At 38.4% G+C, this 55856-nt stretch carries 55 protein-coding genes, 1 tRNA gene and 1 pseudogene; 43 read left to right on the top strand and 14 right to left on the bottom strand.

The genetic code is table 11. The features are described 5' to 3' along the window. Positions 1–238: 238 nt before the first annotated feature. The 3 genes from HMPREF2988_RS01435 (at position 239) to HMPREF2988_RS01445 (ending at position 1350) form a co-directional block, all read left to right on the top strand. On the top strand, positions 239–673 hold the full coding sequence (locus HMPREF2988_RS01435) for a universal stress protein (RefSeq protein ID WP_002292929.1): 435 nt from the start codon (positions 239–241) through the stop codon (positions 671–673). Between the two features lie 22 nt (positions 674–695). After that, positions 696–1016, top strand: coding sequence for a hypothetical protein (locus HMPREF2988_RS01440; RefSeq protein ID WP_002315116.1), 321 nt, complete (start codon positions 696–698; stop codon positions 1014–1016). A gap of 142 nt (positions 1017–1158) precedes the next feature. Further along, the gene (locus tag HMPREF2988_RS01445) at positions 1159–1350 is read left to right on the top strand and encodes a hypothetical protein (protein ID WP_002315115.1); all 192 of its coding nucleotides are present in this window, start codon (positions 1159–1161) and stop codon (positions 1348–1350) included. Positions 1351–1419: 69 nt separating this feature from the next. Here HMPREF2988_RS01445 and HMPREF2988_RS01450 read toward each other — a convergent pair whose 3' ends face one another. Beyond that, positions 1420–1677 (bottom strand): hypothetical protein, encoded by a 258-nt coding sequence (locus tag HMPREF2988_RS01450; RefSeq protein ID WP_002292934.1) that lies wholly within the window; start codon positions 1675–1677, stop codon positions 1420–1422. Positions 1678–1834: 157 nt separating this feature from the next. Between HMPREF2988_RS01450 and HMPREF2988_RS01455 the strand changes: the two genes are divergently transcribed. Both HMPREF2988_RS01455 and HMPREF2988_RS01460 read left to right on the top strand, forming a co-directional pair. Then, positions 1835–2098 carry a hypothetical protein gene (locus HMPREF2988_RS01455; protein WP_002292935.1) on the top strand — a complete coding sequence of 88 codons (264 nt, stop codon included), beginning with the start codon at positions 1835–1837 and terminating at the stop codon, positions 2096–2098. A 23-nt stretch (positions 2099–2121) separates the two neighbouring features. Next, a complete protein-coding gene (locus tag HMPREF2988_RS01460) occupies positions 2122–2310 on the top strand; it encodes a hypothetical protein (protein ID WP_002288067.1) in 189 nt (62 codons plus the stop codon). Between the two features lie 91 nt (positions 2311–2401). Here HMPREF2988_RS01460 and HMPREF2988_RS01465 read toward each other — a convergent pair whose 3' ends face one another. Continuing rightward, positions 2402–2590 carry a hypothetical protein gene (locus HMPREF2988_RS01465; RefSeq protein ID WP_002292937.1) on the bottom strand — a complete coding sequence of 63 codons (189 nt, stop codon included), beginning with the start codon at positions 2588–2590 and terminating at the stop codon, positions 2402–2404. A 215-nt stretch (positions 2591–2805) separates the two neighbouring features. Here HMPREF2988_RS01465 and HMPREF2988_RS01470 point away from each other — a divergent pair, with 215 nt between their 5' ends. After that, a complete protein-coding gene (locus HMPREF2988_RS01470; protein WP_002315113.1) occupies positions 2806–3177 on the top strand; it encodes a YxeA family protein in 372 nt (123 codons plus the stop codon). A gap of 148 nt (positions 3178–3325) precedes the next feature. Here HMPREF2988_RS01470 and HMPREF2988_RS01475 read toward each other — a convergent pair. The 3 genes from HMPREF2988_RS01475 to HMPREF2988_RS01485 form a co-directional block, all read right to left on the bottom strand. Further along, positions 3326–3398 (bottom strand) — tRNA-Gln (locus HMPREF2988_RS01475). 45 nt (positions 3399–3443) lie between these two features. Then, complete coding sequence (locus HMPREF2988_RS01480) at positions 3444–3872, bottom strand: hypothetical protein (RefSeq protein WP_070769869.1); 429 nt, start codon at positions 3870–3872, stop codon at positions 3444–3446. A 59-nt stretch (positions 3873–3931) separates the two neighbouring features. Next, complete coding sequence (locus HMPREF2988_RS01485; protein WP_070769870.1) at positions 3932–4690, bottom strand: C39 family peptidase; 759 nt, start codon at positions 4688–4690, stop codon at positions 3932–3934. A gap of 294 nt (positions 4691–4984) precedes the next feature. Here HMPREF2988_RS01485 and HMPREF2988_RS01490 point away from each other — a divergent pair, with 294 nt between their 5' ends. Then, entirely contained in the window at positions 4985–5182 is a 198-nt protein-coding gene (locus HMPREF2988_RS01490) for a hypothetical protein (protein WP_002315110.1), read from the top strand. A 105-nt stretch (positions 5183–5287) separates the two neighbouring features. Further along, positions 5288–5770: a hypothetical protein gene (locus HMPREF2988_RS01495; RefSeq protein WP_002315109.1), complete on the top strand. Its 483-nt coding sequence runs from the start codon at positions 5288–5290 to the stop codon at positions 5768–5770. 55 nt (positions 5771–5825) lie between these two features. Here HMPREF2988_RS01495 and HMPREF2988_RS01500 read toward each other — a convergent pair whose 3' ends face one another. Continuing rightward, a complete protein-coding gene (locus HMPREF2988_RS01500) occupies positions 5826–6422 on the bottom strand; it encodes a nitroreductase family protein (protein ID WP_002309425.1) in 597 nt (198 codons plus the stop codon). Positions 6423–6808: 386 nt separating this feature from the next. On the opposite strand from HMPREF2988_RS01500, the gene HMPREF2988_RS01505 reads away from it, so the two are divergent. From HMPREF2988_RS01505 to pheT, 6 genes are all read left to right on the top strand, one after another. Further along, on the top strand, positions 6809–8275 hold the full coding sequence (locus HMPREF2988_RS01505) for a peptide MFS transporter (RefSeq protein WP_010732688.1): 1467 nt from the start codon (positions 6809–6811) through the stop codon (positions 8273–8275). A 180-nt stretch (positions 8276–8455) separates the two neighbouring features. Further along, the gene (locus HMPREF2988_RS01510; RefSeq protein WP_070769871.1) at positions 8456–11983 is read left to right on the top strand and encodes a PD-(D/E)XK nuclease family protein; all 3528 of its coding nucleotides are present in this window, start codon (positions 8456–8458) and stop codon (positions 11981–11983) included. Further along, the gene (addA, locus tag HMPREF2988_RS01515; RefSeq protein ID WP_070769872.1) at positions 11980–15702 is read left to right on the top strand and encodes a helicase-exonuclease AddAB subunit AddA; all 3723 of its coding nucleotides are present in this window, start codon (positions 11980–11982) and stop codon (positions 15700–15702) included. Before HMPREF2988_RS01510 ends, addA begins: the two co-directional genes overlap by 4 nt. A gap of 68 nt (positions 15703–15770) precedes the next feature. Next, the gene (locus tag HMPREF2988_RS01520; RefSeq protein WP_002292948.1) at positions 15771–16112 is read left to right on the top strand and encodes a winged helix-turn-helix transcriptional regulator; all 342 of its coding nucleotides are present in this window, start codon (positions 15771–15773) and stop codon (positions 16110–16112) included. Between the two features lie 311 nt (positions 16113–16423). Further along, positions 16424–17467: a phenylalanine--tRNA ligase subunit alpha gene (pheS, locus tag HMPREF2988_RS01525; RefSeq protein WP_002292949.1), complete on the top strand. Its 1044-nt coding sequence runs from the start codon at positions 16424–16426 to the stop codon at positions 17465–17467. Positions 17468–17471: 4 nt separating this feature from the next. Further along, complete coding sequence (gene pheT, locus HMPREF2988_RS01530; RefSeq protein ID WP_070769873.1) at positions 17472–19892, top strand: phenylalanine--tRNA ligase subunit beta; 2421 nt, start codon at positions 17472–17474, stop codon at positions 19890–19892. A gap of 168 nt (positions 19893–20060) precedes the next feature. On the opposite strand, the gene trpS is transcribed toward pheT, so the two are convergent. After that, positions 20061–21071 (bottom strand): tryptophan--tRNA ligase, encoded by a 1011-nt coding sequence (gene trpS, locus HMPREF2988_RS01535; RefSeq protein ID WP_002288045.1) that lies wholly within the window; start codon positions 21069–21071, stop codon positions 20061–20063. A gap of 253 nt (positions 21072–21324) precedes the next feature. Here trpS and HMPREF2988_RS01540 point away from each other — a divergent pair, with 253 nt between their 5' ends. The 8 genes from HMPREF2988_RS01540 to cbpB all read left to right on the top strand — a co-directional run bounded on the left by HMPREF2988_RS01540 (position 21325) and on the right by cbpB (position 27689). Further along, positions 21325–22062 carry an amino acid ABC transporter ATP-binding protein gene (locus HMPREF2988_RS01540; RefSeq protein ID WP_002288042.1) on the top strand — a complete coding sequence of 246 codons (738 nt, stop codon included), beginning with the start codon at positions 21325–21327 and terminating at the stop codon, positions 22060–22062. Positions 22063–22075: 13 nt separating this feature from the next. Next, complete coding sequence (locus tag HMPREF2988_RS01545) at positions 22076–22891, top strand: transporter substrate-binding domain-containing protein (RefSeq protein WP_002309411.1); 816 nt, start codon at positions 22076–22078, stop codon at positions 22889–22891. A gap of 12 nt (positions 22892–22903) precedes the next feature. Beyond that, entirely contained in the window at positions 22904–23551 is a 648-nt protein-coding gene (locus HMPREF2988_RS01550) for an amino acid ABC transporter permease (RefSeq protein ID WP_002288038.1), read from the top strand. Between the two features lie 15 nt (positions 23552–23566). Then, positions 23567–24223 (top strand): amino acid ABC transporter permease, encoded by a 657-nt coding sequence (locus HMPREF2988_RS01555; protein WP_070769874.1) that lies wholly within the window; start codon positions 23567–23569, stop codon positions 24221–24223. A 160-nt stretch (positions 24224–24383) separates the two neighbouring features. Further along, positions 24384–25205 (top strand): glutamate racemase, encoded by an 822-nt coding sequence (racE, locus tag HMPREF2988_RS01560; RefSeq protein WP_002315102.1) that lies wholly within the window; start codon positions 24384–24386, stop codon positions 25203–25205. Between the two features lie 2 nt (positions 25206–25207). Beyond that, positions 25208–26563 (top strand): ribonuclease PH, encoded by a 1356-nt coding sequence (gene rph, locus HMPREF2988_RS01565; RefSeq protein WP_002309406.1) that lies wholly within the window; start codon positions 25208–25210, stop codon positions 26561–26563. Then, complete coding sequence (locus HMPREF2988_RS01570; RefSeq protein WP_070769875.1) at positions 26564–27082, top strand: metallophosphoesterase; 519 nt, start codon at positions 26564–26566, stop codon at positions 27080–27082. It abuts the gene before it with no gap. A 106-nt stretch (positions 27083–27188) separates the two neighbouring features. After that, positions 27189–27689 (top strand): cyclic-di-AMP-binding protein CbpB, encoded by a 501-nt coding sequence (cbpB, locus tag HMPREF2988_RS01575; protein ID WP_002309404.1) that lies wholly within the window; start codon positions 27189–27191, stop codon positions 27687–27689. A gap of 279 nt (positions 27690–27968) precedes the next feature. Here the strand turns inward: cbpB and HMPREF2988_RS01580 are convergent, their stop codons facing one another. Then, positions 27969–28889 (bottom strand): mechanosensitive ion channel family protein, encoded by a 921-nt coding sequence (locus HMPREF2988_RS01580; RefSeq protein ID WP_002315101.1) that lies wholly within the window; start codon positions 28887–28889, stop codon positions 27969–27971. Positions 28890–29013: 124 nt separating this feature from the next. On the opposite strand from HMPREF2988_RS01580, the gene HMPREF2988_RS01585 reads away from it, so the two are divergent. Further along, positions 29014–30066: a branched-chain amino acid aminotransferase gene (locus HMPREF2988_RS01585; protein WP_002316226.1), complete on the top strand. Its 1053-nt coding sequence runs from the start codon at positions 29014–29016 to the stop codon at positions 30064–30066. 112 nt (positions 30067–30178) lie between these two features. Here the strand turns inward: HMPREF2988_RS01585 and fabI are convergent, their stop codons facing one another. After that, a complete protein-coding gene (gene fabI, locus HMPREF2988_RS01590; protein ID WP_002295795.1) occupies positions 30179–30934 on the bottom strand; it encodes an enoyl-ACP reductase FabI in 756 nt (251 codons plus the stop codon). Positions 30935–31152: 218 nt separating this feature from the next. Between fabI and fabZ the strand changes: the two genes are divergently transcribed. Continuing rightward, entirely contained in the window at positions 31153–31593 is a 441-nt protein-coding gene (gene fabZ / locus HMPREF2988_RS01595) for a 3-hydroxyacyl-ACP dehydratase FabZ (protein WP_002309395.1), read from the top strand. Between the two features lie 125 nt (positions 31594–31718). On the opposite strand, the gene HMPREF2988_RS01600 is transcribed toward fabZ, so the two are convergent. Then, positions 31719–32474 carry a peptidylprolyl isomerase gene (locus HMPREF2988_RS01600; protein ID WP_070769876.1) on the bottom strand — a complete coding sequence of 252 codons (756 nt, stop codon included), beginning with the start codon at positions 32472–32474 and terminating at the stop codon, positions 31719–31721. Between the two features lie 188 nt (positions 32475–32662). Between HMPREF2988_RS01600 and HMPREF2988_RS01605 the strand changes: the two genes are divergently transcribed. Together HMPREF2988_RS01605 and HMPREF2988_RS01610 are read left to right on the top strand one after the other, a co-directional pair. Then, the gene (locus HMPREF2988_RS01605) at positions 32663–33757 is read left to right on the top strand and encodes a DUF871 domain-containing protein (protein WP_002315099.1); all 1095 of its coding nucleotides are present in this window, start codon (positions 32663–32665) and stop codon (positions 33755–33757) included. A gap of 162 nt (positions 33758–33919) precedes the next feature. Continuing rightward, positions 33920–34855, top strand: a complete 936-nt coding sequence (locus tag HMPREF2988_RS01610) for an alpha/beta hydrolase (RefSeq protein WP_024635159.1) — start codon at positions 33920–33922, stop codon at positions 34853–34855. An 85-nt stretch (positions 34856–34940) separates the two neighbouring features. Here the strand turns inward: HMPREF2988_RS01610 and gap are convergent, their stop codons facing one another. Continuing rightward, positions 34941–35951, bottom strand: a complete 1011-nt coding sequence (gap, locus tag HMPREF2988_RS01615; protein ID WP_002309387.1) for a type I glyceraldehyde-3-phosphate dehydrogenase — start codon at positions 35949–35951, stop codon at positions 34941–34943. A gap of 288 nt (positions 35952–36239) precedes the next feature. Between gap and obgE the strand changes: the two genes are divergently transcribed. From obgE to HMPREF2988_RS01650, 7 genes are all read left to right on the top strand, one after another. Further along, positions 36240–37553: a GTPase ObgE gene (gene obgE, locus HMPREF2988_RS01620; RefSeq protein ID WP_002295805.1), complete on the top strand. Its 1314-nt coding sequence runs from the start codon at positions 36240–36242 to the stop codon at positions 37551–37553. Positions 37554–37717: 164 nt separating this feature from the next. Then, positions 37718–38305: a hypothetical protein gene (locus tag HMPREF2988_RS01625; RefSeq protein WP_002309384.1), complete on the top strand. Its 588-nt coding sequence runs from the start codon at positions 37718–37720 to the stop codon at positions 38303–38305. Positions 38306–38479: 174 nt separating this feature from the next. Next, the gene (gene rnz / locus HMPREF2988_RS01630) at positions 38480–39421 is read left to right on the top strand and encodes a ribonuclease Z (protein ID WP_002313806.1); all 942 of its coding nucleotides are present in this window, start codon (positions 38480–38482) and stop codon (positions 39419–39421) included. Continuing rightward, complete coding sequence (locus HMPREF2988_RS01635) at positions 39418–40206, top strand: SDR family NAD(P)-dependent oxidoreductase (protein WP_002329154.1); 789 nt, start codon at positions 39418–39420, stop codon at positions 40204–40206. Before rnz ends, HMPREF2988_RS01635 begins: the two co-directional genes overlap by 4 nt. Beyond that, entirely contained in the window at positions 40207–40650 is a 444-nt protein-coding gene (locus HMPREF2988_RS01640) for a LapA family protein (protein WP_002390566.1), read from the top strand. Between the two features lie 141 nt (positions 40651–40791). Next, a complete protein-coding gene (gene recJ / locus HMPREF2988_RS01645; protein WP_070769877.1) occupies positions 40792–43089 on the top strand; it encodes a single-stranded-DNA-specific exonuclease RecJ in 2298 nt (765 codons plus the stop codon). A gap of 13 nt (positions 43090–43102) precedes the next feature. Beyond that, complete coding sequence (locus HMPREF2988_RS01650) at positions 43103–43615, top strand: adenine phosphoribosyltransferase (protein ID WP_002295813.1); 513 nt, start codon at positions 43103–43105, stop codon at positions 43613–43615. Positions 43616–43836: 221 nt separating this feature from the next. Here the strand turns inward: HMPREF2988_RS01650 and HMPREF2988_RS01655 are convergent, their stop codons facing one another. Beyond that, on the bottom strand, positions 43837–44055 hold the full coding sequence (locus HMPREF2988_RS01655; RefSeq protein ID WP_002297436.1) for a hypothetical protein: 219 nt from the start codon (positions 44053–44055) through the stop codon (positions 43837–43839). Positions 44056–44233: 178 nt separating this feature from the next. Next, positions 44234–44857: a transcriptional repressor LexA gene (lexA, locus tag HMPREF2988_RS01660; protein WP_002309378.1), complete on the bottom strand. Its 624-nt coding sequence runs from the start codon at positions 44855–44857 to the stop codon at positions 44234–44236. Positions 44858–45003: 146 nt separating this feature from the next. Between lexA and HMPREF2988_RS01665 the strand changes: the two genes are divergently transcribed. From HMPREF2988_RS01665 to HMPREF2988_RS01700, 8 genes are all read left to right on the top strand, one after another. Next, positions 45004–45255 (top strand): DUF896 family protein, encoded by a 252-nt coding sequence (locus HMPREF2988_RS01665; RefSeq protein ID WP_002309377.1) that lies wholly within the window; start codon positions 45004–45006, stop codon positions 45253–45255. Positions 45256–45356: 101 nt separating this feature from the next. Then, the gene (tkt, locus tag HMPREF2988_RS01670) at positions 45357–47354 is read left to right on the top strand and encodes a transketolase (protein ID WP_070769878.1); all 1998 of its coding nucleotides are present in this window, start codon (positions 45357–45359) and stop codon (positions 47352–47354) included. Between the two features lie 246 nt (positions 47355–47600). Beyond that, a complete protein-coding gene (locus HMPREF2988_RS01675; protein ID WP_002329158.1) occupies positions 47601–48494 on the top strand; it encodes a glucosaminidase domain-containing protein in 894 nt (297 codons plus the stop codon). 140 nt (positions 48495–48634) lie between these two features. After that, positions 48635–49561, top strand: a complete 927-nt coding sequence (gene cysK / locus HMPREF2988_RS01680; RefSeq protein ID WP_002315091.1) for a cysteine synthase A — start codon at positions 48635–48637, stop codon at positions 49559–49561. 238 nt (positions 49562–49799) lie between these two features. Beyond that, the gene (locus tag HMPREF2988_RS01685; protein ID WP_002289542.1) at positions 49800–50246 is read left to right on the top strand and encodes a Fur family transcriptional regulator; all 447 of its coding nucleotides are present in this window, start codon (positions 49800–49802) and stop codon (positions 50244–50246) included. A gap of 271 nt (positions 50247–50517) precedes the next feature. After that, positions 50518–51870, top strand: coding sequence for an NADH oxidase (locus tag HMPREF2988_RS01690; RefSeq protein WP_002309372.1), 1353 nt, complete (start codon positions 50518–50520; stop codon positions 51868–51870). Positions 51871–52102: 232 nt separating this feature from the next. After that, complete coding sequence (locus HMPREF2988_RS01695) at positions 52103–52390, top strand: DUF5960 family protein (RefSeq protein ID WP_002309371.1); 288 nt, start codon at positions 52103–52105, stop codon at positions 52388–52390. A gap of 175 nt (positions 52391–52565) precedes the next feature. Then, complete coding sequence (locus HMPREF2988_RS01700) at positions 52566–53009, top strand: MarR family winged helix-turn-helix transcriptional regulator (protein ID WP_002329162.1); 444 nt, start codon at positions 52566–52568, stop codon at positions 53007–53009. 2 nt (positions 53010–53011) lie between these two features. Here HMPREF2988_RS01700 and HMPREF2988_RS01705 read toward each other — a convergent pair whose 3' ends face one another. Beyond that, positions 53012–54199, bottom strand: coding sequence for an MFS transporter (locus tag HMPREF2988_RS01705; protein WP_070769879.1), 1188 nt, complete (start codon positions 54197–54199; stop codon positions 53012–53014). A 267-nt stretch (positions 54200–54466) separates the two neighbouring features. On the opposite strand from HMPREF2988_RS01705, the gene HMPREF2988_RS01710 reads away from it, so the two are divergent. Both HMPREF2988_RS01710 and nth read left to right on the top strand, forming a co-directional pair. Continuing rightward, positions 54467–55165: a DnaD domain-containing protein gene (locus HMPREF2988_RS01710; protein WP_002339331.1), complete on the top strand. Its 699-nt coding sequence runs from the start codon at positions 54467–54469 to the stop codon at positions 55163–55165. A gap of 6 nt (positions 55166–55171) precedes the next feature. Beyond that, positions 55172–55848, top strand: a pseudogene (gene nth / locus HMPREF2988_RS01715) (endonuclease III). Positions 55849–55856: the final 8 nt, after the last annotated feature.

A 55856-nucleotide genomic window follows, 5' to 3' on the forward strand; every position in this document is an offset into this window, starting at 1 on the left:
CAATTTATGACAAATCCACGTTTTTTGTAACAGAATGATGTTCATCTCATGTGAAAAATGATGAGAAATTCCACATAATGCAGAAATGATAGGTTTAGAACAAGTGTTCTAATGAGAACAGAAATGTATAAATAACTTGAAAAAAATTGCTATTAATTATCATTTTATTTACACATTGCGTATATTTTTTGTATTTTTGCTTGAGATGTTACAATAAAAGAAAAAGGAGGCGGTTCCAATGAGTAAGAGATACCAGAACATCATGGTAGCAGTTGACGGATCAAGACAATCGATCAAAGCGTTCGCTGAAGCCCTTGACTTAGCAAAGGACAATGAAGCCCACTTATTTATCGTGTCAATCATCAACAAAGTTGAGCTGACCCATAGTGCCTATGCCTTTTCAAAAATCTATGCAGATGAAAAACAAAGAACAGAAGTAGCCATGCTGAAAAAAATCAATGATGCCAAAGAGTTCGGCATTGCTGAGATCCATGCAATAGTTGAAACTGGAGATCCAAGAAATTTGATTGCCAATGTCATCCCTGGACAAGAAAATATTGATTTGATCGTTATGGGAGCGACAGGAAAAGGAGCGATACAACAAGCACTAGTCGGATCGACCGCTTCTTATGTCGTTTCACATGCCCCTTGCAGTGTATTGGTCGTGAAGTAATTAGATAAGGGAGGAATAGAAAATGGTTCGCCCTCAAGAAGTTCGTGCACCAAAAGAAAAAATAGAAATTTTAGCAATTATTGAAGACGGCACACAAACAAAAAAAGGATACTCGATTGCTTTAATAAAGTGGAAAGGAAAAAAAGGTGTTGCTGTAAGGTGGGATGGAGATAATCAACAAGACAAAGGATTCCCGATCACTGCGAACGGCTACCATCCAGCGTGGTTTGTTCTGCCTGATAAATTTACAGAATTATACAGCTATGATTATGCGAAAACTGTCACATCCATTAAAGCATTAGACAAATTAGCAGAAGAGCAGCATAAAATGGATGAAAAATAAAAAAGATGAACCAATCAGTCTTTAGAAAACTGATTGGTTCGAGGAGTAAAAAATGAAAAAAGGTTATTTGGGATGAATATAAAATAATGCGTATAGCTTAAATCAAACTTAAAGCCATAAAAAAGGCAAGAGGGTGAGGTAAATGGAAGCAGGAAAAGTTTTACAGGAAGTAAAAGTATTATGTGCAGATAAAAAATATGAAGAAGCAAAAAGTCTGATTGAAAAGAACAAAGAAAATTTGGAAGAAAAATATCCGATTGCACAAGAATTTATAGAATTAAAACAAGGAACGCTTCTTCATCGATTCAAACATTTTTTTGGTATCACAGAATAGAAAAAAGCGATTAAAGATACAGCAAATCTCTGCTGATCTTTAATCGTTTTCTTTTGAAACTGCTAGGATTCAATTCTGATTTTTATATAAAAAATAGATCCAAATGATTAGAAAAACTACTGCAAGCGTCAATTCGATGATGTGTATCACTAATACAGATGTTGTTTCCCAATGTCTAAAAGAAAAAATCTGATAAGTAAAATATACGGCAGGTAAAGAGGCCAGTAAAACTGAAAACTTCTTTTTCGTCCATTTTATGTAATAGAAAAGAATGCTTAGCATAATAAAAAAAGGAATATAAAAAACGAACTGACCGATCGCGATCATACTATTGCCTCCAATAAATAAAGTCCAAGATACAAAATAACACTTTGTGCGTGAAGGCGCAAGCAGTTCTATGGATTTATCCAGTAAAATATGTATTGATTTTGAATTTATAGGGGAAAATTGCTATAATCAAAGTGAAAGAAGGAGTGGAATTTTCATGGATCATGTAGTGTTAGAAATCGATTTGCATTTAATCAATAATATTCGGGTGATTTACTATGTTGTAAGCAATAGTGTCGAACAACGTGTACTGACGAATAAAATCAATGGTATTTTAGCAAAGAAAGACGTTCACCGATTCAATAACGGTGAAGGTAGTTATTATAGTATCCCAGTAGAAAAAATTATTTATACGACAGTCAAAGTCAGAGAAGATCTGGATACTAAAAAGGCATATGAACCTATTTTTACAACTTATTGATTAACAGTAAATGGAGGAAAAAAATGAATCCATATGAACAACTTATCCAAGATTTGATTGATGGAAAAATCGAAAAAATCGATGTAAAAAGAGAAGAATTGATGGCTTTTCGAGAAGCATGGCTGAAATTGGAGAATCGTAAATATGTGGTAGGAAAAGCATCGCTGAACGGCAATGTGACTTATCACTATGATCCGACACGCTTATTTTAGTAAGGATGATTCAGGAAAAACAAGGGACTGTGACAAAAGTCGTGTCACAGTCCCTTCTTCTGGACAAACGGTGTTCCAGAAATGAAAATTCCTACTTATTAAATAGATTTTTGAACTTGTCTTTCACACTGTCGATATTTACGTCTTTTAGAAGATTTTGTGCTTTCTCTTTGTAAGGACCTAGTTGTTCTTTATGTTCTTCGATAAATCGTTTTGCGCCGTCGAAGTTGCCGCCTTTTATCATTTCCTTGACTTTTTGAAATAATTCTTCTTGATTCATTTTGAACACATCCTTTGCCATCAACTTGATTTTTTTCCATGGATAAAGCGAGAAAATCTAAATTATCCACATCACCATAATATCAAATAACGATCATTTTTGCTAAAAAAACACTTGTTTCTCGCTTCTAAAGTAGGAGAAAAATCTCCAACTTAGGACGGATGGAATTTCTCTAATTGCCCCATATACTGGATATATAACAAGGAGGTAGAAAGATGAAAGTGATTAAATATTTGATAGGATTGGCGGCGATTAGTGGTATTTTGCTATTTGGACTGAAATACTATACTGAAGGAAGTTACGGGGAAATCCCTGGTATACTTGACCAACTAAATCCATTAGTTGAAAAAGGTGAGGTCTATGTAAAAACACAAAAACCAGAGGAAGTAAATGAACATGGAACGGCAAGGTATGTTCAAAAAGCTGCTAATGCCGATGGGGAAGAACGAACAATTGAATTTAATGGACTTTCTGTGTTAAAAGAAAATCATTATTTGAAAATCAGCAATAAAGGAGCACACATAGAAACGTATGAAGAAGTTCCTAGAGAAAAAGTTCCGGAAAAAGCATTAGCAATTATTGGCTAAATCTACTGTATGAGTGCTACAGATTTAATTATTGATTATAATAAAGTTATGTAAACTAAATAATAAATAATAAAAATATTCCAAAAAACCCCTGAAAAAAGATCATTCTTTTTTCAGGGGTTCATTTCTTATCAACAAGCACATCAAATTGGGATGGCAGGGTTCGAACCTACAATTGCTTGATTCAGAGTCAAGTGCCTTACCAGTTTGGCTACATCCCATTTATTCAACAAAATAATCATAGCACTTTTCTAAAAAAACGCAAGTTATTTTTCTTGATCAGATAGTTGTTGTTTTACTCGTAAAAGGCGACGCACCAGTTTCTTTTCCAGTCCAGCAGGAAGGGCAATCCGCTCTGCTACTGACAAGACGGAGTCAAGCAACTGATATTCTTTGATAGGTTCATTCATGATATGGTAAATGTTTGCTAAACGCTCGATATATTCAAAGTGGGTGTACTCTGTTCGAGCGATTAGAAATTTTAATAAATCGATTGCTTTTCCATACTCTTGGTCTCCATAATAGACAAGAGCTTGACGATACAGTTTGATTTCTAGTTCATTGAGGGTAGCAGGTCTGCGCCGTTCGTTCCACTCATTAATAGAAACTTTACCTTGAACATTTCCTTTGCGGTCACGGACAAAAATAATCGGAATTTCATTTGGATCCATTTTTTTATGAGTGAATTTTTCCATTATCTGTGCTCCCTTCAAAGGTTCGGTATCTAGAGTATAAGGGATTTTTACTTTAATTACTAGCTTTTCTCCAAAGTTAGCATTTGTCCGCCCATTGCAGTGAAAATGGCCGAAAAATCATTGATCGGTACTGCTCGATTTTTTACGCCATAGGGGTCGTTGACGTAAATATTCTCTTTGTCGTATCCAGTGACTACACAAGCATGAACAAGTGGAGTGACTCTTACTTCTCCGTTGTTTGTTGTCCAAGTCATAAAATCAGTTTCATCAGGGACTTCAAAATTGATAGTCACGGAAGTCCATACAGGATTTCCTTTAGATAGAGCTTTTTTGATATCATCTAGTTGAGCGTCTGTTTTTGGAAAAGTATGATAATCCGTTTGGACGATTTGTTGAGCAAGAGAGGCAATAGGAGGGACATAGACGCCCATAGCCCAGTCTCCGCCACTGATATCTCCAACAAATCCTTCATTAGGATCGCCATGAGTCCCATCTGCATTGAAAACAGGGACGTAATCCAATTGTTCAGCTAACTGGTTTTTAGTCGTTTCATAACCATAAAAAGATAAAAGCATGGAAAGCGAAGTGACCTCGCAGCCATTTTCTAGAGAAGGAGAGTCAAACTGGCTCTCCAATGGAACATCTAGCAAAACTTCTGCTTTCTCTTTTGTTTTTTTCGTTTTTTGTGTTGAACTTTTTTGTGTAGTATTCATTGTATGTTCTGGAGAATGGATATGTAGGTAATAACTTGTACCGCTTAATAAAAGAGTAGCTGTACCTCCTAGAAACAATAGTTTTTTTAATGTTTTTTTCTTCATTGGAAATCTCCCTTTTCAGCTGTTTATCTTTCCTATTATAAGTGTATTTTTATTGGGAAGGGAAGTATTTTATTTAAATATGTAAGAAATAATCAGTTTTTGAGGAATATTATTTATTATTTTAGAAAAAATTCTTCTAGATACAACAGCTGTTTTAATTGTGAAAACGAAAACAGTACGCTATAATGCCTGTAAGGTTGATTTTTGACTGTAAACAAAAAATCAAATAGTTAAATCTCCAAAAAATAGCAATTGTAATATGGAGAAAAGTTCCAGCAGTTTAGGAGGATTTTGATGACGGAAGAAATGATTAATTTAGGAGAACAATATGCATGCAAACCAATTGGCTTTACAAAAACGGTCGTTGGTGAAGTTGTATCAAAAATGACAAACTGTGCCGTGGTCAAAGTTGCCCAATGTGCTGCAGAGGATCAAGAGTTATTAGATGAAAAAGCAAGCATGGTTGTTGCAAAATATGATACATTTGAATAAAGAAAATAATTGGACGTGCGGCGTGCTGCAAGTCCAATTTCTTTGAGAAGGTAAATCAGTATTCTTTTCCTGTTTTCAGGAGAAGAAAAAGCGAGGCGAGTTGTCATGGTAACATTTTTTACGGTCCTATTGTTTTTATTCGTTGTTGTTATGTTCTTATTTCTTTGGCTGGTGCGAAAAGAAATTATTTATCGGACTGTTCGGAATCGATGGGTCTACTTGGTCATACCATTCTTAGTAGTACTAGTCATTTGGTACACACTCATCAGTCAGCCTACAGCAGATGAATTGGCAAAAGGGATTTTGTCAGCGATGATTTTTATTAGTTTTTTGTTGGACAGTCGAGGAATTACAGAAGAAGGGCTTGTCTTGAATAGCTTTGATAAAAAAGGTGTTCCTTTTTCTGAAATCAATAAAATCGTGTTGTACCAACCAAAAGGTTCTAAAATTGTAAAAATGAATTTTTTCCGAAACGGATGGCGGGGACCGATGCTGAAATTTTCTGCATCATTAGAAGAATTAGTTCCATTTTTGTCCCAACGCTTGAACGATGAGGCGGAGATTGATATTATGATCGATCCAGAATAAAAAATAGAGGTTGCGACAAGATGTTTGTCACAACCTCTGTTTTTTTCAAGTAAAATTATCCGAATACACGGAAGCGATCTGCATCGTTCATGTATTCTTTTTCCCCAGCTGGTGTTTCTGGTGAACCGAATACTAATTGTGAACGTAGTTTCCAGTTTGAAGGGATATTCCATTCTTTTGCAACTGCTTCGTCAATAACTGGGTTGTAATGTTGCAGGTTTGCGCCCAATCCTTTATCAACTAATGCTACCCAAGTGTTCGCTGTTGCGATTCCGTTTGATTGTTCTGACCAATCTGGGAAGTTGTCTGCATATAATTCAAATTGTTCTTGTAGACCTTTTACCACGTCAGTATCTTTGAAGAATAATACTGTACCATAACCATTTTTGAAACCAGCTAATTTGTTTTGTGTATTTGGAAAAGCTTCTGCTGGAGTCAATGGGCGAAGTGCTTCTTCAGTGATTTCCCAGAGTTTTTCATGTGCATCTCCGAAAAGAATAACTGCGCGTGTTGATTGAGCATTGAAAGCAGTTGGGCTTTCTTTAATTGCTTCTTTGATCAAAGCTGTCAATTCTTCATTAGAAAGTGAAACGTTACGTCCTAGATGATAGATTGAACGGCGGTTTTTTAAAGTGTCAGTAAAAGTTGTCATAATAAAATTTCTCCTTTGATTTGCGTTTTGCATTTTTTTAATTGATTACGAAATGAAGTATATCATCTTACAAAAAGTAAGTAAACAGATATGCTCACAAAAAATAAGCGAAGTAAAAAAAACAATTTTAATAAGGGAAATCGTTAGAAAAGGATTTTTATGGTTATCGCTTTCATTGCTGTGTTTTAGGAATTTTTGCTTATTTGAAAAAAACAGCTGATATATAATTATTAAATCTCTATCTTCTTTTTTTTATGATATTGCCATTAAAAATTACTTGTTTTTATAGAAAATTAGTTTATATTTCTTAAATAAGTTTTTTAGTTAAATTTTTCGGTAAAGATGTATAATATTTTCTGAAAATTTAAAGAATTGGGGTATAGATTATGGAAAAACAGCAAGACAAGGGCTTCTTCGGGCAGCCGAAGGGATTGTCAACTTTGTTCTTCACTGAGATGTGGGAACGATTTAGTTATTATGGTATGCGTGCATTACTTATCTATTATATGTACGATACAGTTGCTAACGGGGGACTTGGATTACCACGAGCAACAGCATTAGCTATCATGTCGATATACGGATCGCTGATCTACATGTCTAGTATCGTCGGCGGTTGGGTATCTGACCGAATGTTAGGAGCAAAACGCACTGTATTCTTTGGTGGAGTCTTCATTATGCTTGGACACATCGTCTTGGCTTTACCATTTGGTGTAAGTACATTGTTTGTTTCAATGGCATTGATTATTATCGGAACCGCCTTTTTGAAACCAAACGTTTCTGGCATGGTCGGACATCTTTATTCAAAGACTGATTTGCGAAGAGATGCAGGATTTTCGATTTTTTACATGGGTGTCAACTTAGGGGCATTATTAGCACCACTAATCGTTGGGACAATCGGTCAAGAATATAACTACCATTTAGGGTTCTCTTTAGCTGCTATTGGGATGTTCTTTGGATTATTACAATACATCATCCAAGGACGCAAGACATTAGACGGAGTGGGTACTACACCGCCGAATCCTTTGACAACTGAAGAACGTAAAGGATTCATCCGTAACTTGATCATCGCACTTGTTGTTATCGCTGCAGTATTCGGTGGGGCACAATTAACTGGTCATCTGACAATCGACTTTTTTGTCAATACAATCAGTGTATTGGGGATCATCTTACCGTTGTATTACTTTATCAAAATGTTGACTTCAAAAGATGTAACTGCTGAAGAAAAACCAAGAGTATGGGCGTATATCCCATTATTCCTTGCAGCAATCATTTTCTGGTCATTACAAGAACAAGGTTCATCTATTTTAGCTTTATTTGCTAGTGAACGTACGCAATCTACACTATTTGGTGTGACGATCCAAGCAAGCTGGTATCAATCATTGAATCCGATTTTCATCTTTATTTTGACGCCGGTATTCGTAACAATGTGGACAAAACTTGGCAAACGCCAACCATCTACAGTAGTGAAATTCTCTCTTGGTCTTTTGTTTGCAGGATTATCATACTTACTATTGATGTTGCCAGGTATGCTTTATGGGACAAGTGGAAAAGTAAGTCCATTGTGGTTGTTAGGAAGTTTCTTCATCGTGGTTATTGCTGAATTGTGTCTTTCACCAGTTGGTTTGTCTGTAACAACGAAATTAGCACCACGAGCATTTGAATCACAAACAATCGCTATTTGGTTCTTAGCTGATGCTTCTTCACAAGCAATCAATGCACAAATTGCACGCTTCTACACACCGGGAACAGAATCTGCCTACTTCGGTATTATCGGTGCAGTAGCAATCGTTGGTGGTATCTTGCTATTTACTGTGAAAGAACCAATCAAAAAACTAATGGGATCTATCCATTAATCAACTCACGAAAAGACAGGAATTGCTTATTTGTAGCGATTCCTGTCTTTTTGCGTATACTCAAAAAAGATAGAAATATCAGAACCATAAAAGTATATAATTTGAAGAATATAGAACAAATGTTCAGTATTTTTTGATATAATAAAGAAGCACCGTATCATGTGTTGAAGGAGGAAAAGCATGTCTTTACAATTTATTCTTGGAAACGGGAAAAAAGATCACCGTCAAGTCTTGATCGACGAAGCGTCAGCTTGGCTCGACCAAGATGCAAGCAACCAAGTATTTTTCCTTGTTCCCAATTACAGCAAATTCGAACAGGAACAAGAAATTTTAGCGGAGATGCGAAGAAGAAGCGGGAAAAAAGCTTTCAGCACAACAAATGTTCAAGTATTCAGTTTTTACCGTCTGGCTTGGTATTTGCTGCAACAGACAACCCTTCTTACAGGAAATGAATTATCAGAATCCGGGTCTGCGATGATCTTGCGACAGATTTTAGAAAAACATGAGGAAGAATTAACGATCTTTCGCGGAGAAATCAATAAAAGAGGATTTATTCGCCAATTGCAAGAACTCTATAGTGAATTGCGCACAGGGAATATTCAACCGGAAGACTTGATGCTTTTATTTGGTGATTCACCGAATGCAGAAGACCAGCAACTTAAAATGAAAGACTTGAAGCTGATTTTTTCAGCTTATGACAGCGAATTGACCGAACGTGCCCTATCAAATGAAGATGCACTGGCTATACTGGCAAATTATATGCAGACACAAGATTTCACCAACGTCAAATTTATCGTCAGCGGTTTTTCCCGAATCAATGGGCAAGAGTATCAATTACTGCAGGCGATGATGGAAAAGGGGCAATTAGTTGTCGATTTATTGTTGGATCGTCCTTATACAGCGGATCTTCCAGAAGTACTTACGCTCTTTCATGAGACTGGAAAGCTTTATTTCCGTCTTTTTCAAAGTGCGAGAGAACGGAAAGTTCCTATATTAGTAGATCGTTTTGCGCCAGAGCAGAATCGTCCGACAGCGCTGCAGTTGCTGCAAACGATGTGGGAAGAGACTTCTAGCCAAAAGAAAGCAACCGTCCGCAAATTAGGGGAACAAGAGGCTCTCCATTTGTGGGAAGCTGAAAATCCAACTGAGGAAGTCCGACAGTTAGCTGTTGAAATCAGACGGCTAGTCAGTGAAGAAAACTACCGTTATCGTGATATCCAAGTACTGACAAAAAATATGTCCTTATATGGAAATATTCTTCGACCAATCTTTCAAGAAATGGCGATTCCATTTTATATCGATGAAGAACAAATGATGGAAAATCATCCGCTGATTGAATGGATCAACAGTCTGTTCGCTCTTGACCGCTATTCTTATCGGCTAAGTGATATTATGCGTTTTTTCAAGACGGAATTGTTCCTATCGATGGAAACAGAAACCGAACTGGATGAATGGAAACAAGAACGAGATGAATTCAGGAAAAAATTGGACATCACAGAAAATGTCGCACTTGCTTATAATTATCAAGGCACTTACTGGACGCGTGAAAAAGATTGGCAGTTTGTAGCGTATGATTTTGAAGCAGAGCAGATTGAAGACGTGCAGCATCTGGAAGAACAGTCAAATACGATTAGACGATTATTTCAGAAATCTGTACCTGCATTTTTTAAAAAAATAAAGAAAAGCAAAACAGGACAAGCGGCCGCAAATGTTTTTTATCAATTTTTGATCCAAAGTGGTGTACAGCAACAATTATTGTTTTGGCGTAATCAGGAAGTAGATAGAGGAAACTTAGAAGCGGCAAGAAACCATGAGCAGACATGGGGAGCGCTGATTGATCTGCTGGATGAATATGTAGTCATTTATGGTGAAACAGCTTTTGACTGGTCACTGTTCCAAGAAATCATTACGAGTGGTCTAGAAAATCTAAGTTATGGTAAAATCCCTACCGCAATCGACCAAGTGCGCATCAACCGTTTGGAATTAGTTCGACCGAATCAAGCTGCCGTCACTTTTGCATTAGGTTTGAATGATCAAGTGTTTCCAGACCGTAAAGAAACAAAAGGATTGTTGTCTAGTGAAGAACGAGAAGTATTAAATCAAGCTTTGCCAGATGGACAGTTTTTATTCGACCCATCAAAAGAAAGTATCTCTTTTGAGCCTTTCCAAGCCTACCTTGTTTTTCTTTCCGGAACGGATCGATTATATCTTAGCTATGCACAAAGCTATGACACAGATGGTTCACTGAAGATGTCTCCTTATTTACGCAGAATCACAGAATATTTATCAGTTCCCGTCGAGAGAAAAGAGCATTTGACGATCGAAAGCGATCCTGATTGTTATGTAGGAACTTACAGAAGCGGAATCAATACAGTCAATAGGATTTATCGATTAGCTTTAGATGAAAAGAAACCTGTACCAAAACACTGGCAAAAGCTCAAAGAATTAGTACTGAATTCCTCATGGCGCAATTTTGCTTTACAAATCTTTGAAAGTCAGGAACATTTGAATGTGCCTGTTTCGATGCCAGAAAAAATGGCGGAAGAACTTTATGGAAAAGAAATTTATACTTCGATTTCACGTATGGAGAATTTTTATAATTGTGAATACAAATACTTCATGCAATTTGGTTTGAAATTGAAAGAACGAACTGTTTATGGTCTGACTCCAGCAGCAACAGGTGATTTTTATCATGAATCATTGGATCGTTTCTTCAAGCTATTGTTTTCAAACCAATTATCCTTAGTGAATATGACCGATGCGCAGCGTAAAGACTTTACTGAAAAAGTGCTGCAAGAAGTGTTCGGAGAACTTCGGTTTGAGATATTGGATAGTTCTGCAAGAATGAACTATATCCGCTATCAATTAGGACAGACGATCCAAAAAGTGGCATGGGCTTTGCACAAACAGAGCAAAAATACGGGCATGCATCCTCTTCAGACGGAGATTTTATTTGGTCAGATTGCTGGAGCAAAAGGTATCACAGGTCTGGAATTACCGTTGAGTAATGGTGGTAAACTCCACGTTCGAGGAAAAATCGATCGGATTGATGTAGCTTCTGAACAAGAAGACACTTGGTTAAGCGTTATTGATTACAAATCTAGTGGACGTTCATTTGATGTCACAGAAGCTTATTATGGCATGGCTATGCAATTATTGACGTATCTGGACGTAGCATTGATGGATGCGGTACGTTTGACTGGAAAGGCGGCTGTTAAACCAGCAGGCTCTTATTATTTACATGTTCATAATCCTGTATTGACAGAGACAGATGATGTAGAGAAGAATACATTGAAAAAATTTAGTTATGATGGCGTTTTTGTCGATGATCCCGCTCTTTTAGAAGTACTAGATCATTCACTGGAAGCAAAAGAACAATCACTGATCTATCCAGTGAAAAAAAATGCGAAAGATGAATACCAAAAAGGTAGTTTCAGCAAAGATAAATTTTTCACGGAAGAAGAACTGCAACTATTCATGGCGCATAATCGGGAAAATATGCGGTTAGCTGGAGATGCAATCACTTCCGGAGAAATCAAACTGAACCCAGCTTATAAAGATAAACAGCGAATTGCCTGCGAATTTTGTCCATTCAGAAGCATCTGTACGTTTGATGTGATGCTGAAAGAAAATAATTACCACCGTCTGGAGAAAATAGATAAGGAAGAAGCACTGCGCAGAATATTGAAAAGGAGTGAAGAAGAGTGAATCAAATTCCTTTAAAACCGCAAAATGAACGATTTACAGATGATCAGTGGCAGGCGATTTTCGATCAAGGAGATAATTTGTTAGTCTCTGCGTCTGCCGGATCAGGTAAAACTACAGTGCTTGTTCGAAGAGTGATTGAAAAATTAAAAATGGGTTTTGATATCGATGAATTACTGATTGTGACATTTACTGAAGCAGCCGCAAGAGAAATGAAAGAAAGAATTCAAGAGGCATTACAAGAAGCGGTCAACAGCGAAAGCGACCCTGTACGAAGACAGCATTTTACTAAGCAGTTAGTTTTATTGCCCACAGCGAATATCTCAACCTTACATGCTTTTTGTCTAACAGTTATTCGACGTTATTATTACTTAATTGATATTGATCCGGTCTTTCGCATGTTAACAGATGAAACAGAAACGATCTTGATGAAGGAGGATGTGTGGGACGAGCTGAGAGAAGCACTTTATGCAGAAAATGATGAACGATTTTTCCAATTAACAATGAACTTTTCTAATGATCGTTCAGATGACGGCTTGACGAATCTGGTGTTTTCTCTTTATGAGTTTGCCCGTGCCAACCCTGACCCCCAAAAATGGCTAGAACAGTTAAGCGATAATTATCGTTTGACTGAGGGGTTAGCGAAATCTCGATTATATCAAGAACAAATCCGTCCTTTAGTTTTGGCAGATATATACCAATGTGTACAATTATATGAACAGATGACTCAGTTAGCACAAGGTGAAGGATTAGAAAAAATGCATGAGCAAGTGGCCGGAGAACAACAGCAGATCAAAAATATCTATGAAGCTTTCTCGCAAGATCGGTTAGAAGAAGCTTATGTTAGTTTGGAACAACTGACTTTTTCAACTTTTAAGAGCAGTCGTAAAGCAGAATTGAAAGAAATATCCAATGAAGTCAAGGGCATGAGGGATAAAGCAAAAAAATTGATTCAGCAGATAAGTAAAAGTTACTTTCCTGTTTCACCAAGCCAAATAGAAGAATTAACGGAAAAAGCACTACCGTTAGTCGAAGAAATGACAAAAGTCACGCAAAGCTTTATGGACGGTTTCAGTATGCGTAAACGGGAAAAAGGTGTGTTGGATTTCAATGATCTGGAACATCTAGCGTTGCAGATTCTCACAGAAAAAACGAAAGATGCATGGCTGCCAAGTGAAGCTTCAAAACATTATCGAAAAAAATTCAAAGAAGTAATGGTAGACGAATATCAAGACGTGAACCAATTACAAGAAGCCATTTTATACTGGCTAAGAGAACCTGATGATACAAAAGGAAATATGTTTATGGTTGGAGATGTCAAACAATCCATTTATTCTTTTCGTTTAGCAGATCCTAGTTTATTTATCGGGAAATACGAGAATTTTTCAAAGAAAGAAGGCGGACGTCGGATCGTTTTGGCTGAGAACTTCCGCTCTAGAAAAGAAGTCCTTTCTTTTACGAATCTTATTTTTGAACAACTAATGGATCCAGCAGTGGGTCAAATCAATTATGACGAAGCAGCCAAACTGATACAGGGATTCTCAGACTTTCCGGAGAATGAACAGTTTGAGCCAGAAATCATGATCTATGAAAAAGAACAGGAAGAATCAGAGATCGAGATTCCGACTGACGATATACTGGAAGACAAAACAGAAGGCGAACTTTTTATGACAGGACTGAAGATTCGTCAATTGATTGATTCTTCCTTTATGATTTATGATAAAAAATCAAAGAAAAGTCGTCCGATAGAATACAGAGACATTGTTCTCTTGACACCTACAAAGAAGAACAACTTAACGATTTTAGAGATTTTCAAAACATTGGATATTCCATTGGAGATGAATGATGCTCAAAACTATTTTCAAGCGACAGAAATTCGCACGATGATCTCGCTGCTGCAATTAATTGACAATCCCTATCAAGATATTCCGCTTGCGGCTGTATTGCGTTCGCCAGTCGTGGGTTTGATTGAACCAGAATTAGCCAGCATCCGATTAGCCGACCGTGCACATACTTACTATGATGCCGTGCTTGCTTATCAAGCATCAAACGAAGATGAATTAGCGGTTAAGCTGGAACATTTTGGCAAACAACTAGATCATTGGCGAGAACTTGCTCGCCGTTCTTCGATCACTGACTTGTTATGGGATATCTATTATGAGACGGGATATCTAGAGTATGTGGTCGGTCTGCCAGCAGGGGCACAGAGACAAGCCAACCTTTATGCATTGGTCGATCGTGCCAAAGCTTACGAGCAAAGTTCTTTCAGAGGATTATATCAGTTCGTGCGTTTCATTGAAAAAATGCAAGAAAAAGATAAAGACTTAGCAGAACCAGTCATTTCAATAGAAGATAATGCTGTTCGCGTAATGACGATCCATGCAAGTAAAGGCTTGGAATTTCCAGTTGTATTTTTGTTAGATATGACGAAAGAATTTAACTTACAAGACTTGCGCAATCGGTATGCTTTTGAAGAAAAACTTGGAGCAGGTATTCGCTATATGGATCCTGAAACACGGGTGTTATATGATACGTTACCGTTTCAAGCCATCAAATTGGCAAAGCAAAACAAATTGTTGTCGGAAGAAATGCGTAAATTGTATGTAGGATTGACTCGGGCAGAACAAAAGCTTTTCATTGTCGGTTCCTATAAAAATAAAGAGCAAATGATCCAAACGTGGTCTGAAGCAGCTGATCATGAGGAGTTGGTTTTTGATCCTGCGCTACGTTTGAAGGGCAGAAGCAGCTTGATGAATTGGATTGGTTACGGATTGATCCGTCATCCTGAAATGCAGAAATACTTAGAGGAAGAAGTTTCGACTTCTCTCCTTCAAGATTCAAATGCACAGTTTTCCATTTCATGGATGAATCAGCAATCAATCATTGAACAAAGACAGTTGCTTGCTGAAAAAGAACTGGTTAACTTAGATGAGCAGATGAAAGAAAAGGAAACTGTATTAGCAGATTCGTTACAAAAACGTCTAGCCTATGAATATCCTTATCAGGCTTCTTCGCAAACCACAAGTTATCAATCTGTATCTGAGATCAAACGATTATTCGAAGATCCAGATGATACACAAGAATCACGTTTGACTCTGGAAAGTAGTCAGACAAAGGCAGCATCTCGTCAATTCCGTTATACGCAAGAACAACTAGCAGAACCAAAATTTTTACAAAAAGATCGGCAAGTGTCGGCAGCTGCTGTTGGAACAGCTACCCATGCTTTATTGCAATTGCTGCCATTAGAGATGCCAACTACAGAGAGCATCAATCAAAAGTTGCAGGAATTAGTAAAGAAACGGTTAATAGACGAAAAGGTCGCAAAAAAAGTAGATGTTTCTTCTATTATATGGTTCTTTCAAACAGAACTTGGGCAACAATTGATTGCCAACAAAGAAAACGTAAAACGGGAACAACCTTTTTCCATGCTGCTTTCTGCTGATGAAGTATTTCAAGACTATCCAAATCAGGAAGATGAGCTATTGATCCACGGAATCGTCGATGGATACTTAGAAGAAAAAGATCATCTCCATATCTATGATTTTAAAACAGATTTCATTTTACATCCGGATGATCCAGCAGAAATAGACGCGATCGTCCAAAAATATCAAGGACAGCTAAGACTTTACCAACAAGCAATGACAGAAGCACTGAATAAACCTGTAGAAAATGTTTTCCTAATTTTACTTCGGGTGAAACGAATCATAAACATTAATAAATAATTATAATTGAGCAAACTTGACTTATGTTTTGTAAGGATTATGCTATACTCTGGGAAGAGGTGAGTATGATGGAGCTAACACAGACAGAATTCGTTTTGTGTCCTAAATTTGAAAAAACGTTCTCTATTTTAGGAAAAAAATGGAACGGATTGATTATCGATGTACTACTCGAAAATGGTCCGCAACGCTTTGTCGAGCTTGCGGCAAAAATCCCGATGGTTAGTGATCGGGTATTGGTCGAACGCTTGAAGGAATTAGAAAAAGAAGGAATAGTCACTCGAAACATTGCCTGTAGTGAAAAAAGCCGTTCAGAATATCTCTTGACTGAAAAAGGAGCAGACTTGCAAAAAGCAATGCGTCAAATACAAGTTTGGAGCGAAAAATGGGTCACAGAGGAAGAATGCGGTTGATTTTGTAAAAAAAATCTTGTAAACTATAGTCCATACGAATAAGTAAAAGAACGATGACGAAAAAGAGTAGTTTGGCTAAACCAGTTCAGGGAGATCTGTCACAGACTGAAAACAGGTCCTGTGTTTGAAAAATGAAGTTCACTTTCCGAGTTCGTCTGATCATTATCAGACCGGCAACTGTCGTTAACGAAGTAAGAGTGCGGTGTAAGTTTATTTATCCGCAAATTAGGATGGTAACGCGAAGACCTCGTTCCTTAACAGGAATGAGGTCTTTTTGTTTTGTATTTGGAATTTAAAGGAGGAACAAGCACATGTCTTTACAAGCACAATTAGAGAGCTTGAAAGAAGAAACAATCGTCAAAATCACGGCGGCACAAGATTTAAAAGAATTAAATCAAATACGTGTTGAAACGTTAGGAAAAAAAGGACCGATCACAGAAGTATTGCGTGGGATGAAAGATCTAAGTCCAGAAGAACGTCCAAAAGTCGGAAGTTTCGCAAATGAGATCCGAGACCTTTTGACAGAAGAAATAGAGCGAAAAAAACAAGTATTAGAAGAAGAAGCGTTAAATGCAGCTTTGGCAAAAGAAACAGTAGACGTGACATTGCCTGGTAGAAAAGTAAAGCATGGTACACGTCATATCGTGACGCAAATCATGGAAGAAATTGAAGATATTTTTGTAGGTATGGGGTATCAGATCGTAGAAGGTTACGAAGTAGAGTCTGACCATTACAATTTCGAACGGATGAACCTGCCAAAAGACCATCCGGCAAGGGACATGCAAGATACTTTCTATATTTCAGACGAGATATTGATTCGGACACATACTTCACCAGTCCAAGCACGAACAATGGAAAAGCATGATTTCTCTAAGGGTGCTCTACGAATGATCTCGCCAGGAAAAGTTTTCCGCAGAGATACAGATGATGCGACCCACAGCCATCAGTTCCATCAAATTGAAGGGCTAGTTGTTGATAAAAACATCACGATGGGCGACCTTAAAGGAACATTAGAAGTCGTAATGAAAAAAATGTTTGGGGAAGATCGTGAAATCCGTTTGCGTCCAAGTTATTTCCCATTTACGGAGCCATCAGTAGAAGTAGATGTCAGCTGTTTCAAATGTGGTGGTGCCGGTTGTAACGTATGTAAATACACTGGATGGATCGAGATTTTAGGAGCTGGCATGGTGCACCCGAATGTGTTGAAGATGTCAGGAATCGATCCAGAAGAATATTCAGGCTTTGCTTTCGGCCTTGGACCAGACCGCGTAGCTATGTTGCGGTATGGAGTGAATGATATCCGTAATTTCTATCAAAATGACTTACGTTTCTTAAGTCAGTTCAAGGGGGAGTAAGAAGATGTTAGTTTCATATAAATGGCTTAATCGTTATGTGGATTTATCGAATGTAACACCAAAAGAATTAGCGGATAAAATGTCTGTAACAGGAATCGAAGTCGAGGGAATCACGGTTCCAGAAGAAGGCTTGAAAAAAATCGTTGTCGGTGAAGTCAAGGAATGTGTACCACATCCAGATTCTGATCACCTTTCTATTTGTCAAGTCGATATTGGTGAAGACGAACTGTCTCAAATCGTTTGTGGAGCGCCTAATGTGAAGGTCGGAATCAAAGTGATCGTTGCGCTTCCTAACTCACGGATTGCTGGAAATGTGAAGATCAAAAAAGGGAAAATGCGTGGTCAAGTATCAAATGGCATGATTTGCTCGTTACAAGAAATTGGCTATTCAGACAGTGTTATACCGAAAGAATACGCTGAAGGTATCTATTATATGCCACAAGAAGCTGTAAATGGCGATCCAGTTTTTCCTTATTTAGATATGGATGATTCGATCATTGAATTGTCTATCACACCAAATCGTGCAGATGCATTGTCAATGCGTGGCGTAGCTTATGAAGTTGGGGCAATCTATCGTCAGACGCCTACATTTGATGACGAGAAATTAGTAGAATCATCACAACTTGCTAGCGATAGAATCAAAGTGACAGTTGAAGATAAAGAAGTCGTTCCTGCCTATCAAATCCGCATCATTGAAGGAGTAAACGTCCAACCAAGTCCTCAATGGCTGCAAAATCTTTTGATGAATGAAGGCATCCGCCCAATCAACAATGTAGTAGATGTGACGAACTATATTTTGCTTTTATTCGGACAACCACTACATGCATTTGACTACGACAAATTGAAATCAAATGAGATCCTTGTCCGTCATGCAAAAGAAAATGAGACATTAGTCACGTTAGATGGAGAATCTCGGGAATTGACAACTGACAATCTTGTCATCACTAATGGCAAAGAACCAGTTGCTTTGGCTGGTGTCATGGGTGGATTAGATTCAGAGATTACGAATGAAACAACAACAGTGGCACTGGAATCTGCTTTGTTTGATCCAATTTCGATCCGTCGTACAGCAAAACAATTTAATTTGCGTAGCGAATCTTCTGCACGCTTTGAAAAAGGGATCAACCATGCAACTGTTGGAGAAGCCAGTGAGGTTGCTGCAGCAATGATCGTTTCTCTTGCAGGTGGGGAAGTTCTACAAGGTGCGGTCAAAGGTTCAGAAATCAAAGCAGAAGACGTATCAGTGAAGATTTCACTTGAACGCATCAATCAATATTTAGGAACATCTCTTGTCGTTAAAGAAGTAAATGAGATTTTTGAAGCACTTGGATTTAGCTATGAAGAAAAGGATCATGTTTATTCCGTAGTCGTACCACCAAGACGATGGGATATCCAAATCGAAGCAGACATTATCGAAGAAGTTGCTCGTATTTATGGATACGACCAGTTGCCATCTACTCTTCCAAGTGGAGAAACGGTTGCTGGAAGCTTGTCAAAAGAACAAGAAACTACTCGTAAAATTCGTACAATCTTTGAAGGAAGCGGATTGAGCGAAGCCATCAGTTATGCATTGACAACAGAAGAAAAATCAAGACAGTTTGTTATAAAAGAAAGTAATATTACACGTTTGGACTGGCCAATGAGCGAAGAACGTTCTGTATTAAGAATGAATTTGATCAGCGGACTATTAGATGATATCAGTTATAACACTGCTCGAAAAAATACAGAGATTGCTTTATATGAAATCGGTCGAGTATTCTTCCAAGAAAATGATCCGCGCACACATCTGCCACAAGAAATAAAACATGCAGCAATCGCTATTTCTGGTATTTGGGAAGAAAAAGATTGGCAGACGAAAGCACAAAACGTAGACTTTTTCACCATCAAAGGTCTTTTAGAAAACTTATTTGAACAACTAGGTATCCATGAAGATATCCATTATCAAACGGTGACAGAAATAAAAGAAATGCATCCTGGAAGAACTGCTGCGATTTACCTTGGCGAACAATTCATCGGTTTTGTCGGTCAAGTACATCCGACAATTGCCAAAAGTTATGATATTCCAGAAACATATGTTGCTGAGTTTGATTTATCTGCTGTAGTGGAAGCTGCCCAAAAAGAAATCGTTTTTGAAGCAGTGACAAAATTCCCAGCAGTCAGCCGAGATATCGCTTTGCTTGTAAAAGAAACTGTGACAAATCAGGAATTAACAGAAGTTATCCATTCTGCTGCTGGAAGATTTTTAACAGATATCCAATTATTTGATGTCTATCAAGGAGAAAACATCGAAAAAGGACATAAATCCATGGCGTATAGCCTGACATTCGTCAACCCTGAAGCAACATTGACAGATGAAGAAATCAATAAAGCGATGGAAAAAGTCGAAAAAGCGTTGATAGAAAACCTAGAGGCAAGTATTCGCTAAGAGGGAAAATATAGTAAGTAACGATCAAGTAGCTTTTGAAGACTATTCATTTGAAAAAGAGATGTGACACAAGTTTGTCACATCTCTTTTTTTGATTTTAAAAAAGGAATAGCACAGAGACGAGATAAAAAAACAGGCCTTTACAGCCTGTTTTTTAGAGTAAATGAATTAATGGAAGTAATTGATTCCCATTGCTGATTTTACTTCAGAAAGTGTTTGTGCAGCTACTTTAGCAGCTTCTTCACTACCTTTACGCAAGATTTCCATAACAGCTGAAGGATCTTTTTCCAATTCTTCTCGGCGTGCGCGGATCGGTGCAAATTCAGCTTCCAATACATCAATGAGGTATCGTTTGATCTTTACATCACCAAGTCCGCCGCGGCGGTAATGAGCTTTCATTTCTTCAATTGCTTCTTTATCTGTTCCGAATACATCCAAGTAGGTGAAGACCATATTCCCTTCTACTTGTCCAGGATCTTGTACATGGATGTGGTTTGGATCAGTATACATACTCATAACTTTTTTCTGTAAGACATCGGCAGGATCGGAGATATAAATACCGTTTCCTAACGATTTACTCATTTTGCCATTTCCATCGATTCCAGGTAACCTACCCATTCCTTTTGGTGGGAATACGCCTTTCGGTTCCACCAAGACTTCACCATATGTATGATTGAAGCTTTGTACGATTTCCTGTGTCTGCTCTAACATTGGTTTTTGATCCTCGCCAACAGGTACGAGATTCGCTTTGAATGCAGTGATATCAGCTGCTTGAGAAACAGGATAGATAAAGAATCCTGTAGGCACGCTTTCACCGAATTTCTTTTGTTCGATTTCTGTTTTGACAGTCGGATTGCGCCGAACGCGTCCTACGCTGACTAAGTTCAAATAATACATGGTTAACTCAGCTAATTCCGGAATTTGTGATTGGATAAATAAAGTAGATTTTGCAGGATCTAATCCCACGGCTAAATAGTCTAAAGCAACTTGCAAGACATTTGATGAAACCTTCTCAGGATTTTTAGCATTATCGGTCAGTGCTTGCATGTCAGCAATCATGACAAACAGTTGGTTGTCTTCGTCTGCTTGCATAGCCACTCGGGTTTTTAGAGAACCGACGTAATGCCCTAAATGCAGCTTCCCAGTTGGTCGATCTCCCGTTAAAATAATATTTTTCAAAAAAGACACCTCTTTACGATTTGTAAGTCTGAGCACTTAATATCTTACCGTTTTTCCTGACAAGAAACAACAGTTCCTAAGGAAAAAACAAGGAAAGAGGATAAAATAACTAATAGATTAGAAATGAAAGAAATATTTATGGGAGAATAAACGTTCTAAGAAACTTTACAAATTACTAAACTATCAGATATAATGTATTTTATTATACATCTTTAAAAGAAATCTTACTAAATAATAATGGGAGTGTAATTCTATGGCAATGATTAAATTTGATCACGTGGATAAATATTATGGCAAGTTCCACGCATTAAAAAATATCAATCTCGAATTCGAGAAAGGAGAAGTTGTCGTTGTCATTGGTCCTTCTGGTTCAGGAAAGAGCACGATGCTTCGCTGTATCAATGGATTAGAGACGATTTCTTCAGGTAAGCTACTAATTAATGATACTGACTTGCATGATAAAAAGACAAAGTTGACAGAAGTCCGAAAGAATATCGGCATGGTTTTCCAGCATTTCAATTTGTATCCTAATAAAACCGTTCTGGAAAATATTACATTAGCACCAATCAAAGTGTTAAAGCAAGACCAGGCAACTGCAGTCAAAAACGCGGAGAAATTTCTGAAAACTGTCAATATGTTAGATAAGAAAGATTCTTATCCTTCCATGTTATCCGGTGGACAACAGCAACGGGTGGCAATCGCCAGAGGTTTAGCGATGAATCCTGAGATGCTGCTGTTTGATGAACCTACTTCTGCTTTGGATCCGGAAATGATTGGTGATGTATTGGACGTCATGAAAAAATTGGCGCATGACGGCATGTCAATGATTGTCGTGACGCATGAAATGGGCTTTGCCAAAGAAGTTGCGGATCGTGTCATCTTCATGGCTGACGGAGAAGTATTGGAAGATAGCAGAAATGTGAGAGACTTTTTCGAAAATCCAAATGAAGTCCGAGCACAGCAATTTATCAGTAAAGTTATCAATCATTGATAGGAGGAAAAAGATGCGCAGGTTTAAAAAAATACGCCTGATTTTCCTTTTAGGCATTGCTTTTCTTGCACTAGCCGGATGTAAAGGAAATGGGTTGGCAAATGAAGATATTTTAGAGCGAAGCAAATCTACCAATGAAATCATCTGGGGTGTCAAATATGATACTCGATTATTTGGAATGATGGATATTGAGAGCAGAACCGTACAAGGATTTGATGTAGATATTGCAAAAGCAATCACTGAAAAGATCCTTGGTGAGAATGGAAAAGCGGAATTTGTTGAAGTCACTTCTAAAACGCGGATCCCGTTATTGAAAAACGGAAACATCGATGCGATTATTGCGACGATGACGATCACAGATGAACGAAAAAAACAAGTCGATTTTTCAGATGTCTATTTCGATGCTGGCCAAGCTTTGTTGGTAAAGAAGGGAAGCCAAATCAAAAGTGTAGATGATTTGAATGCTTCTACAACAGTTCTAGCAGTCAAAGGTTCTACGTCGGCTGCGAATATCCGACAGCATGCACCAGATGCAAACATTCTGGAATTGGAAAATTATGCAGAAGCATTTACTGCGTTACAATCTGGCCAGGGAGACGCAATGACTACGGATAATGCGATCTTGTTAGGGATTGCAGATGAAAATCCAGAGTACGAGTTAGTCGGCGGAACGTTTACTAATGAGCCTTATGGAATTGCGATCAACAAAGGACAAGAAAACTTCTTGAAAGCTGTTAACCAAGCGCTAGAGGAAATGCATGCAGATGGCACATATGATAAAATCTATCAAAAATGGTTTCCAAATGAAACTGAAGGAAAAGTAGAGTAAGGGGGAGAGGCAATGAGCGAATTGATACAGACTTATGGACCAATCTTTGTCGACGGGTTCAAGATCACATTGTTTTCGAGTGTCTTAGCACTTGTGTTTAGTTTGATTATCGGAACGTTGATGGCAATCTTCCAATTATCAAAGAATAAAGTAGTAAGTGCCTTAGCAAAGGCATATGTAGAATTTTTTAGAAACATTCCATTATTGATCATCGTGATGTTTTTTTATGTTGTCGTACCTATTTATTGGTTTAATCTAGACGGATTCCAAGCAGGGACGATTGGCTTGACTATCTATACATCCGCTTTTATTGCTGAAACAGTACGTTCAGGGATTCAAACCGTACCAAAAGGCCAAACAGAAGCAGGATTGTCTTCTGGATTTACCTATTCAGAAATTATGCGTTATATTGTTTTGCCCCAAGCATTCAAAATCGTTATTCCGCCATTAGGCAACCAATTTATTAATCTTGTGAAAAACTCGTCTATTTTAGCAATCGTAGCTGGTTTGGATTTGATGTATCAAGGAGATTTGATTGCCAGTGAAACATTCAATACCTTCGATACGTATATCATCGTTGGGTTATTTTACTTAGTTATCACGCTGCCGTTATCTTACTTAATGGTTTATCTTGAGAAAAAATGGGCGGTTCGTTCATAGAAGGAGGGGAAATACATGGATTTTAGCGGCGCTTTTTCATGGATGAATGTCCGTTTTTTATTGGAAGGATTAAAGGTTACTGTTGAAGTTTCATTGTTTTCGATCATTTTCAGTTTCTTGATTGGTGGTCTGACAGGTGTGATTCGTTTTGCGAATATCCCTTTCTTGTCCAAAATCCTTGGTATTGTGATCGATATCATACGAAATCTTCCATTATTATTGATCATTTTCTTCACTTATTTTGCTTTGCCTCAGATTGGCGTCCAGATGAACATCTTCTGGTCTGCTGTTGCAGCATTGACGATCTTTGAATCAGCTATGCTGTCGGAAATTTTCCGAGCTGGACTTAATGCTGTTCCGAAAGGGCAGATGGAGGCAGGATTGTCAACGGGACTGACTTATGTAGAAACGATGCGGACGATTGTTTTGCCGCAAGCATTCAAATCGATGATCCCGGCAATTGTGAGCCAATTGATTTCACTGATCAAAGATACATCATTAGCAGTAATCATTTCTTTACCTGAACTTTCTCATCAGGCACGTATTATTTATGGACAGAATACCAATTATGTGCTTCCAATGTTCATCATCATGACACTTATGTACTTCGTGGTGTGTTACGCGCTTTCTCTGCTTTCCGGTTACTTGGAAAAGAGACGGTACAGTTATTAATAGATGATTCTTTTAGCGGTTGTGGCAAACTAAGTCACAACCGCTTTTCCTCTTTCCATTCGAAAAAAAGAGATTTTGATTGTTTTAAGCAAGTGAGAGCACTTGAAAATTCACGCTAAAAAGTACACAATAGGGAAGATAGAATTTATTGAAAAAAAGGATGATACGATTGACAGATAATCGCCCTATCGGATTTATTGATTCAGGTGTTGGCGGCTTAACTGTAGTAAAAGAAGCCCTGAAACAATTACCGAATGAAAATATTTTATTTGTAGGAGACACAGCACGCTGCCCGTATGGTCCTAGACCTGCGGAACAGGTAATCCAGTATACTTGGGAAATGACGGATTATCTGGTGGAGCAAGGAATCAAGATGCTGGTGATTGCCTGCAATACCGCAACTGCGGTTGCTTTAGAAGAAATCAAAGCTGCTCTTTCTATTCCAGTCATCGGTGTGATCCTTCCCGGTACAAGAGCAGCAGTAAAAAAAACACAAAATAAACAAGTTGGCATTATCGGTACGATTGGTACGGTAAAAAGTCAAGCTTATGAAAAAGCATTGAAAGAGAAAGTGCCAGAATTGACTGTGACAAGTCTTGCTTGTCCCAAATTTGTTTCAGTTGTCGAAAGTAATGAATACCATTCATCTGTGGCAAAAAAAATCGTGGCAGAAACATTAGCTCCGTTAACGACTAAAAAAATCGATACATTGATTTTGGGATGCACCCATTATCCATTATTGCGCCCCATCATTCAAAATGTAGTGGGGGAAAATGTTCAACTGATCGATTCTGGAGCAGAAACAGTAGGTGAAGTATCTATGCTACTCGATTATTTCAATTTGAGCAATTCACCGCAAAATGGACGGACATTATGTCAGTTTTATACAACAGGATCTGCTAAACTTTTCCAAGAAATAGCTGAAGACTGGCTTGGAATCGGACACCTAAATGTAGATCATATTGAATTGGGAGGAAAATAAGGATGCGTCATGACGGGAGAAAAGCCCAAGAGCTTCGTAAACTGGAGCTTCAAACAAATGTTTTCAAATATCCAGAGGGATCGGTTGTGATCCGTTTTGGTGATACAACAGTTATTTGTTCTGCAACAGTAGAGGATTCTGTACCTCCCTTTTTGAGAGAAACAGGAACAGGGTGGGTAACAGCTGAATACAGTATGCTACCTCGAGCAACGAGTACGAGAAATCGTAGAGAAAGCAGCAAAGGAAAACTTTCTGGTAGAACAATGGAAATCCAGCGTCTTATTGGTCGCTCCTTGCGTGCAGTAATAGACTTGGAAAAGCTGGGAGAGCGTAGTATCATCATAGACTGCGATGTGATCCAAGCGGATGGCGGAACTAGAACAGCTAGCATCACTGGGGCATTCGTCGCGTTGAGACTAGCAATTGAAAAGCTTTTAAGAGAAAAGGAATTGTCAGAAGATCCAATCAAAGAGCATCTTGCTGCAGTTAGCGTAGGGATCTTGCCGGATGGGACTTGCGTGACAGATTTGGACTATCAAGAAGATTCCGCAGCACTTGTAGATATGAATCTCGTGATGACAGAATCAGGAAAATTCGTGGAGATTCAAGGAACTGGAGAAGAAGCAACGTTTGATGGAGAACAGTTGAATGAAATGCTCTTTTTTGGAAAAAACGCGATTGAAGATTTGATCAAAGAGCAAAAACATGCTTTGCTAACAGAATTTGCTCAAGATAATGAGCGGATAGAAGAAACAAAAACAATCATCATTGCGACAAGAAATCCAGGAAAAGCAGAAGAGTTTCGAAATATGTTCAAAGAAGCGGGATATCATGTAAAAACATTACTTGACTATCCTGAATTGCCAGATGTGGAAGAAACTGGCAGCACATTTGAAGAAAATGCCCGATTAAAAGCAGAAACGATTGCACAATTGCTTGATCAACCAGTCTTAGCAGATGATTCAGGTTTGAAAGTGGATGCGTTAGGCGGTATGCCAGGAATCTATTCTGCACGTTTTGCAGGGGAACAAAAAAGTGATGCGGGGAATAACGCCAAATTATTATATGAATTGACAGATGTGCCGGATGAAAAAAGAACAGCACAATTCCATTGTACATTAGTATTCGCGGCACCCAAAAAAGACAGCCTTGTAGTAGAAGCGGAATGGCCCGGTCGAGTAGCCCGTATACCATCTGGCGAAAATGGCTTTGGGTATGATCCTTTATTTATCCCAGAAGGTAAGAAACAAACAGCAGCAGAATTATCGAGCGAAGAAAAAAACAAGATCAGTCATCGGGCTCAAGCAATGAAAAAATTGAGTGCCGAGTGGAAACAATGGCTGGAAGGAGAGAGATAGATGCGGTATTTAGTAGTAAGTGATAATCATGGAGACAGAGAGATCCTCGTTGACTTAGTAGATCGTTATCGTTCTGAAGTGGATATCTTTTTCCATTGTGGTGATTCGGAATTAGAAGCTTCTGACCCATTATGGGATACATTCCAAGTGGTTCAAGGTAATTGTGATTATGGACCAGGATTCGAACAGAAAAAAGTGATCCAAACTGGTCAGGATACAGTATTCATGACTCATGGCCATTTATCGAATGTTCGATTTGGTTTGACACAGTTAGCAATCGAAGCTCGAGCTGCAAATGCCGATATGGTGTTTTTTGGTCATACCCATCAAATAGGCTGTGAGATGGATCAGAAAATCCTGTTTTTGAATCCTGGAAGTATTTCTCAACCTAGAGGCCCGATCCAAATCCCATCATATGCTCTTATTGAAAGTTTAGATGACCAAATTTCTGTTCAATACTATAACCGTGCCCATCAGGCAGTTGAAGAGTTGGCCTTTTCTTTTTCAAGAGAGTGCTGAATAAAAAAACTCTAATTTTTAATAAAAATAAGCTTTATTTTATGAATTTTGCATCCGGTTTCGGTAAAATAGTAGTGTTGAATGAAATAGAAATGGAGGCCATCAGATGATTGGACCTATAGTAAGAGAAATGCTGCTGGAAAATCAGGAAACGTTTTTGATTCCTGCAGAAAATGTGGCAAATGTTATGTATCATCATCCATTATCCCATGGTTTACTTGTCTTATCGAAGGTCGGTTATTCCAAAATTCCTGTATTAGGAAAAGATGATCACTTTGTAGGACTAGTAAGTTTATCAGATGTGGTCAATAAAATGATTGACTTGCAAACAATCAGCATGGATCCGTTAGAAGGACTAACAGTTGCTGATGTAACAGAAACGGATGTTCCGACGATTGATGAAAATTGGGAACTAGAAGAAGTACTCCATTTGTTAGTTGATTCGCCTTTTTTACCGGTTGTCACAGAAGAACGGGTTTTCAAAGGAATCATCACAAGGAAAGAGCTGCTTAAAGCCGTAAACTTCATGGTGCATGAATTAGAACGTCGCAATATATTGTCTCCGAAGATCGAAGAATTAAAAGAACAAATCGATATTGTGAGCTAAAGAACGAGAAACTGAAAGATAATCAAAAAATAAGTAGAAACAAAAGCGTACCAGTTTTGACTTTATCTTGAAAAAGAGGCTGGGACAGAAGCGTTTAACTTCAAGAAATAAGAAGGAATTCACGAAAATTGCTTTTCAAATTTTTGTGAATTTCAGCTTATTTCCGAAGGAGTTGCTTCTGCTTCCGCCGTTTATACGTGTTTAGAGCGTGAGACAAAAGTGTTCTTTACTTTTGTCCCACGCTCTTTTTAGTGAGATCCGTTGCATCGTTTGTCCAAATTATTTTCCGACAGCAATTGGACTGTTCGGAATCGTGAACCCAGAAGCTGTCAATTCTTTGACATAGGAGCTCAAAAACTCTTCTTTTAAGGCATATTGTTTTCCGTTCAATGCGTAGCAGACCGTTCGAATAGCAAAATTACTATTACCAAGATCCACTAAACCAAAGATGGAAGGTTCAGTTTGAAGCTCTTCTTGGTATTTTTCAGCTAATGTATGATTTACTCGATCAATGATCTCATAGATTTTGTCATATCCTTCTTCAGGAACGATCCGGATATCTAAAAGTACTTGCATATTTGCACGAGAGAGATTGCTGATCGTGGTGATGTTTCGATTCGGGATGAAATGGACAGTACCATCCGTTGCTTTCAGCTGAAGGGTACGGATACCAACAGATACGACGGTTCCTTCAATCGTTAAGTTTGCTAACTTGATGTAGTCTCCAACATCCATCTGTTGTTCCATGATAATAAAAAATCCGGTAATAACATCACTCATGAACCCTTGGGCACCAAGGCCGATCGCCACACCTGCAATTCCGGCACCAGCCAAAAGTGAACCGATCGGTACACCGATAGCAGATAAAATTGCATAGATAAAGAAGAAACCAAGGGTATAATGAAAAATAGTATTTAAAAGACTATGTAAAGTCTTTAACCGGCTCTCGTTTAGAATGGCTTTTTTAGAATACTGATTAAAAGACTTATCAATCAGATATTTTCCCACACGGTGAAGAATCCAAAAAAGGACGATCAAAAAAATCAGATATAAACTTTTTTGGATAAAGGCAGCCAAAATGGCGTCCCAATCAATCCCGTCCCAAAACCGCTGAAACGCATTTACTTTGCTGACAGCTTGATCTGTCAATGTCTCGCCAGAAGAGTCTGTCGTACCGGCAGTTGCTAATAATGAAAACATAAAATCCTCTTTTCTAAAATTTGATTCTTTCTGTATTGTACCAAGAAGTTTTCAAAAAAGGAAATAGCAAAAATAACTATAATAAAGGAAAAAGCTGAAAATAAAATGACAAATAATATGGATAATGATAAAATGTGGAGAAAATAACGAAGGTGGTAAGTATATGCAAATCGATTGGAACAATTTAGGATTTTCTTATATCAAAACTCCTTGGCGTTTTATTGCCAAATGGAAAGACGGACAATGGGAAGAAGGGGAATTGACAGAAGATAATTACCTGACGATTCATGAAGGCTCTCCAGCGCTTCATTATGGTCAGCAATGTTTTGAAGGTCTAAAAGCTTATCGTCGTAAAGACGGGAAGGTCAATCTCTTTCGACCTGAACAAAATAGTCGGCGGATGAATCAAAGTGCTAGACGCTTGCTGATGCCGATGGTCCCTGAAAAAATGTTCGTTGATGCTGTTAAGCAAGTGGTAAAAGCAAATGAAGCTTTCGTGCCTCCGTATGGAACAGGCGCTACATTATACTTGCGTCCTTTACTGATTGGGGTCGGTGAAAACATCGGTGTCCATCCTGCTCCAGAATACTTATTTGTCGTCTTCTGTACGCCAGTAGGAGCGTATTTCAAAGGTGGGCTAAAACCAACGAACTTTATTGTATCTGATTACGATCGTGCTGCTCCTAAGGGAACTGGCGCAGCAAAAGTCGGCGGAAATTACGCAGCAAGTTTACTTCCAGGAACAGAAGCAAAAGAACTGGATTACTCAGATTGTGTTTATCTTGATCCAGCCACACACACGAAAATCGAAGAAGTAGGGGCAGCAAATTTCTTTGGGATTACGAAAGACGGAAAATTCATCACCCCGCAATCGCCATCTATCTTACCAAGTATCACGAAATATTCTTTGCTGCAATTAGCTGAAGAACGACTAGGACTTCAAGCAATAGAAGGAGATATTTTCATTGATGATCTAGATCAATTTGCAGAAGCTGGTGCATGTGGTACAGCGGCTGTTATTTCTCCAATCGGTGGGATCTACCACAATAACAATCTGCATGTATTTTATAGCGAAACGGAAGTAGGACCAGTAACAAAGCGGTTGTATGATGAATTGACAGGTATTCAATTCGGGGACATAGAAGCACCAGAAGGCTGGATTGAAGTCGTGGAGTAATTTCAAAGTAATAAGTTGAAAAAACGTAAAAAAAGAAAAAAATCAGGAAGAGACTTTAAAAAGTTTTTTCCTGATTTTTATATGTTTTACTTTAAAGAATGTAACAAAAGGATTATGAAAGATGGACACCTTTGTCAACGTAGATAATATCACCGATGATCCCGCTGGAAAGAGGACTGATCAAGAAAGCACAAGCATTACCGACTTCTTCGATCGTTACACCTTGCTGATCAGGCGTACGAGATTCAGATAACTGGATCAGTTTTTGATAGTCCTTAACCCCTGTAACAGCTAATGTTTTGATTGCTCCAGCTGAAATACCATTGACTCGGATGCCTTTAGGTGAAAACTCAGCTGCCAAATAACGGATAGCTGCTTCAAGAGAAGCTTTCGCGATACCCATCATATTATAATTCGGGATTGCGCGCTCTGAACCTAGATAAGTCATGCTAACGATTCCGCTATTTGGTGCAAGAAACGGTTGTGCGTATTTTGATACAGCAATCAAAGAGTAGCTACTGATATCTTGAGCTAATTGATAGCCGTCTCTGGAAATATCAGACACATTTCCGGACAATTCTTCTTTGTTGGCGTAAGCAACTGCATGGACAAGGCCGTGGATCTCTCCAGCATATTCACCGATGGCATTCATTGCTTTTTCGATGCTTTCGTCGCTAGAAACATCACATTCTACCGTGAATGCTTCTTCGCCGACCAATTTGACTAATGATTTTTTCATTCGTTCATTTTGGTAAGTATAGATAATCTCTGCCCCTTGTTTCAACATTGCTTCAGCGCACCCCCAAGCAATGCTTTTTTTGTTAGCGACGCCCATGATGACGATTTTTTTTCCTTCTAGAAATGACATAATGACTCTCCTTTGTTTCTGATAAAAATTTGATAGTCGTAAAAAATAGAGAATAATAGCTAAAATAACTTCTTGATTTCTTAATTATTAGTCAAAATGTTTTGATTGTCAAACTATTTTTTCTTAAATTAAAAAAAGATTGCTAAATATTTAGGAATATGATACTTTGATAGTCAAAGTAATGAAAATGGCAATCGCCTGAAAGAAGGAGTTTAATTATGTCTTACGTATTATCTGCTACTGAAGTAATGGACTTGATCCCTAATCGTTATCCTATTTGTTATATTGATTATGTAGATACATTAGAACCAGGAAAAAAGATCGTTGCGACAAAAAATGTAACGATCAATGAAGATTTTTTCCAAGGTCACTTTCCTGACAATCCAGTGATGCCGGGTGCGTTGATCCTAGAAACACTGGCACAAGCAGGTTCGATCCTTATCCTAAAATCAGAAGAGTTCCTAGGAAAACGAGCTTATATCGGTGGAATCAATAAGGCCAAATTCCGTCAAAAAGTTGTTCCAGGAGATGTACTGAAATGTCATTTTGAAATCACCAAAATGAAGGGGTCAGTCGGTACAGCGTTATCTGCAGCATATGTAGATGATAAAAAAGTCTGTGAGTGTGAGTTCACGTTCATCGTCAACCAAAATGCTTGAACATAAAAAAGTTGTTATAGAAAAATAGAAGGATGCTTACTTGCTTTCTTATGTAAAAAGAAGACGTCTGAATCTAGCACATTTTGTCATATTTGCTAGATTCAGACGTCATTTTTATGTTCTGTTTATTTTGCTTCTTGCAGTATATTGATTTTATCAATTTTTACTTCTTCTTTTGGTTTGTCTGAACTATCTGTTTCGACATTTGCAATAGCATCCACGACATCCATTCCTTCAATCACTTGACCGAAGACAGTGTACTGACCATCCAGGGAAGGATAACCGCCGTTTTTATAAGCATCGATAATCGCTTGAGGGTAATCATCTTTTAAAAGGCCATCATGCATATCATCTGAATTTTGGACGATAAAGAACTGGCTGCCGTTACTGTTAGGATCTTGTGAGCGAGCCATAGATAACGCACCTCTTATGTTGTAAAGGTGGTTGTTGATCTCTGTCTCAAATCCTTCTCCCCAAATGCTTTCGCCTCCAGTGCCATCGCCTTTAGGATCACCGCCTTGGATCATGAAATCTTTGATGACGCGGTGAAAAGTCAGGCCATTATAGTAACCATCTTTTGCGTGTGTCATAAAGTTTTCAACTGCTTTAGGTGCATATTCAGGGAATAATTTGATTTTGATTGTGCCTTTATTTGTCACCATTTCGACTAAATCCTCGTTTTCAGCTACATCTTTCGTCAATTGTGGCAATTCCAATGCATTCAAATCGACACTACTGGCAGTTGTACTTTCCGCAGTGGATGTACTCTTTGAACTTTCAGCCGATGAACTAGGAGAAGTCGTACTGTTTGCGGAACAACCAGCAGCAAACAATAATGCTGCAGCTAAACTAATACTTAAAATAACTTTATTTTTCTTCATAACTATTCCTTTCCAATTTACTGTTTTGTTATCTTTAATGATAACAAAATAGAGGAGAAATACCTACTTAAATTATTGGAATTTATCATTTATTTTAAAAGAAAAAGAAAAGGTGTAGACCATTTATTTTGTCTTTGCTATAATGTAAGTGGATACAAAAACGAAAAGATGCAGGAGGAAATGGTAATATGGGAAAATTAGGAATCTCGATTTATCCAGAACGATCAACATTTGAAAAGGACAAAGCGTACTTGGATTTAGCTCATAAGTATGGGTATAAACGGGTTTTTACCAGTTTACTGCAGATCAACGACGACAAAGAAAAAGTTCTTTCAGAATTTAAAGAAGTAGTTGATTATGCGAATAGCCTAGGCATGGAAGTAATGGTAGATATCAATCCAGCGTTATTTGAACAGTTGGAGATTTCTTACGATGACTTATCCTTTTTCCATAAGATGGGTGCCTATGGAGTTCGCTTGGATATCGGGTTCACCGGAGCAGAAGAAGCAAAAATGACGCGTAATCCTTTCGGTATCAAAATCGAGATCAATATGAGTTCGGGCACGAATTATGTTGACAACATCATGAGTTATTCGCCAAACACGGATAATTTATTAGGTTCTCATAATTTTTATCCTCATCGATATTCTGGTTTAGGCTACGACCATTTTGTTTTTTGTTCAGAAAAATTTAGAAAATATAATTTGAATACGATGGCGTTCGTCAATTCGCAATCCGCTGAGTTTGGCCCTTGGCCTACACAAGATGGCTTGTGCACACTAGAAGACCACCGAGACCTTGAGATTGCTACACAAGTGAAGCATTTGATCCTTACAGGGCTGATTGATGATATTTCTATTGGAAATGCGTATGCAAGCGAAGAAGAATTGAAAGAAATGGCAGCAGCATTTAATGCAGATTATCCAACATTGAAAGTAGATACGGAAGAAGGGATTACAGAAAACGAACGAATCTGCTTGTTTGACAATCTCCACAGTTATCGAGGAGATCGCTCAGAGTATATCCTTCGTTCGACGATGACTCGTGTATATTATAAAGAAAAAGATTTTCCACCTCACAATACGCGAGATATGCATCATGGTGATGTGCTGATTGATAATGAAGGGTATGGTCAATATAAGGGAGAAACACAAATCGCCTTGAAGGACATGAAAAATGATGGACGGGTCAATGTTGTAGGAAGAATTTCTGATGACGAACTGTTCCTCCTTGACTTTTTGAAACCTTGGTCAAGCTTCAAATTAATTGAAAATAAAAAATAGATAATGAGTTGCTGCAGAAATAATCCGCTAGAAATAGCCAGTTATTTCTGCTTTTTTATTTTGCTTTTTTATAGGTTATAAAAATGAACATTGCATAGTAGAGATTCTTTGATTATACTAATTCAAGGTTAGATGAAAAAAGAGAAATGAGATGGATAATTTATGAAACTTTGGATGAAAATCCTTCTAGGTGTTGCCCTAGTTCTAATCGTTGCGCTATTGTTTGCAGGGAATTATTTTTATAATTATGCTGTCGTGCCGTCTGAGAAAGACTTTTTAGATGAAGATACACCAGGTACAACACAGACATCCAAAGAAACGGATGCACATAAGTGGTTTAGTTCAAAAGAGAACCGAAGCAATTGGACAATCACTTCGAAAGACGGTCTGAAATTATCAGCGATTTATCTTCCTGCTGAAACGAAAAGTGAAAAAACAGCTCTAGTTGCTCATGGCTACATGGGAGATGCTGAAACGATGACCAATTATGCAAAGATGTTCCATGATATGGGCTACAATGTCCTTGTTCCAGATGCAAGAGGGCATGGAAAAAGCGAAGGGGATTATATTGGATTTGGATGGCCAGAGCGCAAAGACTATGTGCAGTGGATCAACAAAGTGTTAGAAGAAAATGGAAACTCGCAAGAAATCGTTCTATATGGTGTCAGCATGGGGGCAGCAACTGTCATGATGACTAGCGGAGAAAAATTACCAAATAACGTAAAAGCAATTATTGAAGATTGCGGTTATTCTTCTGTCCATGATGAGCTTGCGTATCAGCTAGACGATATGTTTAGTCTTCCAGCGTTTCCGCTTATGCAAGTAACGAGTCTAGTGACAAAAGTCCGTGCCGGCTACTTTTTCGGTGAGGCAAGTGCAGTGGATCAATTGAAGAAAAACCAGCGTCCGATGCTATTTATACATGGAGACGCAGACACATTTGTACCATTTGAAATGTTGGATAAGGTTTATCGTGCAACGAAGGGGCCAAAAGAAAAGTATGTTGTAAAAGGAGCCGAGCATGCGGAAGCATACAAGACAGATCCTGAAAAGTATCAGCAAGTAGTCCAACAATTTTTAAACCAATATGTTCATTGAACTAGTTTAAATGCAAGAGGATAAAAAGAAACAAGCCTTTGACTGGACCCAGTCAAAGGCTTGTTTTATTGTTTGATTTATTAAATTACAAGTTAGCGAATTTTTCTAGTAAGCGAATCATTTGGCAAGTGAATCCGTACTCATTGTCATACCATGCAACAGTTTTGACAAGTTGGAAATCGCCAGCAGTTGTTACTTCTGTTTGGGTTGGATCAAAGATTGAACCTTGAGTTGTGCCAATGACATCGCTAGAAACGATTTGACGATCATCATACCCAAATGAAGGATTGTCAACTGTGTGTTTTTTGATTGCTTCATTTACTTGATCAGCAGTTACTTTGGTTTTCAATACTGAAACTAATTCAGTTAATGAACCATCAACGACTGGAACACGTTGCGCATGTCCTTGTAATTTTCCTTGTAACTCAGGGATAACTAAGCCGATTGCTTTTGCAGCACCAGTAGAATGTGGAATAGTGTTGTCAGCAGCTGAACGAGCAGCACGTAAATTACCGCCTCTTACTGGTCCATCTAACAGCATTTGGGTTGAAGTGTAGGCATGGACTGTTGTCATTGTACCAACTTCGATCCCAAATTCATTATTCAAGAAATAAGCCATAGGTGCTAAACAGTTTGTTGTACATGAACCTGCTGAGATGATTCGGTCGTTTTCATCTAATGTATCATCATTGACGTTATAGACGATAGTTTTCATTGCACCAGCTGGGGCAGAAATAACTACTCGTTTGACACCAGCATCTAAATGCGCTTTCGCTTTTTCTTCAGATGTATAAAAACCAGTACATTCTAGTACGATATCTACACCGTTTTCTTTTACCCAAGGGATTTTGCTTGCGTCGGGTTCTGCATAAACACGTGTTGCTTCGCCATCCACTACGATTGAGTCTTCTGTTGCAGTAACTGTGCCAGGATAAGTACCGTGAGTAGAGTCAAATTGCAATAATTGTGCTAACATAGTTGGACTTGTTAAGTCGTTGATTGCTACTACTTCAATATCATCTGATACTTCTTTGATGCGGCGGAAAGCCAGACGGCCGATACGCCCAAATCCGTTAATACCTACTTTTACTGTCATATCAAAAGTTCCTCCTTTATTAGGGGTGCTATGAAACGGCATCCTCAATTAATACAATTAATACACTGTTATTCTGCTACGCAAAGCATATTTTGTCAAAAAATTATACTCGATAGCAGAAAAATGGTTGGAAACCTTACCAAATAATAAAAAAAGAAGAAGGCAATCAATCTTTTTGCTGAAATGATAGACAAAAACAGATTTCACCGATAAAATAAGGAAGACTTTTGTTTATTGTGGAAATTCAGGCAGTCAAATAAATAAATTGAATAATAGGAGGACTTAATTATGTCCATGTTTTTAGATCAAGTAACGATCGATGTGAAAGCTGGCAAGGGCGGAGACGGAATGGTTGCATTTCGTCGCGAAAAATACGTTCCTGACGGCGGACCGGCTGGTGGAGACGGTGGTCGTGGCGGTGATGTCATCTTGATCGTCGATGAAGGTTTGCGTACATTGATGGACTTTCGTTTTAATCGCCATTTCAAAGCGCAGCCAGGTGAAAATGGAATGAGTAAAGGGATGCACGGCCGTGGTTCAGAAGATACCTATGTGAAAGTACCGCAAGGAACCACTGTCCGAGATGCAGAGACTGGTGCTCTTTTAGGAGATTTGATTGAAAATGGTCAAACACTAGTTGTGGCGAAAGGGGGACGTGGCGGACGAGGAAATATCCGGTTTGCCTCTCCTCGGAACCCTGCACCGGAAATTGCTGAAAACGGGGAACCAGGACAAGAACGAAAAATCGAACTGGAATTGAAAGTATTGGCAGACGTTGGGCTTGTAGGCTTTCCATCTGTTGGAAAATCGACTTTGCTATCTGTGATTTCATCTGCTCGTCCAAAGATCGGCGCTTATCATTTCACGACACTCGTCCCTAACTTGGGAATGGTTACTACAAGTGATGGCAGAAGTTTTGCCGCAGCAGACTTGCCAGGGTTGATTGAAGGAGCTTCGCAAGGTGTTGGACTAGGTACACAATTCCTTCGTCATATCGAAAGAACGCGAGTTATTTTACATGTGATCGATATGAGTGGGATGGAAGGACGAGATCCTTACGAAGACTATCTTGCCATCAACAAAGAATTATCTACTTACAACTTACGCTTGTTAGAGCGTCCGCAAATCATCGTGGCTAACAAAATGGATATGCCGGATGCACAGGAAAACCTAGTGAAATTCAAAGAACAGCTGAACAAGGAAAAAGAAGACGAATTCGCTGATGATATCCCAGTATTTCCAATTTCTGGAGTGACTCGACAAGGATTGGATGCGTTATTGAATGCTACAGCAGACTTGTTAGAAGTAACGCCAGAATTCCCATTGTACGAGGAAGAACTGGAAGAAGAAACTGTACACTATGGATTCAATCCAGAAGGCCCTGAGTTCCAAATCGATCGTGATTCAGATGCAACGTGGATCTTATCCGGTGAGAAGATCGAAAAATTATTCCAAATGACGAATTTCGATCATGATGAAACGGTAATGCGTTTTGCTCGTCAATTACGTGGTATGGGTGTGGATGAGGCACTTCGGGCACGTGGGGCGAAAGATGGCGACCTTGTCCGTATCGGTGAATTTGAATTTGAATTTGTCGAATAGGCAAACAAATAAAAACAAATACCAAAAAATATAGTTTCAAATCTAAGGGGAGTATGGCTGAGGCCATTCTCCTTTTTTATTGGGTAGGAAAGAGTGCTTTTCTTTTCTTATTTTACAATTAAAGGTAAAATAAATAACAAGAAGGTATGAAAGGGGCGTTTTCAATGAGCAAGCGAGTAATCATTTTAAATTTTCAAGTAGAAAGCCAAGCATATCAGGCATTTTCGGAAATCAAAAAACTACATGCTGTTCGTTCGATCAAAGGAGAACAGATGGCCGTTGTCAGCCATGATCCCAATGGAACCCATCAATTCAAAATAGAAGATTTTATCGACTTTACTGGGAATAACAAATCTTCTACTGGTGGGTTGATTGGTATGTTGGTTGGTGTATTAGGTGGGCCGCTGGGGATTTTATTAGGATGGTTTGCTGGAGGGATGATCGGTGCGACACAAGATGCAAAAGAAATAAAAGATGCTCAGACTGTGTTCGACTTTGTAGGAAATAAAATCGGTGAAGGAGCTACGGGGCTGATTTTGATTGCGGATGAAGAAGACAATCGTCCATTGAATCAATTAGTGATGATGGAATTAGGCGGAGAAATTACCCGTTTGGATTATGAAGATGTCGAAAAAGATGTGCATGATGCGAAGGAAGCCGAAAAGCAGGCGAAAGAAGCTGCCCAAAAGACTTGGGAGGACAAACATCCGCAATCTTCCGATGACAATGAGAGTTCCGAATCTTCAAATTAATAAAAACAGCAGAGAATCTCAAAAGGGTTCGCTGCTGTTTTTACAATGGAGTTTAAAGAAAACGTTATCACAGAGGAACATCGTTTTTATTTGAAGCCTTTCTCGACTTACGGTTGATTATCCTATCTTTTTCCCCTAAAATTAAAGAGGAACTTAAAGAAAGTCAGGTAGATTATGGAATTACAATTTTTAGGAACAGGCGCAGGTGTTCCTGCAAAACATAGAAATGTGACAAGTATAGCATTGAAACTTTTAGACGAACGTAATGAAGTTTGGTTATTCGACTGTGGTGAAGGCACGCAAATGCAGATTTTGCGAACGACTATCCGTCCGAGAAAAATCGGTAAAATTTTCATTACACATTTACACGGCGATCATATTTTTGGGCTTCCCGGACTCATCAGCAGCCGTTCATTTCAAGGTGGGGATACGCCATTAGAGATTTACGGGCCAAAAGGGATAGAGGAATACATAAAAGTCTCTTTAGGCATTTCGCAAACACGGTTAAGTTATCCGCTGAAATTCATCGAGTTAAATGAAACAGACCCGATTTTTACTGATCAGCAATTTTCTGTTTATGCAAAAAAACTAAATCATGGAATCGACAGTTTCGGTTATCGTGTGGTTGAACATGATCATAAAGGAGAATTGCAGGTGGATCGTCTGAAAGAATTAGGCATTCCGGCTGGACCACTGTACGGCAAGCTGAAGCAAGGGGAAACGATCCAACTAGAAGATGGTCGGACGATCAATGGAAAAGATTTCGTAGGCCCAAATAAAAAAGGGCGGATCGTGACTATTTTAGGCGACACGAGAAAAACACATAATTCTGTTGTGCTTGCGGAAAACAGTGATATTTTGGTACATGAAAGCACATTTAATAAAGATGAAGCAAGAATGGCGCATAACTATTTCCATTCTACGACTCATCAAGCTGCTGAAGTTGCAAAAGAAGCGCAGGCAAAACGGCTGTTGCTTACTCATATCAGTGCAAGATATTTAGGAAAAGCAGCTCTAGAGCTTGAAAAAGAAGCAAAAGAAGTGTTTGAAAACACGACGATCATGAAAGATTTTGATAGCATTGAGATACCATTTCGTGAGGAGGATGAGGCATGAATTTAGAAGATAAAGTTGTTTTAGTAACAGGTAGTTCAGGTGGTCTAGGCGCGCAAATCTGTTATGAAGCAGCAAAGCAAGGAGCAATCGTTATAAGTTGCGCACGAAGAATGGCATTTGTAGAAGGTGTCAGAGATGAGTGCAGACGCTTGAGCGGCAAAGAGGCTTATGCTTTCAAAGTAGACGTCAGCGATCCTTATAGTGTGGATGAACTATATGAAAAAGTAATGGAAGAAGTTGGACGTGTCGATATTCTGGTAAACAATGCTGGATTTGGTATTTTCGAGGACTTCCTTACATTCGATCTTGGAAAAGCGTACGATATGTTTGAAGTCAATATCTTAGGAATGATGGTTTTGACACAAAAATTTGCGATCGATATGGCAGAAAGAAGACAAGGACATATTATTAATATCGCCTCAATGGCTGGGAAAATGGCAACTGCAAAATCAACGGTTTATTCTGCCACGAAATTTGCAGTCCTTGGCTTTTCCAACGCCTTGCGATTAGAATTGAAACCACTTGGTGTAGCTGTTACGACAGTAAATCCAGGTCCAATCGAGACAGATTTCTTTGACAAGGCTGATCCAAGCGGAAGCTATTTGGAAAAAGTCGGGCAAATCGTTTTAGAACCTACTAAGTTGGCAAAAATGATCGTCCGCAATATGAGACATCCAAAACGAGAAATCAATCAACCGTTTATTTTAGAAGTTGCATCAAAATTTTATACGCTGTTTCCAACGATTGGTGATTATTTAGCCAGCGGAATTTTTAACAAAAAGTAGGTGGAGGAATTGAAAAAGCAAAGCAATGTGATTCTTGGATTTATCTTAGTTTTGATTATTGTTCTTTTTGCTGTATTGAACAATAAAAATGTCCCTGTAAGTTTTGGCTTCACTTCCTTTTCTGCACCGTTGATCTTAGTGATTATCGGTTCTGCGCTGATTGGTGCACTGATTGTATTCTTAACTGCTTCGGCAACACTATGGCAGCAAAAAAAGCAAATCAAGCAGCTGACTCAGGAAATATCAGAATACCAAACAGATCTGCAAAAGAAAATTGAAGAAGCAAAAGAAGAACAACAACGCGAGTTTAGAAACGAACGCGCAGAGTTAGAAGCTGCTTATCAGGCGGAATTACAAGCGAAAACAGCACAAATCAGTCAATTGAAAGCACCGGAAGAACAAAAAACGCAAGCGCCAAAACAAAGCTTCAATTATTTTGACTAATAGGGATATTTCATAAATGGTCGTATAAAAGATCGGGTCCTGCTGAACATCAGTCTAGCGGATCTGATCTATTTTTATTCTTTCTTTCTGCTTTTTTTTGCTGATTTCCTTTGCTATAATAACTAAGTTAGGAGTGAGAAAGTGAGACAAGCAAATTTTGATTGGAAGTTAAGCGAGACAGAGCCTTCTGAATCCTTTCTCCAAATGATCCGTGAATTGAAATTATCTCCATTTGTCGGTAAGTTACTGTGGCAAAGAGGTTACCATGAGGAAGAGGATATCAACCGATTTTTACATCCAAAAGAACAAGAACTACATGATCCGTATCTGATGCACGATATGGATAAAGCAATCAGTCGAATACAAGAAGCTGTAATCAGTGGAGAAAAAATCCTCGTTTACGGTGATTATGATGCAGACGGAATCACCAGTGCAACGGTAATGAAAGAAACACTGGAATTACTTGGTGCAGAAGTAGAAGTATTTTTGCCAAATCGATTTGAGCATGGGTATGGACCGAACCAATCGGTATACCAAGAAAAGATCCAAGAAGGCATCCAGCTGATCATCACTGTTGATAACGGGGTAGCAGGAAATGATGCGGTAGCATATGCTCAGCAAGCTGGTGTAGACGTGATCATTACAGACCATCACGAGCTACCTGAGAAATTACCAGACGCCTATGCGATTGTTCATCCTCGTCATCCAGCGGGGCAATATCCATTTCCAGATCTGGCAGGAGTCGGAGTAGCATTCAAAGTAGCTTCTGCATTGTTGGAAGAACCACCTGCAGAATTTTTGGATTTAGTAGCGATAGGAACGATCGCCGATTTAGTTTCATTGACTGATGAGAATCGAATCCTTGTTGCATTAGGAATCGATGCCATCCATCATTCAGAACGGATAGGACTTCAGGCGCTGTTTGAAGAAAGTGGCGTAAAAATGAGAGATGCAGACGAAACAACGATCGGCTTTTCGATTGCGCCCAGACTAAATGCTATTGGTCGGATGGGTGACCCGCGACCTGCCGTTTCATTGCTTGCAACGTTTGACGAAGAAGAGGCATCCATTCAAGCAAAAAAATTGAATGAAATCAATGAAGAAAGAAAAGCAATCGTAGAGCAGATAACAGAAGAAGCATTAGCAATGGTCAATAAGGAGAATCATATCCATCTATTGGTAAACCGAGGATGGCATGAAGGTGTTTTAGGTATTGTTGCAGGAAAAATAATGAACGAAACTGGTAAACCAACGCTTGTTCTTACTTTAAAAGAAGACGGATCAGCTAAAGGTTCTGGACGTAGTATTGAAGCCTTGAACCTTTTTGAAATGCTTGACCAGATGCGGGATTTATTTACTTATTTTGGAGGACATCATGCAGCAGTCGGGTTAACGATGCCAAGTGAAAATGTCACAATACTACAGGAGAAGATGAACCAATATATAGTCGATCGTCAAATCGATTTGACAAGAGGACCTGAATTAAGAATTGATGAAGTGCTACTTCCGAATGAAGTAACAGTAGAGCGTATTGATGAACTAAAATTATTAGCGCCATTTGGTACAGATAATCCTTTACCTCAATTTTTATTTCGGCAAGTCCAAGCAGCGAATGTCAAAAGAATCGGAGCAAACCAACAGCATCTGAAATTTGTCCTTTCCGATGAATCTAGTCAGCTTGATGCGGTCGCTTTTGGTTTTGGAACTCAAGAAGAAGAACTACTGAATAATCTAGTAGATGTAGTAGGAAAGCTTTCGATCAATGAATGGAATGGACGTAAGAAACCGCAACTGATGGTATCTGATTTTGCAGTAGGTGGTCTGCAGGTATTTGATTGGCGGGCAAAACGTTTCCGTGAAGAGAGCCGAACATCTGAAGACAGTCTTTATTTAGCTTTTGATTCTTCGACGTTGAAATTCGTGCCGGAGCGCATCCAAGAAACGGCGATTGTTTTCGAAGGAATGGATTCTATACACGCAGTAATTGAAAAAAGAAAACCGAAATCTCTGGTTATTATGGATTGTCCAGAGGATTTAGCAAAGCTGAAAGAAGTCTTTGGGTCTTATTCATTCAATCGTGTTTATCTGATGGGGATTTCACCTGATGAGGCTTATTTGAATGGGGTAGGCACAAGAGAACAGTACGCAAAATTGTTTAAATTGATCCATTCTCAAGAACGAATAGATATACGTCATAAAATAAAAGCAGTAGCTCAATATTTGCGTATCCCTGAAAAATTATTAATTTTTATGATACAGGTGTTTTTTGAATTGAAATTTGTTACAATAGAGAACGGTGTTTTACAAAAAGTCGCCAGCCCAGAAAGTCATCCTTTGACTGAGAGCAAATTATACCAGCGGCGGCTAAATAAAATCAAAGTTGAGGAATTTTTGCTTTTGAGCGATATTCCTACCATAAAGAAATGGTTAACAACCTAGGAGGAAACAAAGAGTGGATTTAAAAGATTATATTGCCAGTATTCCCGACTATCCGTCAAAAGGAATTGTGTTCCGAGATATTTCCCCGCTGATGGCAGATGGTGACGCTTATCGGGAAGCTACGAAGCAAATCGTAAATTATGCAAAAGAAAAACGAATTGATATGGTAGTTGGACCAGAAGCACGTGGGTTCATCGTAGGATGTCCTGTTGCTTATGAGTTAGGAGTCGGTTTTGCACCAGTCCGCAAAAAAGGAAAATTACCTCGAGAAACCATCGAAGTGACTTATGGATTAGAATATGGAACAGATACATTGACATTGCATAAGGATGCCATTAAACCAGGTCAGCGTGTGTTGATTTGTGACGATTTGCTGGCTACTGGTGGAACGATCAAAGCGACAATCGAACTGATCGAACAATTAGGTGGTGTAGTCGTAGGCTGCGCATTTTTGATCGAATTGATGGATCTCCATGGACGTGACAAAATCAAAGGATACGACATTATTACATTAATGGAATATTAAGCAGAAAAAGCGATTTATGATTTATAATTTATAAAGAAGCGATTTTGAAGCGACCCTCAAAAGTCAGATAGGCACTCTGACGCTTGAGGGTCGCTATTTTTTTATAAATGGAACCAGTCAAAGTCCAGTAAAGGTTCGAAAAAAAGGATGTGACCGATTTTTGTCACACCCTCATAAAAGTTTAACTTTTTGTCTTTTGAACAATTAGCAGTCAATCCTCATTATGATTGCCTGGATCTGTAGTAGGGTTCATGATAGAAATGATCTTCATGAATTCTGCGCCGCTCAGATTGACGGTACTTCTTTTCATCCCACAACATGAACCACAAAGTAAATAACGGAACAAACACAAGTAAAGCTGGACGTATGCCGAAATTACCAATAATAATACCTAAAAACAAAACAGTTAATACTAAGCCAAGACGTCTCATTGATTTCATGAATTCTCACCTCGTTAATTTATACGAACAATTGTTCGTATATTTAGTATACGAATATTTGTTCGGTTTGTAAAGAGGGAAGTGATAAAAATTTGAAAGAAGAAGAACTTGGGCGAAAAAAGAGTTTGAGACAATGGTCTCAAACTCGGTTTTAAACAATTTTCTTTTTTAGTACTAATTAATAGATATGACTACGATAGAGCCCTACTACTCGTCCTAATATAGATACTTGATCTAAAATGATTGGTTCGAGTAAGTCGTTTTCAGGTTGAAGACGGAAGTAGTTTTTTTCTTTATAGAATCGTTTGCAAGTCGCTTCATCCTCTGCAGTCATTGCAATGACGATATCACCGTTTTGTGCAGTTTCCTGCTTCCGAACGATCACGTTATCGCCATCCAAAATTCCAGCATTGATCATACTATCTCCACGAATCGTCAGCATAAAGAGACTGCCTTCTTCAGAAGAAAGATTAGGAGGGATCGGAAAGAAGTCCGAAGCATCCTCTACTGCTAAAATTGGTTCTCCAGCTGTTACTACGCCAAGTACTGGAATAGTTGTTGGACGAATCCCAATCTTTTCTAAACCTTGTTTTGTCAACTCGATTGCACGAGGTTTCGTCGGATCTCTTTGGATAAACCCTTTTTTTTCAAGCCGTGCAAGATGACCGTGAACAGTAGAAGTAGAAGAAAGCTGAACAGCTTCCCCGATTTCACGGACAGTTGGCGGGTATCCTTTTTGGGTTACTTGTTCATGGATATAACGTAAGACTTCAATTTGTCTTGATTCAGTTTGTCGGGCCACAAGGTACACCTTCTTTCACTTGATAAATAAATAGTACCATATAAAAAGCGCTAAATCAAACGAATGTTCGTATTTTATTTAGTTTATCTAGTTGTTTTTTTTTCAGTTTTTATATAATATGAAGGAGAGTAAAAGGAGGGCTGAGCATGCTGTCACCTGAAAAAATAGAGCGGATCAATGAACTCGCACGTAAAAAGAAGGAAAATGGTCTCTCGAAAGCCGAAGAACAAGAACAAATCAACTTGCGCAAAGAGTATTTGGAAGCTTTTCGTTCCGGTATGCGTCATCATATCGAAGGAATGAAAATCGTCGATCCTGAGGGCAATGACGTGACCCCGGAAAAATTAAAAGAAATCCAAAAGAAAAAAGGCTTACACAACCGAAATGACAACTTTTAGTAAAAAATACTGAAAATGATTGCTTTTTCGTGTGACATCTTATAGAATGAGAGTGTAAGAAATAAAGGTAAAAAAAACCTAAATTAATAGGAGGGGTTATTTTGTTTGACAAAATTGACCAACTTGGCGTTAACACAATTCGTACATTAAGTATTGAAGCAGTCCAAAAAGCAAACTCAGGACATCCTGGATTGCCGATGGGCGCAGCACCTATGGCATATGCGTTATGGACAAAACACCTGAAAGTAAATCCAACGACATCCAAAAATTGGGCTGATCGCGACCGTTTCATTCTTTCAGCAGGACATGGGTCAGCAATGTTATATAGTTTACTTCATTTAGCTGGCTATCAAGTGACAATTGATGATTTGAAACAATTCCGTCAATGGGATTCTAAGACACCAGGACATCCTGAAGTCCATCATACAGATGGTGTAGAAGCTACTACAGGCCCATTAGGCCAAGGGATTGCAATGGCTGTTGGTATGGCGATGGCAGAAGCACACCTTGCAGCAACTTATAACAAAGAAAACTTCAACATAATGGATCATTATACGTATGCAATTTGTGGGGATGGAGACTTGATGGAAGGAGTCTCTCAAGAAGCAAGTTCGATGGCAGGTCATATGAAGTTAGGTAAATTAATCGTTTTATATGATTCAAACGATATTTCATTAGATGGTCCAACTTCAAAAGCGTTCACAGAAAATGTTGGTGCTCGTTATGAAGCATATGGCTGGCAACATATCTTAGTGAAAGACGGAAATGACTTAGAAGCAATCTCTAAAGCGATTGAACAAGCAAAAGCTGAAACAGATAAACCCACGTTGATCGAAGTAAAAACAGTCATCGGCTACGGTGCTCCTAAAGAAGGAACATCTGCTGTTCATGGTGCTCCTCTTGGCGAAGAGGGTATCAAGATGGCTAAAGAAGTTTACGGATGGGATTATCCAGACTTCACTGTTCCTGAAGAAGTAGCTGCCCGCTTCCATCAAACAATGATAGAAGAAGGACAAAAAGCTGAAGATGCATGGAATGAAATGTTTGCCAATTATAAAAAAGCTTATCCTGAATTGGCACAACAATTTGAAGATGCCTTTGATGGCAAACTGCCAGAAAACTGGGATGCAGAATTGCCAACTTATGAAGTAGGAAGCAGTCAAGCAAGCCGTGTTTCAAGTAAAGAAGTCATCCAAGAATTATCGAAAGCTATACCAAGTTTCTGGGGCGGTTCAGCAGATTTATCAGGTTCCAATAATACAATGGTAGCTGCTGATAAAGATTTTACTCCTGAACATTATGAAGGACGTAACATCTGGTTTGGCGTTCGCGAATTTGCGATGGCTTCGGCTATGAATGGTATCCAACTTCATGGCGGAACTCGTATCTATGGCGGAACATTCTTTGTCTTTGTCGATTACCTAAGACCAGCTGTTCGTTTAGCAGCGATTCAACATACGCCTGTTGTTTACGTTTTGACACATGACTCCGTTGCTGTCGGAGAAGACGGACCAACACACGAACCGATTGAACAATTAGCTTCTGTTCGTTGCATGCCTGGTGTCCAAGTGATTCGTCCAGCAGACGGAAATGAAACACGTGCTGCTTGGAAAGTGGCGATGGAGACTACTGATGCGCCTACTATCCTTGTATTGAGCCGCCAAAACCTTCCTGTATTGCCTTCTACAAAAGAAGCAGCAGATGAAATGGTCAAAAAAGGCGCGTACGTTCTTTCTCCAGCTAAAGGAGAAACACCAGAAGGTATTTTGATTGCAACTGGTTCTGAAGTTGATTTAGCTGTGAAAGCTCAAAAAGAATTGGCAGAAAACGGGAAAGATGTTTCTGTTGTCTCTATGCCAAGCTTCGACCTGTTTGAAAAACAATCTTCTGAATACAAAGAAAGCGTACTTCCTAAAGCAGTGAAGAAACGCGTGGCGATCGAAGCTGCTGCATCATTCGGATGGGAACGCTATGTGGGTACAGAAGGAACAACGATTACCATCGATCATTTCGGTGCATCTGCTCCTGGTGCTAAAATTTTAGAAGAGTTTGGATTTACAGTAGAAAATGTTGTGAATACGTACAATCAATTATCATAGACACCAATCATTGTTTGAATGATAAAGACAGCTGTCTGCAAGTTGGAGGCAGCTGTTTTTTATGTGGTGGTAAGAATAAATCAATGTTACTTTTCGTTTTCTGTTATATTACATTTAAATGACAAAACAAAGAATTCTTCGGATTAGTTTGTGTTTCTTGAGAATTAAAAGTATAATTTAATTAATTAAGTTTGTTTTAAGAAGAGAACTTTTTATTAAGTTTTTTTATTTTGAGGAGGAATTTGAATGCAAGAGCTGAAGACCCGCAGTGCCCGACACCATAGACCTAAAAGAAACATGGTGATCAATAAAAAAGCGATTGCTCCTTTAATTGGAACGAGTCTTTTAGTTGGGCCGATGATGGTTACAGCGGTACCGCAAAGTGTTCATGCAGATGAACAAGGATCTCAAACAGTCGCTGATCCTCAAGCGTTTATCGATCAAATCGGCTGGTCTGCATCAGAAGTTGCTGCAAGTAATGACTTGTATGCTTCAGTCATGATCGCTCAAGCGTTGTTGGAAAGTGCATATGGTACTTCCGGATTAGCTAGTGCGCCCAATTATAATTTGTTCGGTGTAAAAGGAAGCTATAACGGACAGGTCGTTTATATGGCAACCAAAGAATATGTAAACGGACAATGGGTAACGATGAATGAACCATTCCGAAAATATTCTTCTTATTGGGAATCCTTCCAAGACCATGCAAATGTTCTTCGTTCAACCAGTTTTTCAACAGGCGATTATCATTATGCTGGTGTATGGAAAAGCAATACAACAAGTTTTTATGATGCAACAGCGTACTTGACAGGTCGTTACGCTACCGATCCAGATTATGGAACCAAATTGAACTCATTGATTAATACTTATAATTTAACCCGTTTTGATACACCATCAACTGGTTCGGCGACCACAACAACTACAAGTACAACAACAACTACTACTACGACGACTTCAACGTCATCATCATCTTCGGCAACAGGTGCGGATACAAATAGTAGTCAAACATATACAGTTGTATCAGGAGATACGCTATGGGATATTGCACAAAAATTTGGCATGTCTGTTGATGATCTAATGGCGAAAAACGGCATGTCCATGTCCAGTTATTCTTTATTAGTCGGACAAGAACTAAACGTGTGATTTAGATAAAAAGGCAAAGAAACTACCATATCTGGTATATCTTTGTCTTTTTTTTGCTAGTCAAAGACGAATCACTCGCCAGAAATGAACAAATTGTATTATGATAAGTAGGGAAGAGCAAAGACAAGGAGGAATTGAAGATGACAGCTATCTATAACTCAGTCACCGAATTGATTGGTAAAACGCCAATCGTCAAATTAAATAAAATCGTACCAGAAGATTCAGCAGATGTATTTGTGAAACTTGAGTTTTTTAATCCAGGAGGAAGTGTAAAGGACCGGATTGCTCTAAGTATGATAGAAAAAGCGGAACATGATGGATTACTGAAACCAGGAGATACCATCATTGAACCTACCTCCGGAAATACAGGAATCGGATTGTCGATGGTAGGAGTCGCGAAAGGATATAAAGTCATTATCGTGATGCCTGAGACGATGAGTATCGAAAGACGTTTATTGATGAAAGGATACGGCGCAGAGTTGATTCTGACGCCTGGTGTGGATGGTATTTCTGGATCCATTAGAGAAGCAGAACGTTTGGCAAAAGAAAATGGCTACTTTTTACCATTACAATTTGAAAATGAAGCAAATCCTCTTGTACATGAAAAAACGACTGGTCCAGAGATTCATCAAGCCTTTGGAGTAAATGGATTGGACGCTTTTGTCGCAGGTATCGGGACAGGCGGGACAATCACTGGCGCTGGCCGAGAATTAAAACGTGTGTATCCAAAGATCGAATTAGTAGGGGTAGAACCGGCAGAATCTGCCATTTTAGAAGGAAAAGAAGCAGGTCCTCACAAAATCCAAGGGATCGGTACAGGCTTTGTTCCTAAAACACTGGATACCTCTGTATATGATAAAGTCCTTTCCGTGACTGGAGACGAAGCGATGGAAACAGCTAGAGAAGTCGGACGAAAAGAAGGAATTTTAGTTGGTATCTCATCTGGCGCTGCAATTGCTGCCGCATTAAAAGTCGCAAAAGAACTAGGGAAAGGCAAAAAGGTATTAGCAGTCGTTCCCGACAATGGTGAACGTTATTTATCTACAGCCCTTTACCAAGAAATGTAAGTAAACTTGTTTCTCTATAAATAGGTTTATGTGGAAGGCTTTTACAGATGAAAAGAAAACACAAAAATCTATGATAAGAAAAGAGTTAGTTGAATAGAGACGTAGAATGGTGAACATGACTGTTTTACGTCTTTTTTTCATTAAAATACAATAAAATTGAATTTTCTTTTCATGTTAAGTGGATTTTAAAATGTAAAAATAGTATGATAAGACGAGAATAACAACGTGGGGTGTTTACATGGAAAATAAGTTAGTCGAAGAGGTTATCGAAAAGTTAAAAAAAGAGAACATTCGAATCACACCTCAACGGTACGCGGTTTTAGAATATTTGATTGAACATCATTCCCATCCAACAGCTGATGAGATTTATAAAGCACTTGAACATCGTTTCCCAAACATGAGTGTTGCGACCGTTTACAACAATCTTCGTCTGTTTACTTCGATTGGATTTGTTCAAGAAATGAAGTACGGCGATGCTTCTAGCCGTTTTGATTTCAGCTCAAAGCGTCACTATCATGTGATTTGCGAAAACTGTGGTAAGATCGTTGATTTTCATTACCCAGGGTTAGAAGATATAGAAATGGCTGCGAGTAGGCTGACTGATTTTGAGATTAACGAACATCGGCTGGAATTGTATGGACTTTGTCCAGACTGTAAAGAATCAGCAAAAAAGGCACAAATGTAAAAACAGTTTCTACAAGTGTTACACCTAAAAAAGCTGGCTGCGTAAAAAAACGCTAGCTTTTTTTATTTTTTTGTCTTTTATTCACAAGGACAAATGTTAAAGTGAATATTATCACAATAAGAATCTTGCTAACAATGGATTTCTATGATTGTAAATGAGTAAAACTACAAATAAACCTTTGTGAATTCACAAGCATTAAACTGTTGTATCCGTTTTATTTCTGTTATAGTAATTTTGTCGAAGGACAAAATGTTAATCGGAGGGACCATAAATGAAAGTAGTAGTAATTGGCTGTACTCATGCAGGTACTGCAGCTGTAAAAAGTATTTTAAAAAATCATCCAGAAGCAGAAGTGACAGTATATGAAAGAAATGACAATATTTCTTTCTTATCTTGCGGTATCGCACTTTATGTCGGCGGAGTAGTAAAAGACCCAGCAGGCTTGTTCTACTCAAACCCTGAAGAATTATCTTCATTAGGAGCAACAGTTAAAATGGAACACGATGTAACAGACGTCGATACAGAAAACAAAACAGTGACGGCAAAAGATCTGAAAACAGGAGAAACAGAAACAGTTTCTTATGATAAATTAGTAATGACAACTGGTTCATGGCCTATCATCCCACCGATTAGTGGAATTGATGCAAAAAATGTACTCCTATGCAAAAACTACAACCAAGCAAATGAAATCATTGCACAAGCGAAAGAAGCGAAACGTGTAGTAATCGTTGGTGGTGGGTATATCGGTATTGAATTAGTCGAAGCTTTTGTCGAATCTGGAAAACAAGTAACATTGATTGATGGGTTAGACCGCATCTTGAATAAATATCTAGATAAACCATTCACAGATATCCTAGAAAAAGAATTGACAGACCGCGGTGTCACTCTTGCACTAGGTGAAAATGTCACTGAATTCATCACAGATGAAGAAGGAAAAGTGAAACAAGTAGCTACACCAACAGATACATTTGATACAGATATGGTCATTTTATGTGTGGGCTTCCGTCCAAATACAAAACTGATCGAAGGAAAAGTAGAGACACTGCCGAACGGGGCAATCAAAGTAAATGAATACATGCAAACAAGTGATCCAGACATTTTTGCCGCTGGAGATTCAGCAGTAGTCAACTACAATCCAAGTGGCACACAAAATTATATTCCTCTGGCAACAAATGCCGTGCGCCAAGGATTGCTTGTAGGAAATAACTTGACAGAGCATAAAATGGCGTATCGTGGGACTCAAGGAACTTCAGGACTTTATCTATTTGGCTGGACGATTGGCTCGACAGGAGTAACTAAAGAAAGCGCAACATTGAACGATTTAGAAGTCCAAGCAACGGTATTTGAAGATAATTATCGTCCAGAGTTCATGCCGACTACCGAAAAAGTAATGATGGAGTTAGTTTATGAAAAAGGCACAAATCGTATCGTTGGTGCTCAGTTCATGTCTAAATACGACATTACGCAATCAGCAAATACTATGTCTTTAGCTGTTCAAAATAAAATGACTGTAGAAGATCTTGCTCTTTCAGACTTCTTCTTCCAACCACATTTTGACCGTCCTTGGAATTACTTGAACCTACTTGCACAAGCAGCGCTAGGCGAAATCGAAACAGCACAATAAAGAAAGACAGACGGGAGCGGTTATGAAAGAGCTGTTTAGTTTTGACTGATTACCGTTTATTTTGGAAAAAGGGTTGTGACGCATTTTTTGTCACGACCCTCTGTCTTTTTGTGAAAAGTACAATTAGTTGTCTTTCTTCGCATTTTTTGTCACAATAAGCAACAAAGATAAAGCTGTTACATAAAAGAACAAGCAGTTTTACTTGAACTTGAAAAGAAAGGTGAGAAAGAAGATGAATAAAGAATATTTTGTCCAACAAGATGCATTTTTAGAAGATTATAAAAATGTTGCGAAAGAGTCGACGATCAATATAGATGAGTTGGCGGAGCAAGTGCTCTCTCAATTGAATGAAACACAAGAGGAATATTATACGATGCCAGCAGAAGATGCGAAAGATAATGCTTCTCATCGTTTTCCTTTCAGTCGGCGTATCTACTCAGATGAAAATGACGGCACATTGAATACGGAGTACACATATGAAGGACAGCCGTATGAACTAGAAACAGAAGATGATGTTTAAACACCGTTTATTCGGAAAAAAGGGTTATGACATTTTTGTCAAACCCCTTTTTTCTTGATTTCATTCTCTTTTTTACTACAAAATCCTTTTAACTCTTTTTTACTACAAAATCCTTTTAACTTTGTTGTTTAGGAAACAAAAAAATAATATAATGAAAGAAAAAGAAGGTGTAGAAATGGATAAAAGACAGCTGCTAATAGAAGAATATCTGGATTTAGCTAATGAGATTATTCATCGTAATAAACCAGAAATGGAAAAAGAATTTGCAGGATTTACGCTAAATGAACTAGAAGTGATTGAACATATCGGGAAAATCCCTGATCCTAACGTGACAAAATTAGCGAATGCTAGTTATATGACTAGAGGAGCCATCAGTAAGTTAACAAAAAAGCTGATAGCCAGAGGGATCATAAACACTTATCAAAGCGAAGAGAATAAAAAAGAAATCTATTTTCAATTGACGCCAATCGGACAAAAAATAAGGAATAGACACGAGCAGCTCCATCAAAAATGGGTCCAGCGAGATGCTGCTGTATTTGAAAATATGTCAAAAGAAGAATTTGACACAGTATTTCGTTTTATCGGTCGATACAGAGAATTTATACGAAGTAGCAAATGAAACTAATGTTTTATATTGTAATAATAATAGGCAAAAATCATAAGCAAAAACCCGAATATCGTCGGAAGAAATGGTGCTACGGGATAAAGCTGTCCTGCGATTAGCGGGCCGATGACGCGCGATAGAGATTGTATGCTTTGGGTACCGCCCATTACAAGACCTTGCTGGTTTTCTGAGACAGAATTGGATAGTTGGCCATTGAATACAGGAGTAAAAATAGAATCGCCAAAACCATAACAGATAATCCCAAATAAAAACAAAATCGGCAGTAGAAGAATTCCAGATAATGTGATGAATAAATAGGCGAGGATTTCACTGTACATTCCTATTCTTGTGATCTGCTGTTCTGAAATTTTTTTGAGCAATCGAGGCATAATGAACAATTGCGAGACAATATCCAAGATTCCAATCAAAGAGAAGCTTAAACCAACCAACCCCGCTTTCCACTGAAAGGTGTCAATCGAAAATTGAGAAAAGATAGATTGAAGAGAGCCAGCCGCTAACCAAACAGCAAAACCGGCTGTCAATAAAGGAATAACGGATGAAATCTTGAATAATTGTTTTAATTGGTGAAAAGGTCTTACATGGGAAAAACTTAAATCTACTGAACGTTTTTTCATTGGAAGGCTTTCTTGCATAAATGTGTAGCCATAAACGGCATTTAAGAAAGTAAAGAGTGCTCCAATAAATATAGGAACAGAATTCCCCAACTCAGCTAATAGACCACCTATAATAGGACCAAGCGTTGTTCCTATACCGACTAAAGCACCCATCCATCCAAAAACTTTGGTTCTTTCATTAGGTTCCGTGATGTCGGCAAAGTAAGCGTATAAGGTGGAGATTTCTCCTGCTGTCAATCCTTCAATGATACGACCAAGGAACAACATCCATATCGAATTTCCTAAACCAAAAATCAAATATCCAATACTTGATCCTAATAAACTGATAATAAGGATCGGACGACGCCCAAAATGATCACTTAAGCTACCGAGAATGGGGGCAGATAAGAAGGCAGCTAGAGCATAAACAGACATGAGCAAAGTGATATAGAAAGCTTGCTGATGTGCGGAGTGGGAATAAGGCAGCGCTAAAAAAGGAAGTACAGGACTGACGATAGTAAATCCTAATCCAGTGAATAAGACAGAAATATATCCAAAAACTTTAGAATGTTTATTTGTGAAACTGAACATTTAAAAAACTCCTTTATGAAATAATGTTGACAAGGAAACAAAAATAGTGTATAGTAATTTTGTTTCCTTGTCAACATTATAAGGAATAGCAAAATCTACTTAATTTATTTATTCCGAAAAGTGAAGATGCACATCAAAAACATAAACAAACAAAAATCAAGTAGACGACACTATAAATCTGACCGATCAGTGAAGCAATAGAAAAGAAACCTGTTCTTGCTTCCCATGTTTTTTTTACGTATACTGTGATTGAGCGGAGGAGAAATCATGTTGAATTTAGAAAATTACTTAAGCGCTGGACAAACAGTCATATCTAATCTTTTACTTAAAAATTATCATAGGATCGGTCTGCAATCTGAAGAATTTTTATTTGTTCTACAGTTGCACATGGCACAGCTTGAAGGAGATACTTTCCCTGATTTGCAGATGATTGCTATGGATATGGGAATCAAACAAGATCAGATTTTTCAAATACTGGATCGTCTCGTAACAAATGGATTTATCAAGATAGAAACGACGATTGTCAACGGTAAAAAAGCAGATCGATATAATCTTTACCCTATTTATGATCAATTAGGTGAGTATTTAAAAACACAAGAAAAAAAATACGAAGAAAAAACACAAGAAAAAGAAATCCAGTCAGTGTATCAATTATTTGAACAAGAATTTGGACGCCCGCTTTCTTCGATCGAGTTCCAGCGGATTGGTCAATGGCTAGAAGAAGACCATTATCAGCCGGAAATTTTGAAGCTAGCACTGCGGGAAGCCGTATTGAATCAGGCTTATAGTTTTAATTATGTTGACCGCATTTTGCTATCGTGGGAAAGAAAAAATCTACGTACAAAACAGCAAGTAGAAGAAGACCAAAAACGAAGGAAACAGCAACTTCTTCAAAGAGAAGTAGAGCAGCCGACTCAACAAGAAGAATTGCCAAAAGTTTCGCTGAAAAATTGGTTGGAGGAGTAGCAGGATATGTTAAGCAAACAAAAAACAATGGAAGCTCTAGAAACGATGTATGAAATGTTCCCAGAAGCACACGGAGAACTGAAACACAATAATCCATTTGAGTTATTGATTGCAGTGATCTTAAGTGCCCAAGCGACAGATGTATCAGTAAATAAAGCAACGCCAGATTTGTTTGTCTCCTTCCCAACACCTGATGCATTAGCAGATGCTTCAATCGATGAAATCATCCTCAAAATAAAAACGATTGGTTTGTATCGTAACAAAGCAAAAAATATCAAAGCGTGTGCACAGCAGCTGATTGAACGTTTCGACGGACAAGTACCAACGACAAGAGAAGAATTGATGTCTCTTCCTGGCGTGGGCAGAAAAACGGCAAATGTCGTATTAGGAGATGCATTCGGGATACCAGCAATCGCAGTAGATACCCATGTTGAGCGTGTTTCAAAACGACTGAGGATCTGCAAACTAGATGCCTCGGTCATGGAAGTAGAAGAAACACTGATGCGGAAAGTGCCACAAGAATTATGGGTAAAGACACATCATACACTGATTTTTTTCGGTAGATATCATTGTACAGCAAGAAATCCTAAGTGTGAGGTGTGTCCTTTGCTATCAATATGTCAAGATGGGAAAAATCGGATGCGCCTAAAAGAAAAGACCTAAAAAAGAAACCACGCCTGTAGACGTGGTT

The organism is Enterococcus sp. HMSC061C05, from assembly GCF_001814765.1.
GTDB lineage: Bacteria > Bacillota > Bacilli > Lactobacillales > Enterococcaceae > Enterococcus_B > Enterococcus_B lactis.

Bases quoted from the DNA above. Each gene is read 5' to 3' on its own strand.
- cysK (WP_002315091.1), top strand. From the start codon at position 48,635: ATGACAGCTATCTATAACTCAGTCACCGAATTGATTGGTAAAACGCCA.
- fabZ (WP_002309395.1), top strand. From the start codon at position 31,153: ATGTCTTACGTATTATCTGCTACTGAAGTAATGGACTTGATCCCTAAT.
- HMPREF2988_RS01625 (WP_002309384.1), top strand. From the start codon at position 37,718: ATGAGCAAGCGAGTAATCATTTTAAATTTTCAAGTAGAAAGCCAAGCA.
- HMPREF2988_RS01490 (WP_002315110.1), top strand. From the start codon at position 4,985: ATGACGGAAGAAATGATTAATTTAGGAGAACAATATGCATGCAAACCA.
- HMPREF2988_RS01485 (WP_070769870.1), bottom strand. From the start codon at position 4,690: ATGAAGAAAAAAACATTAAAAAAACTATTGTTTCTAGGAGGTACAGCT.
- pheT (WP_070769873.1), top strand. From the start codon at position 17,472: ATGTTAGTTTCATATAAATGGCTTAATCGTTATGTGGATTTATCGAAT.
- HMPREF2988_RS01465 (WP_002292937.1), bottom strand. From the start codon at position 2,590: ATGAATCAAGAAGAATTATTTCAAAAAGTCAAGGAAATGATAAAAGGC.
- HMPREF2988_RS01655 (WP_002297436.1), bottom strand. From the start codon at position 44,055: ATGAAATCAATGAGACGTCTTGGCTTAGTATTAACTGTTTTGTTTTTA.
- HMPREF2988_RS01470 (WP_002315113.1), top strand. From the start codon at position 2,806: ATGAAAGTGATTAAATATTTGATAGGATTGGCGGCGATTAGTGGTATT.
- HMPREF2988_RS01600 (WP_070769876.1), bottom strand. From the start codon at position 32,474: ATGAAGAAAAATAAAGTTATTTTAAGTATTAGTTTAGCTGCAGCATTA.
- rph (WP_002309406.1), top strand. From the start codon at position 25,208: ATGCGTCATGACGGGAGAAAAGCCCAAGAGCTTCGTAAACTGGAGCTT.
- HMPREF2988_RS01545 (WP_002309411.1), top strand. From the start codon at position 22,076: ATGCGCAGGTTTAAAAAAATACGCCTGATTTTCCTTTTAGGCATTGCT.
- HMPREF2988_RS01685 (WP_002289542.1), top strand. From the start codon at position 49,800: ATGGAAAATAAGTTAGTCGAAGAGGTTATCGAAAAGTTAAAAAAAGAG.
- fabI (WP_002295795.1), bottom strand. From the start codon at position 30,934: ATGTCATTTCTAGAAGGAAAAAAAATCGTCATCATGGGCGTCGCTAAC.
- HMPREF2988_RS01610 (WP_024635159.1), top strand. From the start codon at position 33,920: ATGAAACTTTGGATGAAAATCCTTCTAGGTGTTGCCCTAGTTCTAATC.
- HMPREF2988_RS01580 (WP_002315101.1), bottom strand. From the start codon at position 28,889: ATGTTTTCATTATTAGCAACTGCCGGTACGACAGACTCTTCTGGCGAG.
- obgE (WP_002295805.1), top strand. From the start codon at position 36,240: ATGTCCATGTTTTTAGATCAAGTAACGATCGATGTGAAAGCTGGCAAG.
- HMPREF2988_RS01710 (WP_002339331.1), top strand. From the start codon at position 54,467: ATGTTGAATTTAGAAAATTACTTAAGCGCTGGACAAACAGTCATATCT.
- HMPREF2988_RS01605 (WP_002315099.1), top strand. From the start codon at position 32,663: ATGGGAAAATTAGGAATCTCGATTTATCCAGAACGATCAACATTTGAA.
- HMPREF2988_RS01460 (WP_002288067.1), top strand. From the start codon at position 2,122: ATGAATCCATATGAACAACTTATCCAAGATTTGATTGATGGAAAAATC.
- cbpB (WP_002309404.1), top strand. From the start codon at position 27,189: ATGATTGGACCTATAGTAAGAGAAATGCTGCTGGAAAATCAGGAAACG.
- HMPREF2988_RS01705 (WP_070769879.1), bottom strand. From the start codon at position 54,199: ATGTTCAGTTTCACAAATAAACATTCTAAAGTTTTTGGATATATTTCT.
- racE (WP_002315102.1), top strand. From the start codon at position 24,384: ATGATACGATTGACAGATAATCGCCCTATCGGATTTATTGATTCAGGT.
- HMPREF2988_RS01435 (WP_002292929.1), top strand. From the start codon at position 239: ATGAGTAAGAGATACCAGAACATCATGGTAGCAGTTGACGGATCAAGA.
- HMPREF2988_RS01570 (WP_070769875.1), top strand. From the start codon at position 26,564: ATGCGGTATTTAGTAGTAAGTGATAATCATGGAGACAGAGAGATCCTC.
- HMPREF2988_RS01665 (WP_002309377.1), top strand. From the start codon at position 45,004: ATGCTGTCACCTGAAAAAATAGAGCGGATCAATGAACTCGCACGTAAA.
- HMPREF2988_RS01505 (WP_010732688.1), top strand. From the start codon at position 6,809: ATGGAAAAACAGCAAGACAAGGGCTTCTTCGGGCAGCCGAAGGGATTG.
- HMPREF2988_RS01690 (WP_002309372.1), top strand. From the start codon at position 50,518: ATGAAAGTAGTAGTAATTGGCTGTACTCATGCAGGTACTGCAGCTGTA.
- HMPREF2988_RS01540 (WP_002288042.1), top strand. From the start codon at position 21,325: ATGGCAATGATTAAATTTGATCACGTGGATAAATATTATGGCAAGTTC.
- HMPREF2988_RS01555 (WP_070769874.1), top strand. From the start codon at position 23,567: ATGGATTTTAGCGGCGCTTTTTCATGGATGAATGTCCGTTTTTTATTG.
- HMPREF2988_RS01550 (WP_002288038.1), top strand. From the start codon at position 22,904: ATGAGCGAATTGATACAGACTTATGGACCAATCTTTGTCGACGGGTTC.
- HMPREF2988_RS01440 (WP_002315116.1), top strand. From the start codon at position 696: ATGGTTCGCCCTCAAGAAGTTCGTGCACCAAAAGAAAAAATAGAAATT.
- HMPREF2988_RS01450 (WP_002292934.1), bottom strand. From the start codon at position 1,677: ATGATCGCGATCGGTCAGTTCGTTTTTTATATTCCTTTTTTTATTATG.
- gap (WP_002309387.1), bottom strand. From the start codon at position 35,951: ATGACAGTAAAAGTAGGTATTAACGGATTTGGGCGTATCGGCCGTCTG.
- rnz (WP_002313806.1), top strand. From the start codon at position 38,480: ATGGAATTACAATTTTTAGGAACAGGCGCAGGTGTTCCTGCAAAACAT.
- HMPREF2988_RS01695 (WP_002309371.1), top strand. From the start codon at position 52,103: ATGAATAAAGAATATTTTGTCCAACAAGATGCATTTTTAGAAGATTAT.
- HMPREF2988_RS01500 (WP_002309425.1), bottom strand. From the start codon at position 6,422: ATGACAACTTTTACTGACACTTTAAAAAACCGCCGTTCAATCTATCAT.
- HMPREF2988_RS01445 (WP_002315115.1), top strand. From the start codon at position 1,159: ATGGAAGCAGGAAAAGTTTTACAGGAAGTAAAAGTATTATGTGCAGAT.
- pheS (WP_002292949.1), top strand. From the start codon at position 16,424: ATGTCTTTACAAGCACAATTAGAGAGCTTGAAAGAAGAAACAATCGTC.
- HMPREF2988_RS01495 (WP_002315109.1), top strand. From the start codon at position 5,288: ATGGTAACATTTTTTACGGTCCTATTGTTTTTATTCGTTGTTGTTATG.
- HMPREF2988_RS01635 (WP_002329154.1), top strand. From the start codon at position 39,418: ATGAATTTAGAAGATAAAGTTGTTTTAGTAACAGGTAGTTCAGGTGGT.
- HMPREF2988_RS01480 (WP_070769869.1), bottom strand. From the start codon at position 3,872: ATGGAAAAATTCACTCATAAAAAAATGGATCCAAATGAAATTCCGATT.
- HMPREF2988_RS01455 (WP_002292935.1), top strand. From the start codon at position 1,835: ATGGATCATGTAGTGTTAGAAATCGATTTGCATTTAATCAATAATATT.
- HMPREF2988_RS01520 (WP_002292948.1), top strand. From the start codon at position 15,771: ATGGAGCTAACACAGACAGAATTCGTTTTGTGTCCTAAATTTGAAAAA.
- HMPREF2988_RS01585 (WP_002316226.1), top strand. From the start codon at position 29,014: ATGATAAAATGTGGAGAAAATAACGAAGGTGGTAAGTATATGCAAATC.
- HMPREF2988_RS01510 (WP_070769871.1), top strand. From the start codon at position 8,456: ATGTCTTTACAATTTATTCTTGGAAACGGGAAAAAAGATCACCGTCAA.
- HMPREF2988_RS01675 (WP_002329158.1), top strand. From the start codon at position 47,601: ATGCAAGAGCTGAAGACCCGCAGTGCCCGACACCATAGACCTAAAAGA.
- HMPREF2988_RS01700 (WP_002329162.1), top strand. From the start codon at position 52,566: ATGGATAAAAGACAGCTGCTAATAGAAGAATATCTGGATTTAGCTAAT.